At 73.4% G+C, this 53,981-nt stretch carries 54 protein-coding genes and 4 pseudogenes (2 of these 58 running past the window's edge); 33 read left to right on the top strand and 25 right to left on the bottom strand.

The window, feature by feature from the left end; translation table 11 throughout:
• Nucleotides 1–395, top strand: partial view of a TetR/AcrR family transcriptional regulator gene (locus tag AC5WAM_RS34890; protein ID WP_366796078.1) — the 3' portion only. It extends 262 nt beyond the left edge of the window; the window shows 395 of its 657 coding nt (coding positions 263–657); its start codon lies beyond the left edge, outside the window; its stop codon occupies nucleotides 393–395.
• 33 nt (nucleotides 396–428) lie between these two features.
• Here the strand turns inward: AC5WAM_RS34890 and AC5WAM_RS34895 are convergent, their stop codons facing one another.
• On the bottom strand, nucleotides 429–1,289 hold the full coding sequence (locus tag AC5WAM_RS34895) for a LysR family transcriptional regulator (protein WP_495519939.1): 861 nt from the start codon (nucleotides 1,287–1,289) through the stop codon (nucleotides 429–431).
• A 156-nt stretch (nucleotides 1,290–1,445) separates the two neighbouring features.
• Between AC5WAM_RS34895 and AC5WAM_RS34900 the strand changes: the two genes are divergently transcribed.
• Complete coding sequence (locus AC5WAM_RS34900; RefSeq protein ID WP_495519940.1) at nucleotides 1,446–1,997, top strand: cupin domain-containing protein; 552 nt, start codon at nucleotides 1,446–1,448, stop codon at nucleotides 1,995–1,997.
• 119 nt (nucleotides 1,998–2,116) lie between these two features.
• Nucleotides 2,117–3,892 (top strand): hypothetical protein, encoded by a 1,776-nt coding sequence (locus AC5WAM_RS34905; RefSeq protein ID WP_495519941.1) that lies wholly within the window; start codon nucleotides 2,117–2,119, stop codon nucleotides 3,890–3,892.
• Nucleotides 3,893–4,013: 121 nt separating this feature from the next.
• Here AC5WAM_RS34905 and AC5WAM_RS34910 read toward each other — a convergent pair whose 3' ends face one another.
• Both AC5WAM_RS34910 and AC5WAM_RS34915 read right to left on the bottom strand, forming a co-directional pair.
• Nucleotides 4,014–5,000 (bottom strand): NAD(P)/FAD-dependent oxidoreductase, encoded by a 987-nt coding sequence (locus AC5WAM_RS34910; protein ID WP_495519942.1) that lies wholly within the window; start codon nucleotides 4,998–5,000, stop codon nucleotides 4,014–4,016.
• Nucleotides 5,001–5,140: 140 nt separating this feature from the next.
• The gene (locus AC5WAM_RS34915; protein ID WP_495519943.1) at nucleotides 5,141–6,151 is read right to left on the bottom strand and encodes an SMP-30/gluconolactonase/LRE family protein; all 1,011 of its coding nucleotides are present in this window, start codon (nucleotides 6,149–6,151) and stop codon (nucleotides 5,141–5,143) included.
• A 267-nt stretch (nucleotides 6,152–6,418) separates the two neighbouring features.
• On the opposite strand from AC5WAM_RS34915, the gene AC5WAM_RS34920 reads away from it, so the two are divergent.
• Together AC5WAM_RS34920 and AC5WAM_RS34925 are read left to right on the top strand one after the other, a co-directional pair.
• Nucleotides 6,419–7,339, top strand: coding sequence for a maleylpyruvate isomerase family mycothiol-dependent enzyme (locus AC5WAM_RS34920; protein ID WP_495519944.1), 921 nt, complete (start codon nucleotides 6,419–6,421; stop codon nucleotides 7,337–7,339).
• 131 nt (nucleotides 7,340–7,470) lie between these two features.
• On the top strand, nucleotides 7,471–8,304 hold the full coding sequence (locus AC5WAM_RS34925; RefSeq protein WP_495519945.1) for a GAF and ANTAR domain-containing protein: 834 nt from the start codon (nucleotides 7,471–7,473) through the stop codon (nucleotides 8,302–8,304).
• 27 nt (nucleotides 8,305–8,331) lie between these two features.
• Here AC5WAM_RS34925 and AC5WAM_RS34930 read toward each other — a convergent pair whose 3' ends face one another.
• The 4 genes from AC5WAM_RS34930 to AC5WAM_RS34945 form a co-directional block, all read right to left on the bottom strand.
• A complete protein-coding gene (locus AC5WAM_RS34930) occupies nucleotides 8,332–9,108 on the bottom strand; it encodes an ANTAR domain-containing protein (RefSeq protein ID WP_495519946.1) in 777 nt (258 codons plus the stop codon).
• A 219-nt stretch (nucleotides 9,109–9,327) separates the two neighbouring features.
• Complete coding sequence (locus AC5WAM_RS34935) at nucleotides 9,328–9,882, bottom strand: hypothetical protein (RefSeq protein WP_495519947.1); 555 nt, start codon at nucleotides 9,880–9,882, stop codon at nucleotides 9,328–9,330.
• A 134-nt stretch (nucleotides 9,883–10,016) separates the two neighbouring features.
• A complete protein-coding gene (locus AC5WAM_RS34940) occupies nucleotides 10,017–10,196 on the bottom strand; it encodes a hypothetical protein (protein WP_495519948.1) in 180 nt (59 codons plus the stop codon).
• Nucleotides 10,197–10,534: 338 nt separating this feature from the next.
• A complete protein-coding gene (locus AC5WAM_RS34945) occupies nucleotides 10,535–11,035 on the bottom strand; it encodes an RICIN domain-containing protein (protein WP_366796089.1) in 501 nt (166 codons plus the stop codon).
• A gap of 1,299 nt (nucleotides 11,036–12,334) precedes the next feature.
• On the opposite strand from AC5WAM_RS34945, the pseudogene AC5WAM_RS34950 reads away from it, so the two are divergent.
• A pseudogene (locus AC5WAM_RS34950) lies at nucleotides 12,335–13,400 on the top strand (IS630 family transposase).
• A 28-nt stretch (nucleotides 13,401–13,428) separates the two neighbouring features.
• Here AC5WAM_RS34950 and AC5WAM_RS34955 read toward each other — a convergent pair.
• Complete coding sequence (locus tag AC5WAM_RS34955) at nucleotides 13,429–14,301, bottom strand: SDR family oxidoreductase (RefSeq protein ID WP_078869002.1); 873 nt, start codon at nucleotides 14,299–14,301, stop codon at nucleotides 13,429–13,431.
• A gap of 144 nt (nucleotides 14,302–14,445) precedes the next feature.
• On the opposite strand from AC5WAM_RS34955, the gene AC5WAM_RS34960 reads away from it, so the two are divergent.
• The gene (locus AC5WAM_RS34960; protein WP_067253666.1) at nucleotides 14,446–14,850 is read left to right on the top strand and encodes a winged helix-turn-helix transcriptional regulator; all 405 of its coding nucleotides are present in this window, start codon (nucleotides 14,446–14,448) and stop codon (nucleotides 14,848–14,850) included.
• 156 nt (nucleotides 14,851–15,006) lie between these two features.
• On the opposite strand, the gene AC5WAM_RS34965 is transcribed toward AC5WAM_RS34960, so the two are convergent.
• Nucleotides 15,007–15,510, bottom strand: coding sequence for an NUDIX hydrolase (locus AC5WAM_RS34965; protein WP_495519949.1), 504 nt, complete (start codon nucleotides 15,508–15,510; stop codon nucleotides 15,007–15,009).
• A 163-nt stretch (nucleotides 15,511–15,673) separates the two neighbouring features.
• On the opposite strand from AC5WAM_RS34965, the pseudogene AC5WAM_RS34970 reads away from it, so the two are divergent.
• From AC5WAM_RS34970 to AC5WAM_RS35000, 7 genes and pseudogenes are all read left to right on the top strand, one after another.
• A pseudogene (locus tag AC5WAM_RS34970) lies at nucleotides 15,674–16,306 on the top strand (IS701 family transposase); the annotation flags it as partial.
• Nucleotides 16,307–16,637: 331 nt separating this feature from the next.
• Nucleotides 16,638–17,429, top strand: a complete 792-nt coding sequence (locus AC5WAM_RS34975; protein WP_495519950.1) for a hypothetical protein — start codon at nucleotides 16,638–16,640, stop codon at nucleotides 17,427–17,429.
• 729 nt (nucleotides 17,430–18,158) lie between these two features.
• Nucleotides 18,159–18,899 (top strand): DUF6879 family protein, encoded by a 741-nt coding sequence (locus AC5WAM_RS34980; protein WP_495519951.1) that lies wholly within the window; start codon nucleotides 18,159–18,161, stop codon nucleotides 18,897–18,899.
• Nucleotides 18,896–19,743, top strand: a pseudogene (locus AC5WAM_RS34985) (helix-turn-helix domain-containing protein). Before AC5WAM_RS34980 ends, AC5WAM_RS34985 begins: the two are co-directional and overlap by 4 nt.
• An 87-nt stretch (nucleotides 19,744–19,830) precedes the next feature.
• On the top strand, nucleotides 19,831–20,616 hold the full coding sequence (locus tag AC5WAM_RS34990; protein WP_495519952.1) for a hypothetical protein: 786 nt from the start codon (nucleotides 19,831–19,833) through the stop codon (nucleotides 20,614–20,616).
• Entirely contained in the window at nucleotides 20,613–20,816 is a 204-nt protein-coding gene (locus tag AC5WAM_RS34995) for a hypothetical protein (RefSeq protein ID WP_495519953.1), read from the top strand. Before AC5WAM_RS34990 ends, AC5WAM_RS34995 begins: the two co-directional genes overlap by 4 nt.
• The gene (locus AC5WAM_RS35000) at nucleotides 20,813–20,962 is read left to right on the top strand and encodes a hypothetical protein (protein ID WP_495519954.1); all 150 of its coding nucleotides are present in this window, start codon (nucleotides 20,813–20,815) and stop codon (nucleotides 20,960–20,962) included. The genes AC5WAM_RS34995 and AC5WAM_RS35000 overlap by 4 nt, the downstream gene beginning before the upstream one ends.
• Before the next feature lie 152 nt (nucleotides 20,963–21,114).
• On the opposite strand, the gene AC5WAM_RS35005 is transcribed toward AC5WAM_RS35000, so the two are convergent.
• Together AC5WAM_RS35005 and AC5WAM_RS35010 are read right to left on the bottom strand one after the other, a co-directional pair.
• Nucleotides 21,115–21,249: a hypothetical protein gene (locus tag AC5WAM_RS35005; RefSeq protein ID WP_495519955.1), complete on the bottom strand. Its 135-nt coding sequence runs from the start codon at nucleotides 21,247–21,249 to the stop codon at nucleotides 21,115–21,117.
• Nucleotides 21,250–21,471: 222 nt separating this feature from the next.
• Nucleotides 21,472–22,344 carry an undecaprenyl-diphosphate phosphatase gene (locus tag AC5WAM_RS35010; RefSeq protein ID WP_172383678.1) on the bottom strand — a complete coding sequence of 291 codons (873 nt, stop codon included), beginning with the start codon at nucleotides 22,342–22,344 and terminating at the stop codon, nucleotides 21,472–21,474.
• A gap of 221 nt (nucleotides 22,345–22,565) precedes the next feature.
• On the opposite strand from AC5WAM_RS35010, the gene AC5WAM_RS35015 reads away from it, so the two are divergent.
• Nucleotides 22,566–22,724, top strand: coding sequence for a hypothetical protein (locus tag AC5WAM_RS35015; protein WP_495519956.1), 159 nt, complete (start codon nucleotides 22,566–22,568; stop codon nucleotides 22,722–22,724).
• Here AC5WAM_RS35015 and AC5WAM_RS35020 read toward each other — a convergent pair.
• Nucleotides 22,702–23,163 (bottom strand): winged helix-turn-helix transcriptional regulator, encoded by a 462-nt coding sequence (locus AC5WAM_RS35020; protein WP_495523710.1) that lies wholly within the window; start codon nucleotides 23,161–23,163, stop codon nucleotides 22,702–22,704. The two genes, AC5WAM_RS35015 and AC5WAM_RS35020, sit on opposite strands and share 23 nt — an antisense overlap.
• Nucleotides 23,164–23,503: 340 nt before the next feature.
• Between AC5WAM_RS35020 and AC5WAM_RS35025 the strand changes: the two genes are divergently transcribed.
• On the top strand, nucleotides 23,504–24,673 hold the full coding sequence (locus tag AC5WAM_RS35025) for a thiolase family protein (protein WP_495519957.1): 1,170 nt from the start codon (nucleotides 23,504–23,506) through the stop codon (nucleotides 24,671–24,673).
• A gap of 76 nt (nucleotides 24,674–24,749) precedes the next feature.
• Here the strand turns inward: AC5WAM_RS35025 and AC5WAM_RS35030 are convergent, their stop codons facing one another.
• On the bottom strand, nucleotides 24,750–25,454 hold the full coding sequence (locus AC5WAM_RS35030; RefSeq protein WP_366795304.1) for a TVP38/TMEM64 family protein: 705 nt from the start codon (nucleotides 25,452–25,454) through the stop codon (nucleotides 24,750–24,752).
• Nucleotides 25,455–25,503: 49 nt separating this feature from the next.
• Here AC5WAM_RS35030 and AC5WAM_RS35035 point away from each other — a divergent pair, with 49 nt between their 5' ends.
• The 3 genes from AC5WAM_RS35035 to AC5WAM_RS35045 all read left to right on the top strand — a co-directional run bounded on the left by AC5WAM_RS35035 (nucleotide 25,504) and on the right by AC5WAM_RS35045 (nucleotide 28,727).
• The gene (locus tag AC5WAM_RS35035) at nucleotides 25,504–26,208 is read left to right on the top strand and encodes a DNA alkylation repair protein (RefSeq protein ID WP_366795305.1); all 705 of its coding nucleotides are present in this window, start codon (nucleotides 25,504–25,506) and stop codon (nucleotides 26,206–26,208) included.
• A 307-nt stretch (nucleotides 26,209–26,515) separates the two neighbouring features.
• Nucleotides 26,516–27,694 carry an elongation factor Tu gene (tuf, locus tag AC5WAM_RS35040; RefSeq protein ID WP_495519958.1) on the top strand — a complete coding sequence of 393 codons (1,179 nt, stop codon included), beginning with the start codon at nucleotides 26,516–26,518 and terminating at the stop codon, nucleotides 27,692–27,694.
• A 199-nt stretch (nucleotides 27,695–27,893) separates the two neighbouring features.
• Entirely contained in the window at nucleotides 27,894–28,727 is an 834-nt protein-coding gene (locus AC5WAM_RS35045; protein ID WP_495523711.1) for a spermidine synthase, read from the top strand.
• Nucleotides 28,728–28,825: 98 nt separating this feature from the next.
• Here the strand turns inward: AC5WAM_RS35045 and AC5WAM_RS35050 are convergent, their stop codons facing one another.
• The 3 genes from AC5WAM_RS35050 to AC5WAM_RS35060 form a co-directional block, all read right to left on the bottom strand.
• Nucleotides 28,826–29,893 carry a DUF8017 domain-containing protein gene (locus tag AC5WAM_RS35050; protein WP_366795307.1) on the bottom strand — a complete coding sequence of 356 codons (1,068 nt, stop codon included), beginning with the start codon at nucleotides 29,891–29,893 and terminating at the stop codon, nucleotides 28,826–28,828.
• 204 nt (nucleotides 29,894–30,097) lie between these two features.
• On the bottom strand, nucleotides 30,098–31,153 hold the full coding sequence (locus AC5WAM_RS35055; protein WP_495519959.1) for a DUF8017 domain-containing protein: 1,056 nt from the start codon (nucleotides 31,151–31,153) through the stop codon (nucleotides 30,098–30,100).
• A gap of 93 nt (nucleotides 31,154–31,246) precedes the next feature.
• Nucleotides 31,247–32,236 carry a DUF8017 domain-containing protein gene (locus tag AC5WAM_RS35060; protein WP_495519960.1) on the bottom strand — a complete coding sequence of 330 codons (990 nt, stop codon included), beginning with the start codon at nucleotides 32,234–32,236 and terminating at the stop codon, nucleotides 31,247–31,249.
• Nucleotides 32,237–32,318: 82 nt separating this feature from the next.
• Between AC5WAM_RS35060 and AC5WAM_RS35065 the strand changes: the two genes are divergently transcribed.
• The 3 genes from AC5WAM_RS35065 to AC5WAM_RS35075 all read left to right on the top strand — a co-directional run bounded on the left by AC5WAM_RS35065 (nucleotide 32,319) and on the right by AC5WAM_RS35075 (nucleotide 34,043).
• Nucleotides 32,319–32,816 (top strand): DUF4442 domain-containing protein, encoded by a 498-nt coding sequence (locus AC5WAM_RS35065; protein WP_495519961.1) that lies wholly within the window; start codon nucleotides 32,319–32,321, stop codon nucleotides 32,814–32,816.
• Nucleotides 32,817–32,860: 44 nt separating this feature from the next.
• Entirely contained in the window at nucleotides 32,861–33,304 is a 444-nt protein-coding gene (locus tag AC5WAM_RS35070; RefSeq protein WP_495519962.1) for a DUF6234 family protein, read from the top strand.
• Between the two features lie 100 nt (nucleotides 33,305–33,404).
• Nucleotides 33,405–34,043, top strand: coding sequence for a DedA family protein (locus tag AC5WAM_RS35075; RefSeq protein WP_172383668.1), 639 nt, complete (start codon nucleotides 33,405–33,407; stop codon nucleotides 34,041–34,043).
• A 66-nt stretch (nucleotides 34,044–34,109) separates the two neighbouring features.
• Here AC5WAM_RS35075 and AC5WAM_RS35080 read toward each other — a convergent pair whose 3' ends face one another.
• Nucleotides 34,110–34,646, bottom strand: a complete 537-nt coding sequence (locus AC5WAM_RS35080; protein WP_366795312.1) for a gamma carbonic anhydrase family protein — start codon at nucleotides 34,644–34,646, stop codon at nucleotides 34,110–34,112.
• A gap of 136 nt (nucleotides 34,647–34,782) precedes the next feature.
• Between AC5WAM_RS35080 and AC5WAM_RS35085 the strand changes: the two genes are divergently transcribed.
• Nucleotides 34,783–35,568, top strand: a complete 786-nt coding sequence (locus AC5WAM_RS35085; RefSeq protein WP_495519963.1) for an acyltransferase — start codon at nucleotides 34,783–34,785, stop codon at nucleotides 35,566–35,568.
• A 65-nt stretch (nucleotides 35,569–35,633) separates the two neighbouring features.
• On the opposite strand, the gene AC5WAM_RS35090 is transcribed toward AC5WAM_RS35085, so the two are convergent.
• Nucleotides 35,634–36,500: an EamA family transporter gene (locus AC5WAM_RS35090; protein ID WP_495523712.1), complete on the bottom strand. Its 867-nt coding sequence runs from the start codon at nucleotides 36,498–36,500 to the stop codon at nucleotides 35,634–35,636.
• 112 nt (nucleotides 36,501–36,612) lie between these two features.
• Here AC5WAM_RS35090 and AC5WAM_RS35095 point away from each other — a divergent pair, with 112 nt between their 5' ends.
• Both AC5WAM_RS35095 and AC5WAM_RS35100 read left to right on the top strand, forming a co-directional pair.
• Nucleotides 36,613–37,197: a helix-turn-helix domain-containing protein gene (locus AC5WAM_RS35095; RefSeq protein WP_030678512.1), complete on the top strand. Its 585-nt coding sequence runs from the start codon at nucleotides 36,613–36,615 to the stop codon at nucleotides 37,195–37,197.
• Between the two features lie 62 nt (nucleotides 37,198–37,259).
• A complete protein-coding gene (locus AC5WAM_RS35100) occupies nucleotides 37,260–37,817 on the top strand; it encodes a YbaK/EbsC family protein (RefSeq protein WP_366795314.1) in 558 nt (185 codons plus the stop codon).
• 3 nt (nucleotides 37,818–37,820) lie between these two features.
• Here the strand turns inward: AC5WAM_RS35100 and AC5WAM_RS35105 are convergent, their stop codons facing one another.
• Both AC5WAM_RS35105 and AC5WAM_RS35110 read right to left on the bottom strand, forming a co-directional pair.
• Complete coding sequence (locus AC5WAM_RS35105) at nucleotides 37,821–38,984, bottom strand: acyl-CoA dehydrogenase family protein (RefSeq protein ID WP_495519964.1); 1,164 nt, start codon at nucleotides 38,982–38,984, stop codon at nucleotides 37,821–37,823.
• Nucleotides 38,981–40,204 (bottom strand): CaiB/BaiF CoA transferase family protein, encoded by a 1,224-nt coding sequence (locus AC5WAM_RS35110; protein WP_495519965.1) that lies wholly within the window; start codon nucleotides 40,202–40,204, stop codon nucleotides 38,981–38,983. The genes AC5WAM_RS35105 and AC5WAM_RS35110 overlap by 4 nt, the downstream gene beginning before the upstream one ends.
• A gap of 487 nt (nucleotides 40,205–40,691) precedes the next feature.
• On the opposite strand from AC5WAM_RS35110, the gene AC5WAM_RS35115 reads away from it, so the two are divergent.
• From AC5WAM_RS35115 to AC5WAM_RS35125, 3 genes are all read left to right on the top strand, one after another.
• Nucleotides 40,692–41,534 carry a GNAT family N-acetyltransferase gene (locus tag AC5WAM_RS35115; protein ID WP_495519966.1) on the top strand — a complete coding sequence of 281 codons (843 nt, stop codon included), beginning with the start codon at nucleotides 40,692–40,694 and terminating at the stop codon, nucleotides 41,532–41,534.
• A complete protein-coding gene (locus AC5WAM_RS35120) occupies nucleotides 41,531–42,340 on the top strand; it encodes a lysophospholipid acyltransferase family protein (RefSeq protein ID WP_495519967.1) in 810 nt (269 codons plus the stop codon). Before AC5WAM_RS35115 ends, AC5WAM_RS35120 begins: the two co-directional genes overlap by 4 nt.
• Nucleotides 42,341–42,619: 279 nt before the next feature.
• Entirely contained in the window at nucleotides 42,620–43,045 is a 426-nt protein-coding gene (locus tag AC5WAM_RS35125) for a hypothetical protein (RefSeq protein ID WP_366795319.1), read from the top strand.
• A gap of 82 nt (nucleotides 43,046–43,127) precedes the next feature.
• Here AC5WAM_RS35125 and AC5WAM_RS35130 read toward each other — a convergent pair whose 3' ends face one another.
• Entirely contained in the window at nucleotides 43,128–44,453 is a 1,326-nt protein-coding gene (locus AC5WAM_RS35130) for a hypothetical protein (RefSeq protein ID WP_495519968.1), read from the bottom strand.
• Nucleotides 44,454–44,670: 217 nt separating this feature from the next.
• Between AC5WAM_RS35130 and AC5WAM_RS35135 the strand changes: the two genes are divergently transcribed.
• Nucleotides 44,671–45,981: a molybdopterin-dependent oxidoreductase gene (locus AC5WAM_RS35135; RefSeq protein ID WP_495519969.1), complete on the top strand. Its 1,311-nt coding sequence runs from the start codon at nucleotides 44,671–44,673 to the stop codon at nucleotides 45,979–45,981.
• Nucleotides 45,982–46,378: 397 nt separating this feature from the next.
• On the opposite strand, the gene AC5WAM_RS35140 is transcribed toward AC5WAM_RS35135, so the two are convergent.
• The 3 genes from AC5WAM_RS35140 to AC5WAM_RS35150 are packed head-to-tail and all read right to left on the bottom strand — an operon-like array spanning nucleotide 46,379 to nucleotide 48,605.
• Nucleotides 46,379–47,143 (bottom strand): class I SAM-dependent methyltransferase, encoded by a 765-nt coding sequence (locus AC5WAM_RS35140; RefSeq protein WP_366795322.1) that lies wholly within the window; start codon nucleotides 47,141–47,143, stop codon nucleotides 46,379–46,381.
• A complete protein-coding gene (locus AC5WAM_RS35145; RefSeq protein ID WP_495519970.1) occupies nucleotides 47,140–47,862 on the bottom strand; it encodes a TIGR04282 family arsenosugar biosynthesis glycosyltransferase in 723 nt (240 codons plus the stop codon). The genes AC5WAM_RS35140 and AC5WAM_RS35145 overlap by 4 nt, the downstream gene beginning before the upstream one ends.
• Nucleotides 47,859–48,605, bottom strand: coding sequence for a glycosyltransferase family 2 protein (locus AC5WAM_RS35150; protein ID WP_495519971.1), 747 nt, complete (start codon nucleotides 48,603–48,605; stop codon nucleotides 47,859–47,861). Before AC5WAM_RS35150 ends, AC5WAM_RS35145 begins: the two co-directional genes overlap by 4 nt.
• Before the next feature lie 123 nt (nucleotides 48,606–48,728).
• Here AC5WAM_RS35150 and AC5WAM_RS35155 point away from each other — a divergent pair.
• Together AC5WAM_RS35155 and AC5WAM_RS35160 are read left to right on the top strand one after the other, a co-directional pair.
• A pseudogene (locus AC5WAM_RS35155) lies at nucleotides 48,729–49,430 on the top strand (response regulator transcription factor); the annotation flags it as partial.
• Between the two features lie 305 nt (nucleotides 49,431–49,735).
• Nucleotides 49,736–50,851, top strand: coding sequence for a sensor histidine kinase (locus AC5WAM_RS35160; protein WP_366795326.1), 1,116 nt, complete (start codon nucleotides 49,736–49,738; stop codon nucleotides 50,849–50,851).
• 30 nt (nucleotides 50,852–50,881) lie between these two features.
• Here the strand turns inward: AC5WAM_RS35160 and AC5WAM_RS35165 are convergent, their stop codons facing one another.
• Nucleotides 50,882–51,925 carry an NAD-dependent epimerase/dehydratase family protein gene (locus AC5WAM_RS35165; protein ID WP_495519972.1) on the bottom strand — a complete coding sequence of 348 codons (1,044 nt, stop codon included), beginning with the start codon at nucleotides 51,923–51,925 and terminating at the stop codon, nucleotides 50,882–50,884.
• A gap of 320 nt (nucleotides 51,926–52,245) precedes the next feature.
• Between AC5WAM_RS35165 and AC5WAM_RS35170 the strand changes: the two genes are divergently transcribed.
• Nucleotides 52,246–52,944, top strand: coding sequence for a hypothetical protein (locus tag AC5WAM_RS35170; RefSeq protein WP_495519973.1), 699 nt, complete (start codon nucleotides 52,246–52,248; stop codon nucleotides 52,942–52,944).
• A 135-nt stretch (nucleotides 52,945–53,079) separates the two neighbouring features.
• On the top strand, nucleotides 53,080–53,981 hold the 5' portion of the coding sequence (locus AC5WAM_RS35175; protein WP_495519974.1) for a PucR family transcriptional regulator. The gene runs 187 nt beyond the window's last position; only the first 902 of its 1,089 coding nucleotides appear in the window; its start codon is at nucleotides 53,080–53,082; its stop codon lies off the right edge, out of view.

The following is a 53,981-nucleotide window of genomic DNA, read 5'->3' on the forward strand; positions in this document are numbered from 1 at the left end:
CGCACTGCGACCTCATCCTGGGCATCGAGACCCTCAGCCAGGCCTTCGGGGGCACCCTCGGCCGCCGCACGCTGCCCGCGCTCGTGGCCGAACTGGCCGACGACCCCGACCTGGACCGCGTCTTCACCGAGACGGTCTTCCGGCCCCGCAGGGCCACCACCGAGGCGGCGCTGCGCCGGGGCATCGAGCGCGGCGACATCCGCCCCGACGCCGACATCGACCTGCTCCTGGACATGCTCGGCGCCACCACGTACCACCGCGTGCTCTTCGGGCACCTGCCGGTCACCGACGCGCTCGCGCACGACGTGGTGATGACGGTCATGGGCGGCGCGGCCACGCCGCGCTGGCGCGGGCACTACCAGCGCCACCACGAGCGCGCGGACAGCCCGGCCTAGGGCAGCACGTCGGGCAACTGCCCGCAGCCAGGCTCAGGGCAGCACGTCGAGCAGCTGTCGGAGCGCGGGCCCCGGTGCCCCCGCGGGCACCGCCACATACGTCGTGACGGCCGGGGCGGCGAGCGGCCGCACCGCCACGCGCGGGACCGACGGCAGGCCCGCCACCTCGTAGAAGACCGTCCACGACGGGGTGCCCGCGCCGATCTCGGCCAGCGTCTCCAGGAGCGTGGTGAACGGCGGCCCGAGCGGCGGCCCGGCCCCGGCCGCCCGCAGCGCGCCGGTCACCAGGTCGTGGAACGGCGGGTTCTGCTCGCGCGGCGCGAGGCGCAGCGGCAGCTCCCCGAGCTGTTCGAGGCGCAGCGGGGACGAGCCCGCGAGCCGGTGCCCCGCCGGAAGGGCCACGTACAGCGGATCGCTCCACACCGGCAGGAGTTCGAGCCCCGGCGCGGTGTCCACCGCCCGGACCAGGGCCGCGTCCAGCTCGCCGGAGCGGACCGCGGCGAGCCGCTCCGCGAGCCCCAGGCGCCGCAGCCGGACGGGGAGCAGGGGCGCCGCGACCGCGAGGTCCGCCAGGAGGCGGTGGATCCGGTCGCCGGGGCCCTGCACGGTGCCGAGGCGCAGCGGCGCCCCGCCCGCCGCGAGGTCGGCCGCGACCTGGCGGGTGCGGCGCGCCGCGACGAGCACCGCGCGCGCCTCGGGCAGCAGGCGCTCGCCCGCGCCGGTGAGTTCGACGTGGCGCGTGGTGCGCCGGAACAGCCGGACGCCGAGCTCGCGCTCCAGGCGGCGCACCTGCTGGCTCACCGCCGACTGGACGATGCCGAGCCGGTCCGCGGCGCGGCTGAAGCCGCCCTCGTCGGCGACCGCCGCGAAGTACTTGAGCTGGCGCAGTTCCACGGCCCCGCCCCTCCCGCCCGTCCCGGCCGATTCATCACGATCGATGATTTCTGCAGGTGACAACTGCTTCTGGTACGCGGCTTGTTCCCCGGGTCGAATGGGTGCCGCGCAGAGCGCGCGGACCGCACGGCGGTCGACCGAACCCGAGGAGCCCGGATGACCGACCCCCAGCCCACCACCGCAGCCCTGGTCGTGCGGCCCGGCACCGCCGAGCGCGTGCCGCTGCCGCACGGCGGCGCCTTCGAACTGCTCGCCGACGCCGCGGCCACCGGCGGCTCCCTGGGCGTCAACCGGCTGACGCTCGCCGACGGCGCGGACGGCGCGCGGCCGCATCTGCACGCCCTGTCGACGGAGCTGTTCTACGTCCTCGACGGGACCCTCGACTTCTTTCTGGACGGCGCGCTGGAGACCATGGAGCGCGGCGGGCTCGTCGTCGTGCCGCCCGGGCTGCCCCACGCCTTCGGCGCCGCCGCCGGGGCGAGCGCCGATCTGCTCGCGGTGCTCACACCGGGTGTCGACCGCTTCGACTACTTCCGGTCCCTCGGCCGCATCCAGCACGGCCTGGACTCCTTCGACAGCCTGCTGCCCGAACAGGACCGCTACGACGTGCACTTCCTGGACGCCACGGACTGGCGGGCGGCGCGCGCCGCGGCCGGGGCCCCGGCCGCCCAGGGAGCACAACGCGCCAAAGGCCGCCGCATGCCCTGATGACTGTGGTGACCCCCAGCAGGGTTCTGGGCAACACTGCACACAGCACGCAGCACACAACGGGACGCCGCCCGCTACAGCCTGTGCCTGGCGGCAGGGCTCACGTCAGGAGGCTGCTGGTGTCGACGGTGGAGAGCCGGGAGGTCCGCCCGGCCCGTGAACGCTGGGAGGTCGCCCTGCCGGACGGCCGTGTCGTGCCGTGGACGGGGTTCCACGTCGGCCCGGCGGGCATCGCGCCGGGGGAGCTCGCGGGCATCTGCCGCAGGCTGCTCGGGTTCGGTCCGGCTGAGGCCGAGGCCGCCGCCCGCGAGGAGCTGAACCCGGCCGGGGCCGCACGCGACCGGCCCGGCATCGTGGCGTACTCGCCGCCCATGGCCAAGCGCATGTTCGAGGGTGCCCTGGAGAGCCTCGCGGCCGGCGAACCGGCCGAGGACTGGCCCACGATCCTGGAGGCCCGCTCGGTCTGCCTGGCACACGCGGACGACCTGCTCATCGGCCGGACGCCGCCCTGGCGGGAGGCCGCGGCGGGCCGCCCGGTGGTCGTGGTCCCCGACCACGACCACTTCCACCTCAGCCACGCCCTGCTGCGCCTGGCCGACGGCCCCGCCGACCGCTGGTCGCGGGTCCTCGGCCCGGCGATCGACCGACTGCGCGCGGACCCGGCCTGTGTCGTCCGCGTCTACGCCCTCGACGAGCCGATGCGGATGCTGCTCCTGTGGCTCAAACGGGTCGCGGGCGTCGACCGCCTCCTGGTCGAGGCCAACAGCCCCGACATCACCGAGCGGTGGGGGCACAAGGCGGTCCTGCACCCCGAGGCCCGCGCGGCCCGCGGCCTGCCGTCCGTCTCCGGGCGCGACCCCTTCGACGTACTCGACGAGGAGACGGCGCTCACCCCGCTGTACCGCGCGTTCGGCCTGGCCGTGCCGCGGCTTCCCGGGTACACCGTCGTCTGGGACGGCGGGCCCGGGGACGACGCCACCGCGGACGGAGGGATCCGGACAACTCCGGTCGACCCGCGGGGGCCGGACGAGTCCGGGGACGACGTGCTCGGCAACGGCCAAGGGCATCGCTCCGAGGACGCCTTCACGGATCAACTGCACCTGGCGGCAACGCTTCTGAGGGAGCGTCATGGGTTGCGCCTGGGCTGTCTGAAGCCCGTCAGGGGCGGCACCGGGCAGCGCATCCACGTCGGGGTGCCGCTCGACGAGCCGGACACCCTGGCCGCGCTGGCCCGCCAGGCGGCCCACTCCGGCGAGGACTACCTCCTGGAGGCGCACGCCGACTACCTCCGCCACGCCGTGACCGGCCACGAGTTCCTGCTCGCGCCGTCCGTGCACGTGCGGGCGGGCGCCCTCGCGGACGGCATGGCCCTGCAGTTCCTGAACGGCACCATGTGGGAGGGGAACGTCTTCCTCGACGAGGCCACCCACGCGGCGTTCGGCATCACCCGGAGCCACTACGCGCGGGTCCGCCGCGCCATGGCCGACTTCGTGCGCCTCTTCCAGGGCCGGGGCCTGATCAACGGGGGAGTCGACTTCGCGATCGCCCGCGTCGGCGGCCGCTTCGGCGGCACGCCCCTGGTGGCCATGCAGGACCTGAACCTCTCCGCGTGCGGTGCCGACTACCTGCACGCCTTCCTGGAGGAGAGCCGCACCGCGCTCGGCGACCTGGCCGCGACCGGGACGGGCATCTCCGCCGCGACCAAGGTGATCCGCCCGGCGTCCGACATGGACCTGCCCCGACTGCGCCGCCTCGTCGACCAGCGCACCCCCACGTCCTACGCCCGGGCCCTCACGTCCGTGCCGGGCAACTGGGGGCTGATCGCCGTCGCCTGCCCGGACGCCGTACGGGCGGCGGAGGAGGTCCTGGCGCTGGAGGCGCGGCTCACGGCCTGACGGGTCAGGTCCCCGCCGTCACTGGCGTACGCGTACGACGCCGGCACCCGCTGACGCCGTACGCGGCGAGGGCGGTCGGGCGGGCCGTCACCGGCGTCGTCCCGCTGCGGACCCCCGTCCCTCATGACGCTCCGGCCGCCGCGCCGACCGCGGCCGCGGCGCGCCGGGCCTCGACGGCCAGGCGGGTGTCCTCGGCGACCAGATCGGCGTTGATCTGGGCACCGGCCGCAGCGCCCGCCGCCGCGGCCGAGCCGACCTGGGCGGACAGGTCGGTCACGTTGCCCGCGACCCACACCCCGGGCACATCCGTGCGGCCGGTCGCGTCGCAGGGGACGTACTCGCCGATGCCCAGCGGGTGTTCGGCCGCCCGCAGCCCGAGCGCGGCGAGGAAACCGGCGCGCACCACGATCCGCGACGACACCGCCAGCGCCTCGCGGGCGACCACCCTGCCGTCGCGGAGCCGCACCCCGGCGAGGCGGTCGTCCACGACCTCGAGGCCCGTCACCTCGCCGTCCACCACGCGGATGCCACGGGCGGCGAACCGCTCCGCGTCCTCGGCGGACGGGGGTGCCGCGCGGTGGGTGAAGAACGTGGCGTCGTCGCTCAACTGCCGGAACAGCAGCGCCTGGTGCACGGCCATCGGCCCTCCGGCGAGGATCCCGATGGCCCGGTCGCGGACCTCCCAGCCGTGGCAGTACGGGCAGTGCAGCACGTCCCGGCCCCAGCGGTCGCGCAGCCCCGGCACGTCCGGCAGCTCGTCGACGAGGCCGGTGGCCACGAGGAGGCGCCGCGCCCGGACCGTACGGCCGTCGGTCAGCGCCACCGCGAAGCCCGCCGCGTCACGGGTCGCGGTGGTCACCGTGCCGGACGCCACGTGCCCGCCGTATCCGCGTACGTCCGCCCGGCCGCGCGCGAGGAGCTCGGCGGGCGGCATCCCCTCCCTGGCCAGGAGCCCGTGCACGCCGTCGGCCGGGGCGTTGCGCGGCGCGCCCGCGTCGATCACCGCCACGGAGCGCCGGGCCCGGGCCAGCATCAGGGCCCCGTTCAGTCCGGCGGCACCGCCGCCGATCACCACCACGTCGTAGCTGTCGCTCAGCTGATCGGTCATCGTGACCACCTCCACGACGACCATGTGCAGGGCCTCGCGAAAGGGGCAAGTTCACTTGCCGATGCAGCAAGTATGAAGGGGGCGGCTTCCGCACCGGGCGGGCCGGCGCCGGTGGCCCGCGCCCGTCGGGCCCGCGCAGGTCAGGCCCGCTCCGGGGGCAGCGCGCACACGGCGATGCCCGGTTCCACGAGGCTGCCCAGGACGAGGGTCCCGGCGTGGGCGCTGACGCTGGTGACCATGCGGTAGCCGGCGCCCCGGCGGGCCAGGTCGTGCACGGTCCCGCCCCGGGGCGAGAAGGCCATCACCCGCAGCACCCGGCGCGGCGGCACGCGCACGCGGCGGGCGGCAGCGGCGGCCGCGCGGCGCACGGCCGCGGGCGCCCGGTGCAGCTGGTCCAGGAGCGGTTCGCGCGGCGCGGCGAGGGCGACCCAGAGCGTGCCGTCCGCGGCGCGCGACAGGTTGTCGGGGAAGCCGGGCAGGTCCTCGACGAGCGGGTCGGCCCGCCCCGCCCGGGGGCCGGTGAGCCAGTACCGGGTGAGGCGGCGGGCACCGGTCTCGGCCACGGTGACGTACGACGCGTCGGGTGCCAGGGCCGCCCCGTTCGCGAAGTGCAGCCCGTCGAGCAGCACTTCGGGCGTGCCGCCCGGGGCGAGCCGGAGCAGACGGCCGGTGCCGACGTGCTCGACGATGTCGGCCCGCCAGTCGTCGAGGCCGTAGCGGCGGCTGGACACCGTGAAGTACACGGTGCCGTCGAGGGCGGCGGTCGCGTTGCTGCAGAACTTCAGCGGCTCCCCGGCGACCGCGTCGGCGAGGACCTCGACCGGGCCGCCGTCCTCCAAGGCGACGCGCAGCAGACCCCGGTGTGCGTCGCAGACGAGCAGCCGCCCGTCCGGAAGCGGTTCGAGGCCCAGCGGCCTGCCGCCGGTGCGGGCCAGCTCCTCCACCCGGCCCCCGCGTCCCGGCCCCGGCAGCGTGACGCGCAGGATCCGGCCGTCGGCGGTGCCGGTGAGCACCCGGCCCGTGCCGTCGACGACGACGTCCTCCGGACCGGCGGCGGGCAGCCGCAGGACGTGCAGCGGCGGCAGGGGAGACGGCGGGACCGAGCCCGCGGCGCGCCGGGCACGCGCGCGCGAGGCACCGAGGGTGGGCATGGGGCGGACCTCCTGGTGATGCGTGGTGGGAGGGACCTGCCGGTGCGCGCCGGACGGCGGCCCTCCCGCCGGACCCGGCGGGAGGGCCGCCGGGTCCGGGCAGTGGGGACCGAGCCGGCCCGTAGCCTTACGGGTCCCAGCCCGTATAGGTGCCCAGCGGGGACCGGCCGATGCGCGCGGCGCCCGGCGACCCGGTCCGGCCCGGTCCGCATGACCGGAACGCGATATTCAGTGGCCGATCGGCGACCTCTGCCACAAGCTTTGGGCATGGCTCATTCCCCCGCCCCCGACCTCCCGTGGCTCGGCCCTCCGATCGACGCCCGCCCCCTCTTCGCCGCCGAGCACGCGGAGCTCCTGGCGACGCTGCGCGCTCTGGAGCCCGCCGACTGGCGGCGGGAGGCCGTACCCGGCTGGACGGTGCGCGATCTCGCCGCGCACCTCGTCGGCGACTGCTACGGACGCCTCGCCCGTGACCGCGACCGTCACGAGGGAGGGCCGCGCCCCGCGCCCGGCGAGACCCTTGAGGCGTTCATCCACCGTCTCAACCAGGAGTGGGTCGACGCCTGGGCGCGCGTGAGCCCCGCCGCCCTCATCGACACCCTGGACCTGGTCGGCGCGCAGGTCGCCCGCCTCTTCGCGACCGCGGACCTCGACGCCGCCTCGCTGGGCGTCTCCTGGGCGGGGGCCGACCCGGCGCCGATGTGGCTCGACTGCGCGCGTGAGTTCACCGAGTTCTGGACCCACCGCCAGCAGCTCCGCCACGCCGTCGGCCAGGAGAGCGACCCCGAGCCGCAGGCCCTCGCCCTGGTCCTCGACACCTTCATGCGGGCGCTGCCGCACACCCTGCGGCACACGGAGGCGCCCGTCGGCACCCGGGTCCAGGTGCGCGTCGGCGGACCGTCCGGCGGTACGTGGACGGCCACCGCCACCGGGCTGGGTGAGGGGGGTGGCTGGTCCCTGGCCCTGCCGGACGCGGTGACCGGGGAACGGGACGCGAGGAAGGCCACCGCCGGGAGCGAAGAGCCGGACACCCGCGAGGCCGACGCCGTGGTCGAACTCGACGCGGAGACCGCGTGGCGGCTGTGCACCCGCGGCGTCTCCCCGGCCGCAGCGCTGGCCCACGCCCGCACGGAGGGTGACCGTCAACTCGTCGAAGCGGCAGGCCAGATCGTGTCCGTCGTCCACTAACTCCGCCGCCCCTGGGCACCCGTTCACCCGGCCCACGCCGCGTCGGTCCGGCCGCCCGGGCCCGGCCGACAACGGCAGGTCCCCCTGGACCCTGGTGGGCCGTCGGCACGAGCGGGCGGAGGTGCGACGAAATGCGAGCTGATCGCCCTGGCGGCGACGCGTCCAACGGTTCTTCGGGGGCGGGGCGACGGCGCGTCGGCGACGCCCTGGCCGCGGCCGTCGCCGCCGCGAACGAGCCCCGGGAGGTGCCCGCGGCCCTGTGCCGGGGCTGTCTCGAACTGATCGCGGTGAGCGGCGCCTCGCTGTCCTTCATCGCGGGACAGGAGGTACGAGCGCTGTGGTGGGCCAGCGACTCCGTCGCGGCCGAGCTCGCCGAGGCGCAGTACACCCTGGGCGAGGGCCCGTGCCAGAGCGCGTTCACACTGGCCGCGCCGGTGCTCGTCGGCGATCTGACCAGCGGCGCGCACATCTGGCGCTGGCCGGTCTTCGCCCAGCAGGCCCGGGGCCTCGGCGCCCGCGCGGTCTTCTCGCTGCCGCTCGGCGCCGGGGCGCGGCCGCTCGGCACGCTCGACCTGTACCGGGACACCGCCGGTGACCTCTCCCCACGCGAGCTGCGTACGGCACTGATCGTGTGCGACGCGGTGACGTTCGCCGTCCTGGACCTCGGATTCGGCGCGACGGGCACCGGCGCGGCGCCGGACGAGAAGGCGGCGTCGTGGATCGAGGCCGCAGAAGCCGGCCACATGGAAGTCCACCAGGCCGTCGGCATGGTGATGGTCCAGCTGGGTGTCGGCCCGCAGTACGCCCTGGACCTGCTGCGGGCGCGGGCCTTCGCCGAAGGGAGGGGGGTGAGCGAGGTGGCACGCGAGGTCGTCGGCCGCAGGCTCCGGTTCCGACAGGACGACGACAACGGCGGCGGTCCCGGTCCCGCGGCGGGCGGCTCCACGGACGAGGGCCCGCACTAGACCGGACGAGGCACGTCCCGCCCGCGGTCAGTCGGCCGTCCTCGCGCGGGGCAAGGGCGGCGAGGGCGGAAACGGCGGGTCCGCGGTGCCGTCCACCACTTCCTCGGCGACCGCGGTGAGCCGCCGCCGCTGGGAGCGGGCGTACTGGCGCAGCAGCGTGAACGCCTCGTCCACGCTGATCCGGTGGCGGTGCGACAGGGCCCCCTTGGCCTGCTCGATGACGACCCGGGACCGCAGGGCCGTCTCCAGCTGGCCGACGACGACGCTCTGCCGGTGTACGGCGCGCCGCTGGAGGATCCCGATGGTCGCCAGCCGCGCCAGGGCCTGCGCGAGCCCGAGCTGCGCGCCCGGCAGCGGCTCGGGGCGCTCGCGGAAGAGGCTGAGCGCGCCGATGGTCAGGCCGCGCAGCCGCAGGGGCGTGGCCGTGACGGAGGCGAAGCCCGTCCGGAGCGCGTGCGGGGCGAAGCGGGGCCAGCGCGCGTACGGGCTCCCGCGCGGGCTTCCGTTCGCCAGGAGCGTGCCGTCGACGACCCGGCCGGAGCGGAAGCAGTCGAGGCCCGGCCCCTCGCCCCACTCGACGCCGAGCCGTTCCAGGCGGCCGCTGTGTTCGTCGGACCCGGACGCCTCCAGGGAGCCGCCCTCCGGCGTGGACAGGATGACGCCCGCGGCCGCGACGTCCAGGAGGTCGACGCATCGCGTGGCGAGGAGATGGAGGAAGCTGATGACGTCGAAGTCCTCGACGAGCGTGTCGGCGAGTTCGACGAAAGCGGCGGTGAGCCGCTCCTCACGCGCCTGCTCAGGCATTCCGGCTCGACGCTCCTTTCTCAGTGGTCACCGGGCCTGCACTTGGGAAGAGGTGGCTGCGGAACGGAGGAAGAAGGGGGAGGCGAAGGGGAGAGGGGGTGGGTGGAGGCGGCGCAGGCCAGCGGGGCGGCCGCTTCCTGACCTCGCCTTGTACGCAATGTAACCCTGGGGTGTAGGGAGGGAAAAGCCCCCGGTCCGGTGCTGGTGGGACCCGGACCGTCAGTCGCTCGACCGCCGCGGCGGCGCGGGTGCCGCCGGTGACCCGCCTGCGGAGGGGGCGGTGACCATCGCGTACGGAGGGACGCGCGGACGGCGTAGGGCCTCCGCGTCGGCGAGGCCCTGGCTGCGCCGGACTTCGACGCGGAAGTCGTGCAGCGCGTCCCTGAACCTGGCGTCGACGTCCTGGTAGTCACTTGTGTCCACGGTCAGCCCCCTGCCCACGGCGTCCCTGAGGTCCCGCAGCACGGCGAAGGCGTGCTCACAGGCGACCGTGACGTGCGACGGCGCGGTGACCAGCAGGAGCTGCCGCGAATCGGCCGTGCCCGCGTCGGCCATGAGGTCCCTGACGGTGCCGTAGTTCCGGTCGGCGGCCCGGTCCTCGCGGCACGCGACGTCATAGAGCCCTTCATAGGCCCGCATCAGCGCCCTCAGGAACTCGACGCAGACCTCCACCTGCCTGTCCCGCTGCTGATGGGCCCGGTCGCGCTTCCACCGCACCCGATCGGCGACCACCGTCGAAGCGACACCGGCAGCCGTACCGCACAAGGTCGCCACGAGCGTGATCCACACACTGCCCCCCCAGAACGAGCCATCGAGGCCCACCGCCGAACTCCGGTGCCCGACGGCCGTGTTCGTACCACGCCGCACGCGGCGCGGTCGACCTCGGCTCCCTCGGGCCGGGTCACGGGTCAGGCCGCGGTGACGATGTCCGCCCGCACGGCGGCTTCCCACTCGATCAAAAGGCGCTCGTACAGCTCCCGTTGGGCGGCCGTGAGCCTCACGCGGGGGTCTCCGCCCCGGCCTGCCCAGAGGGCGCGGATGTCCTCGTTCACGACCGCGGGGGTCCGGGGGTTGGGGGTAGGGGACATGCGGCAAGCGTAGGGGCTGGCACTGACAATGGCGCGGGCGCGACCCGGGTCGCGGGCCGTCGGGCCGCGCGGGGCCCCGGCGTCGATCCCGTGACAGCCGGAACCGAAGGCCCCCTCCAGCGCGGCCCGGAGGGGGTGCCGTGAGGGGAGGGGGCGGGTGAATGGGGCGCCGCCGCCGCTCGCAAGGCGCGGCGTCGTGTGCTCACGGCGGGGTGAGCCGTGTGCCTACGGCGGGGTGAGACGTGGCGACGCGCCCACCCGTCAGCTCACCGCTCGAAGCCCTGGAGCCCGGAAACCCGGGAGCCCGGCGGGAGCCCGGAAACCCGGGAGCTCGTTGCTCAGCCGAGGTGCCACTGCTGATTGCCGGCACCCGAGCAGTCCTTGAGTACGACCGAGGCGCCCTGCCAGTAGTTCGCGTCGGCGATGGTCAGACACCGGTGGTTGAGGGCGGTGTGCAGTTCGGTGCCGTTCCAGTGCCACTGCTGCCGGGGCAGACCGGCGCAGCCGAACACCTGGATCGCCGCCCCGTTGTCGCCGTTGTCGATGGCCGGTTCGAGGCATCTGCCGCTCAGGTCGCTCCGCAGCTCGGAGCCGTTGGGCGTCCAGCGTCGGCTGGGCGAACCATCGCAGTCGTACATCTGCACGGAGGCGCCGTCGCCGGTGTTCAGATGGGCGACGTTCAGGCATCTGTTGTTGAAGTTGGAGACGATCTGCGAACCGACCGCCTTGGTGCTCTCCTTGCGGGCCGTGTCGGCGGACGCCGACGAGGAGACGGAGGCGAAGGTGATCGCCAGTCCGACCGCCGCCAGCAATCCCACCGACTGATACGTCTTGCGCATGTTCTCCCCCTCAGGGACATGTGCGCGGATACACCTGGCCCGACGATGCTCCCGCCAGCACGGCCCCACAAGGCACCGTTCCACTCAGCGTCCCCACGCCCGCCGAATGTCCGACTACCACCGGGCTTCGGCCGGAACCGGATGCGCCCTCGGCGGCTCATCAGGGGCGTCCGATGCCCGTGTCATCGGCGTGGGCGCGAGGCCTGGGTGGCTGCCAGCCGGACGCGGGGGCTTGTCCGGAGGGCGTGGTGTTCTCGTTGGCACCAGAACGCTCTCAGGTGTCTTCAGAAGCCTGACTGCTGATCCGTGGAACAAGTCGATATGGCCCCAGCTGTGGCCGCTGATTTTTCCAAAGATGCCGATGCCAACATTTGATACCCCAGATAGCGCATGAGATCGGCAGAAAAGACAAAAGTGTGGGCACCGCAGGCGGTAGCCACGACCAGGCGGGCATTGGCCACAGCACAGCGACGAAGATGGGAAGTGCGACACTTTGGCCGAGCAGAAGGGCTCCCCACCCGTATTCAACCCGAGACCACCATGATCGCCCCTCAAGGTACGGCTCGAACCGTAGCATGACGGCAATTACCGGCACCACGGCCGGTGCCATTATCCAAGGCGAAGTGGGCACACCCCGATTGCCGAAGAGTTCACCGGCAAGGGTGGCGGGTACGTAGGCCACCAGAAGAAACATGGCCGTATAAAGAGCACCTCCCGCTACGGCCCCGAGTTCGTCATCCGGGTCCGCGACCTGCTTTTCCGCGTCGCCTTTCACGGCGCCCACGTCCCCTCGTCAACCTGCTGGCGCGCCTCTGTCAGTGCGGGAAGCCCAGTTGAGTTGTCCACGGTTGACTCGCGCGCCTTGATGCGGATCACAGCATCCTGCGCACTCTGCAAAGCAGCCACGGATACAGGCGCCTGCGTTGTCTCCCCTTGGGGTCGGTCGGCGGCAAGTGCCGACTCGGACATCGCAGTGCCCATCATTGCTGCGGCGAGGAGAGTGGCAACTCCCGCCCCGAAGCAGTGATGGCGGGTCCTGTTCTGCAGCATGACGCTCCTGTGATTCTCGATTCAGGTGCCGCTCGGCAATATGTTTTTTGGTGCGCACCAGCCGAACGCCTCTGCCGCAATTTGACTTTACTGAAATATCCGACTCGGGTCGATTGGGGATTTCCGATAGAGCGGTAGGGTTTCCCTTTCGTTAATCAGGCTTGCGACGGATGGTCCAGCTACTACTGAGGTTGAACTCGTGGTGTCGTAGGGGCTGATGGCTCGTCGCCCATGCGGTATCACCGGGGCATGCGGTATCCACAAGGAGGCGGGCTGACTGCCGACGGCAGCAGTTCCGCGAGGAGTTACGACTCAAGGCGGCCGAGTGGTTCGCCCAGGGCGAGGCGAGCTCGGTCATCGCCAAGGCCCTGCGCGTCAACGTCCGCTCGGTACAACGGTGGCGGCAGAAGTGGGAGGAGGGCGGTCCGCAGGCCCTGCGGTCGCAGGGCCCGGCATCGCTGCCGAGGCTGAGTCAGGAGCAGTTCGCGCAGTTGGAGGCGGAGCTGGCCAAGGGGCCGGCCGCGCACGGCTGGGAGGACCAGCGTTGGACACTGGCGCGGAGCAAGACGGTGATCGGTCGGCGCTTTCACATGGCCTACACGATCCAGGGCGTGCGGAAACTGCTGGCGCGTAACGGCTGGTCCTGGCAGGTCCCGGCCCGACGGGCCATGGAGCGGGACGACGGGGTGGTGGCCGGGTGGGTCAAGGAGGTGTGGCCCTGCGCGGAAGACTCGCGGCGGCCTGTGGAGCCTGGCTCGTCTTCGAGGACGAAGCCGGATTCTCCATGACGCCGCCGCACGCGAAGACCTGGTCGCAGCGCGGCCGGACCCCGGTGGTGCGGGTCCGCGGCCGCTCCCGCAGACGGATCTCCATCGCCGCGCTGACCTGCTACAAACCCGGTCGCCGCTCCAGGCTCATCTACCGGCCCCGCCATGACGACGGCCGTCGCGATGGGCGCAAGAGCTTCTCCTGGCGCGACTACCGGGACCTGTTGATCACAGCACACCAGCAGCTCGGCGGCCCGATCGTGCTCGTCTGGGACAACCTCAACGTCCACAAGGCCGCCGACCTGCAAAAGTTCGCCGAGGCCCGGGACTGGCTGACCATCTACTACCTGCCGCCCTACGCACCCGACCTCAACCCCGTCGAGGGGATCTGGTCCCTCCTGCGACGCGGCTGGCTCTCCAACGTCGCCTTCAGCACCCCCGAACACCTCGTCCAGTGCATCCGGCGCGGCCTACGGCACATCCAGTACCGCAGCGAACTTATAGACGGCTGCCTCGCCGAGACCGGCCTGACGATCAGACCCACCTGAGCAACCCGGCCACATCACAAGTTCAACCTCAGTCATGCAGGGCGACCGCGAGTGCCTCGGCCAGGGTCACGGGCGGGCGGCCGATCAGGCGGCGCAAGTCGCCAGAGTCGGTGTACATCTCGCCGCGGTTCATACCGCGGTCAGCGTCAGCGAGGACCTCCGCCAGCTCGGCGGGTAGGCCCGCGGAGGCCAGTACCTGAGCGAAGTCGGCCACTGGGAGGTCAGCGTAGGTGACCTGCTTTCCGGCCGCTGCGGAGATCGCGGCGGCGAGCTCGGTCAGGGTGAAGGATTCGTCGCCGCCGAGCTCGTACACGGCGCCGGTGTGGCCTTCAGCGGTGAGGACGACCGCTGCGGCCTCGGCGTAGTCGGCGCGGGACGCAGCGCTGATCCGCCCCTCGCCTGCGGCGCCGACGACCGCGCCGTTCTGCAGGATCTGCGGCAGTTGGCTGGTGTAATTCTCCAGGTACCAGCCGTTGCGCAGCAGCACGCTGGGGATTCCGCGGTCCCGCAGATACTCCTCGGTCTCGCCGTGCGTGGCACCGATGACGGTGGTGGCCGTGTCCGCGTGCGTCGTGCTCGTGTACGCCACTAGCGACACGCCTGCGGACGCCGCGGCGTCGATCACGCGGCGGTGGTTGGCGACCCGCTCGCTCACGGGGACCGAGGCCGAGATCAGCAGCAGCCTTTCCGCCCCCGCGAATGCCTCGGCCAGGCCGTCGGTGTCCGCGAAGTCGGCGCGGCGTACCGTGATGCCCCGGTCGGCCAAATCCTTGATCCCGGCGATGTCCCGGCCGGTCGCGATGATGTCCGCGGCCGGGATCCCGCGCCGCAGCAGTGCCTCGACGGTGAGCCTGCCCAGCTGGCCGGTGGCTCCGGTGACGACGATCGGCATGATGGTCATTCCTTCCTTCCGCGCGTGCCTTGCACGCCTGCCGCGGTCGGTCCGCGGCGGGATGGAACACAGAATGACCTGGACACTCTCTGTTGGGGAGTAGTCACTTCTTGGTAGGGTACTTACCGCAGCGAAAGCATTGAGGTGAGCCGTATGGCTGCTGTCGAGAACGTGACCGGGCCCATGCCTTCATTCGATCCGTACGAGCGCGGCTGCCCGTCGCGGGACCTGCTCGACCAGATCGGCAGCAAGTGGGCGGTCCTCGTGCTGGGCGAACTCGGCCGGAACGGGACCTCCCGGTTCGGTCATCTCCGGCAGGCGCTGGCGGGCGTGAGCGAGAAGATGCTCACCCAGACGCTGCGCACCCTCGAACGCGACGGGCTGGTCAGCCGGACCGTCTACCCAGAGGTGCCGCCGCACGTGGAGTATGAGCTGACCGCGCTCGGCCAGACGCTACGGGAACCGCTGAAGGCGCTCACGGAGTGGTCCGTGCTGCACATCGAAGAAGTCATCACCGCCCGCGAAGAGTACGACGACCGCACTGAGCGCACCAGGTAGTCAGCGGCGGCCAGCGGTCTGGGTCATAGACGGCCGCCTCGCCGAGACCGGCCCGACAATCAGACCCACCTAAGCCACCCGGCGACATCACGAGTTCAACCTCAGTAGTACTCCAGCTGTAGATCGTGATCTTCATGCGATGATGACTGTCTGGCGTCACCAGCGGGCGACGAGCGTCTCCTCCCTGCCCCGGTTGCGGTACAGCCAGGTGGTCCCCGGTGCGACAGTCCCGGTCAGGTAGCCGACGATGGGCTCCCGCTGGGCTGCGCTGTCCAGCTCGCCGAGCAGCTTCAGAGCCTCGGGCAGGGGGAAGAAGGCGGCCTGTTTGATGTCGTCGTCCTGTGGCGCGATGTCCCCCGACCACTCGTCGATCTCGAAGGCGGCAGCCAGCGCCGAAGGGTGCTGCTCGGAATCGATGTGCATGAGGAACGCGGTCCGCACCGGGGCGCCCGCCAGCAGCCCGGTCTCCTCCTGCAGCTCGCGCCGGAGAGCTTCGTGCATGAGCTCGCCGTCCTCGACCCCGCCGCCGGGCAGCGACCAGAGCATCTCACCATCGGCGCCGAGGCGCTCTCGCACAAGCAGAATCTCGTCCCCTTGGCGGATGATGCCAATAACCAACTGCACCCGGGGCTTGGGGGCCTTCGAATCCTCTGCCGTCATGCCGTTGACCGTACGGTATGGCCAGTTCGCCGGTGGCCACGGCCGCCGCGGAGACGGGTGCGACCACCGTCGATCATCGTGAGTTGTGTGGACTGACGAAGAGACGGTGGCCGCAGGTCACGGCATAGATCCCGGTCGTTGCCGGGAGGCGTTCGAGGTGGCCATGGGCCGGATCGCGGGCCGGTTCGCCCGGGTCGAACCCCGGCTGCGGGCCAGGTGGTTGGTGCTGGGCCTGTTGTCGGGCCTGCCGCGCAAGAACTGCTGGACGATCGCGGAATGGGCCGGGGAGTCCACCCCGCACGGCATGCAGCATCTGTGGTGCCGAGCCGTCTGGGATGCCGATGACGTCCGTGATGACGTGCGCGAATACGTCGTCTAGCACCTCTATGACGATGCCGCGGTCCTGGTTGTCGACGAGACCGGAGACGTGAAGTAGGGCACCCACACGGTTGCGGTCCAGCGCCAGTACACCGGAACGGCTGGCCGGATCGGGAACTCCCAGGTCGCGGTCTACCTCGTCCACGCCGGCGAGCGCGGGCACGCCGCGGTGGACCGGGAGCTGTACGTCCCGCGCTCCTGGACGTGCGATCCGGACCGTTGCCGGGCAGCCGGACTCGGCCAGGACACCGTCTTCGCGGCCAAGCCAGACCTGGCCCTCACGATGATCGAACGGTTCCTGGACGCCGGACACCACGTCGGCTGGGCCACCGGGGACGAGGCCTACGGCAACAGCCCAAGACTCCGTACGGCCTTGGAGGAACGCGGCATCGGCTATGTCCTCGCGGTGGCCTGCTCAGCCGATGGCGACGTCCTCGATGAGGGCCATCGCCGTCCACACAGGTTGGTGGACTCGCATGATGGCTGTCGCCCGTCGCCGTGCCGCCCCGACTTCATCCGAGGCTCTCACTGCAAATGCAGAGCGCAATGGCCTTATAGGTCAGCAAATGCAAGGTCTAACGGCCCTACTAGCACGTGAATGCAGGGACCAAGGGGCAGGCTCTCGCCGAGGAGGCCCGCATGCCTTTCACGCGACCGTTGGCATATGCCAGGGTCGACTCACCCCCGGCGCAGGCCCCCCTCCTACGACTGCGCCGGGGCCTATGCGATTCATCCTGTGAAGGGCTTTCATGAATCACCGCCAGCGCATTGCCGGCATCGTCTCCGTAGTCAGCGCGGCCGCACTCACTCTCGGTGCCGCCTCCGCCGCCTTGGCCAGCGACGCCCCCACCAGCACTGAACGGACTGCCGCTGCCATCGAGAAGGCCACCGGCACCACCAGCATCGCCCCGGCCCCGGCCTCAGGCACCACGATCCCTCGTCGGTCCACCGAGGACGCGAAGACTCTCGCCGCGACGGGCGACACCGTGTCCATCACGCTTCCCGGCGCCAAGAACGTCACGGGCACCAAGGCCGGCAAGAACACCACCGTCTACCCCGGAGCGGCCAAGGTCACCGACCTGGCCATCCAGCCCACCACCGACGGCGGCATCCGCGCCCTGGCCGTCCTCAAGAACACCGCCGCCCCGCGCGAACAGCGCTACGACATCGGCCTGCCCGACGCCGCCCGCCTGGTCAAGCTCAACACCGGCGCCGTCGCCGCCATCGCCAAGAACGGCACATTCCTCGGCGGTTTCGCCACCCCCTGGGCCAAGAACGCTCACGGCAACCCCATCCCCACCAGCTACCGCATCGACGGCAACACCCTCATCCAGTCGGTACGGACCACGGACTCCACGGCCTTTCCCGTCGTCGCCGACCCCAAGTGGGTGCACGACGCCGCCAAGGGCACCGCCATGGGACTCGCCACCGGGTGCGTGAGTGGAGCCGTCGCCGGAGAAGGAGCCGGATGCATCCCCGGGGCTGTCGCAGGAGGACTGGGCGGAGCCGTCGCCGGAGCCATCGGCGGCCTGTTCGACTGACAGGCGACGCTGTCGCCCTCCAAGCGCCGACGGCATGACTCGTGAGGAGTACTGCGATGACAGATGACTTGAAGAATCGTCACGCCGGTGCCGAGCGGATCGCCTCGCTTGCGGTGTCGGTCGCCATGGGAGTGTTCCTCGGCATCAACGCGAGCGATCAGTCCTGGGCAGCTTGCATCCTGTGGGGGCTGGCCGGATGCATCGCCGTAATACCGGTAGCCCTAGGCGCCAGGCGAGCCGCCCGGTACGTGAGCAGACGGCGAACGCCCTGACACCTCCGAGCCGGTCCACTCCTCGCACCCACTGGGGACGATGTCAGGAGTGGACCGGTTTTGGCTGTCGTCTCAGCGCAAACCTCAGCAGCCTCACCCCCCACGGGCGGGGCGCCAGCCGCTGCCTCGCGCGGAACCTGGCCCTCGCCGGGCCGCTTGCGATCGGATCCTCCTCGGCGAGCACGCCTTCGTACAGGGCCTGCTGAGCTGCCGTCAGCCGGGCGCGGGGATGTCCGGTGCGTCCTGCCCCAGGGAGCGGATGTCCTCGTTCACGGCCGCAGCAGGGCGCAGGGGGGGCGTGGGAGGCTGGGGTTGGGGGCGTAATGGCATCAGTGCCTTCCCGGATTGCACGCAATCACGCCGCTCGGGCCCTGATCTGCAATCGAGCGCAATCGGCGAGCACGCCCGCATCATCATGCGCATGCTGGTGTCCCAACCAGTCTCGACGGAGGGCCATATGACGCTCAGATTCATCGGCACCACCAGCGATGAGGGCGACTGTCCCACCCTCTACGAGATCGAGGGGACGGACGAGGTCCTCGTCCAGGGCGAGCGCGAGACCGACCCTCAGCACCTCGCCGTACTCCGCGACGTCAAGGAGACCCAGACCGTCGTACGCGTTCCCCGCTCGCTCCTCAACCGGTACGCCCCGCGCGCGGAGGCGCCTGAGCTGGTCCTGTTCGCCGAGGTGTCCCGCCTGTTTCGCGACTTCCGCCACACTGCCTGGCGTCTGGAGACGCGCCGCGGCTACGCCTCTGACCGCAGGAGTCTGAAGTGGCAGCAGTTCCTCGCGGGCGAGGACATCGCGTCTGCCCCCGAAAGCGCCTGGCTGGCGAATGTTCGTGAGCAGACGTCGCAGGGGAAACGGTTCGAGCGCGTCCGGCTGGTCGATGAACCGCTCACCCAGGGGCAGCAGTTCCTCCTCGCGAGCGGACGCAGCAACGTCGCAGCGGGCGAGGACATCAGGAACCTCACCCGGGCCGAAGCGGCGCGGCTCCGGCTGCCGGACTTCGACTTCTGGCTCTTCGACTCGAAGGTCCTCGTGCGGTTCGCCTTCGACGACGAGGACACCACCCTGGGCGTGTACGTGACCGAGGACCCCGCCGAGGTCGTCGCTGCGTGTCAGGCCCGGGACGCGGCCTGGCATCACGCGATCCGTACCGCCGAGTTCATCGAGAAGGTACGTTCGCCGATGTGAGCACGGGCTTCCAGACAGCCAGAGAGGCCCTCGGCGCGCGCCTTCGGGAGCTGCGCGTCGAGGCTGGTCTGGAAGGCAAAGACCTCGCCGCACGGCTCGGGTGGCAGACATCGCGCGTCTCTCGGCTCCAGAACGGCAAGCAGACGCCGACGCGCGAGGATCTGTCCGCCTGGGCTGAGAGAGTCGACCGGCCGGACGTCGTCGATGAGCTGCACGGGCTGCTGGCTGCTCTGAGTGCGAAGGAGCGGCACCGATCCTGGCGGCGGCAGCTCGCGGGCGGGCACCGCGGACGGCAGGAAGTCGGCGTCAAGCTGACGGACGCGACGAGGCAGATCCGCGGCCTCGAAGTGTCACGGATCCCGGGCCTGTTCCAGACCCGGAGTACGCGCGCGTGGTCTTCGACGGCTTCGCGGAGTTCCGTGGGATTCCGCCGACGACCGAGGACGCCGTAGAGGCGCGGATGCGCCGGCAGGAGTCCCTCTGGGACCCGGCGAAGAGCTTCCACTTCGTGCTTCGCGAGGCCGCCCTCTACCACCGCCCCTGCCCGGCTGACGTGATGGCCGCGCAGCTCGACCGCCTGTACAACCTCGTCGGCCAGCGGCGGATCGAGCTGGGCGTCATTCCCTTCGGCGCCCAGCTGCGCCGTACGGCCCCGCACGCCTTCTGGATCTACGACCGCCGCCTTGTCATCGTCGAGACCATCAGCGAGGAGCTGTGGCTCACGGGTGACGGCGACATCGCGGTGTACGAGCGGGCGTGGGACTGGCTGACGGAGTCTGCCCTGGGCGGTCCTGCGGCCCGGCGGCTGATCGGTCGTGCACGCGCCGCGCTTGACCTCCCCTGAGCAAGCCGCCGCAAGCGGCCCGACGGTATTCGCAATCACGCGCAATCGATCAATGGCAGTCGTCGCTGCCGTCCTAACGTGCTGGTCATGGACGCGCCGACGCGCGTCGCGCACTGCGACGCGGCCGACGCCCCGCTGGCCTCCAGCTTCCCGCGCCCCGAGATCGTGCGCGAGGTCCGGGACATGGGCGGCCTCGACCCCCTCGCCAGCGGCATGCACTGGCTCGCCGCCGAGGCAGCCCTCACCGTGGCGCTCAGCGCGCTCCAGCGGATCCCCACCCGCCACCGCGGACCGCTCCTCGTGGACGTCGGCGCCCAGTGCGCCTGGTGGCCCGTGCCCTTCGACACGGTCGAGCGCCTCGCCGACGTACGGACCCTGGTCGCCCATCCGCCGGGCTGGCACAGGCCGCCTCACACCAGCCGATCGGCTCGGCGCCGCGCTCGGCCCGGGCGGCCCCAGACTTCCCGCGGAGGCGTTCGGATGACCCTGCACAACGACCACACACCGCCCGCCCCCACACCCGTCGAGGAACGCCTGCGTGCCTGGGACGCCAAGGAGCTCGACCGCCTCGCGGTGTCGATGCTCATCGAGGAACGCGAACTCCTGGCCCGGCCCGCCGTGCAGCGCATCCTGGTCGTGCAGACCGAGGGCCGCGTGTTCGCGGACTGGACCCGCCTGTCCCTGCGCCTCGCCGAGCCGGGCCTCGACGAGCCCGCGTACGCCTTCACGGAGGTGGTCCTCGCCATCGCGCTCGGCCGGCAGGTCCTCCTCGACCGCGTCCTGCCGCTCGGCGAGCGCCGCTTGGCGAGCGCGCTGCCCGCACTGGCCGTGCGGGCCGGGGCCGACTCCCTCGCGGTGGGGGTCCGGTCATGACTCCCACCGTGGACCAACTCGATCTCGCCGGACTCGTGGAGGCGAGTATGGCCGCCTTGGGCGAGCTCCCCGCTGCGCAGGCGACCGCCCCGTTGCACCGGCGCCCGGTCACCGAGATCCGCCTCCGTCTGCCACGGGCGGAGCGGGCCGCGGCCGAGGCCCCGGAGCGCAGCCGCGAGTGGTACGCGCACCTGCGGTGATCGACGCGACCCACGACGCCCTGCTGATGAACGGCGACGAGCCGGGCCCGAGCGACAGCCCGCTCATCGCGGCGATGAACCTCGCCGAGCTCGGTCGGCGGCTGCGGGACCTGATGGCGTACCCGGCCGGAGGCGAGGGCGCGTGAGCGAGGGTGTGCGACTGTGCTGGCGGTGTGATCAGCCGATCCGGCCGGGGGCGGGCGGGCTGAGTCGGTCTCGAAGGACTCGGCTTCGGGTGCCGGGGCAGTGGTGGTCCGGCATGGGGATCCGTGCCCTGTCGAGGAGCGTTATCCGGGGTTCAGCGGCAGAGGAGTTCCGCGAGCGGCACGTTGAGCGCGTCGGCGATAAGCAGCCACACCTCGACAGGACCGGCGCGCGCCGAGACCCCGCCCGCGCCGTCGGCGGCCGCCCGTTCGCCGTGAGCATCCCTCACTCGACGGGCGGGCGGCTTCTGCCGATCTCGGGCCGCTCGGGCACTGCGAAGGCCCCTGCGGGCGAATCTGCAGGGGCCTTCGCGGCGTACGGGATGCGGCTCTGGGAGGTGACTTGGGAGACGGACCGGGAGGTGATCAAGGAAAAGTGGCCCTCAGGCCCTCTGACCAGCTCCAGTTGTCTCTAGATCCACACATCGAGAAATGGGCATCAGGGGCCCCGGCTAGTCGGCGGATTCTCCCGCGTGGGGGCTCAGTTCGCCCATGCCCACCAGGATGAACAGGACGATGCCCAGGAGGATGCGGTAGTAGACGAAGGGCATGAAGCTCTTGGTCGTGATGAACTTCATGAACCACGCGATGACGGCGTAGCCGACGACGAAGGCGATGATCGTCGCGAAGATGGTCGGGCCCCAGGAGACGTGGCCCTCGCCCGCGTCCTTGAGTTCGTAGGCGCCCGAGGCGAGGACCGCCGGGATGGCCAGGAGGAAGGAGTAGCGGGCTGCGGACTCGCGGGTGTAGCCCATGAGGAGGCCGCCGCTGATGGTCGCGCCGGAGCGGGAGACGCCGGGGATCAGGGCCATGGCCTGGCACACGCCGTAGATGAGGCCGTCCCTGACGTTGAGCTGCTTGAGGTCCTTGCGCTCGCGCACCGCGCGGTGCTTGCCGCCGACCTCGTCGCGCGCGGCCAGGCGGTCGGCGAAGCCGAGGACGATGCCCATGACGATCAGGGTCGTGGCGATGAGCCTCAGATCCCGGAACGGGCCCTCGATCTGATCCTTGAGCGTCACGCCGAGCACGCCGATCGGGATCGAGCCCACGATCACGAGCCAGCCCATCTGCGCGTCGTGGTCGGACCGCGGCACCCTGCCCACCAGCGAGCCGAACCACGCGTAGAGGATGCGGCCGATGTCCTTGCGGAAGTAGATCAGGACGGCGGTCTCGGTGCCGATCTGCGTGATGGCGGTGAACGCGGCACCCGGGTCGTGCCAGCCCGCGAACGCCGCGGTCAGCCGCAGGTGCGCGCTGGAGGAGATCGGGAGGAACTCGGTCAGTCCCTGGACGAGTCCGAGGATGAACGATTCGAGCCAAGACATGAGAACTGCGCCGTCCAGTTACTGATCGTGCGCTGACCCGTGTGGTGGCGGTCAGAAGCGGTGAAGGGGGACCGGGGCGGCGAGTGGTGGTCGGGCAGGAAGGGGTGGTGGTGGAGGGGATCACGTGCCTCGCCGGGGGCAGCGTAGCGTCACAAAGTTACGGGTCCGCGTGAGGGCCGTGTGTTGGCGGCCGAATGCTTTCTTCTGGTTGCCTTTCGCCGGTGCTGCCGGTGCTGCCGGTGCTGCCGGTGCTGCCGGTGCTGCCGGTGCTGCCGGTGCTGCCGGTGCTGCCGGTGCGTCCCCGTTCGCTGTCCCGACGCGTCCCCGTCTCCCGCTCCCGCCGCGTCCGCCGCCCGGTCACACCCCCGCAGGCCCCGTGACCGTCCACCCCGGCACCTGCGGATGTGCCGTCAGGTCCTCGTGGCGGACCTCGGTGCCGCAGTGGGCGCAGGTGACCACGGGTGCGAGCGTGTGCCCGCAGGCGTGCTCGACGATCATGGGGCGGTCCTCGTCGGGGCGCAGATGGCGGTCGCCCCATGCCATCAGGGTCATCAGGACGGACTCCAGTTCCAGGCCCGCGGGCGTCGGCCGGTACTCGAAGCGCTGGGGGCGCTCGCTGTAGCGGACCTTCTCCAGGACGCCCGCGTCGACCAGGCGGCGCAGCCGGGCCGTCAGGACGTCGCGCGGGGCGCCCGTGTTGCGGGCCAGCTGGTCGAAGCGCCGGGCGCCGAGGAAGACCTCGCGCAGGACGAGCAGGGAGTACTTCTCGCCGACCAGGGCGAGGGTGTCGGCGATCGCGCAGGGACGGGGGCCCTTCACGGCCGTGGCCGCCGGGCGCCGCCGGTCCGGCGCGGCCTCGGTGCCGGAGGACGCCCCCTCCGAAGGGTTCGCTCCTTGAGGAGGGTTCGTCCTCCGCGCAGAGCCCGCCCCCCGCGGAGGGGACTCGCGGGCGGTCTCCCCTCCAGGTGCCGCCTCCCGGGCGATCGACTGCGGCTGCGGCTGCGGCTGGGGGTCCTTCGTCGAGGGCATGGAAGTCAGTCTACGGGTGGGTTGGAAAAACAAACTCACTTGGTTACCGTGGAGTACGCAAGTGCGTCCAGTTTTCAAACTCGTTCCCAGGCCGCCGGGCACACGGCCCGGCCTGTCGAGAGGCACCCTCATGCGCGACGCCGTCATCGTCGAAGCGGTACGCACCCCGGTCGGCAAGGGAAAGCCGGGCGGCTCCCTCCACCACGTCCACCCCGTCCAGCTCCTCGCGCACACCCTGCGCAGCCTCGTCGAGCGCAGCGGCATCGACGCGGCGCGGATAGACGACGTGATCGGCGGCTGCGTCGACCAGGTCGCCGAGCAGGCCATGAACACCACGCGGTACGCCGCCCTGGCCGCGGGCTTCCCGGAGTCCGTGCCCGCCACCACCGTCGACCGCCAGTGCGGCTCGTCCCAGCAGGCCGTGCACTTCGCCGCACAGGGCGTGATCGCGGGCGCGTACGACATGGCGATCGCATGCGGCGTGGAGTCGATGAGCCGCGTGCCGATGTGGTCGAACGTGCCCGCGGGCGCCGACCCCTTCGGCCCCGGCATCGCCGAGCGCTACCCCGAGGGGCTCGTCCCGCAGGGCGTCAGCGCCGAGCTCATCGCCGCCAAGTGGTCCATCAGCCGTGAGGAGATGGACGTCTTCGCCACCGGCTCGCACCAGAAGGCGGCCCGCGCCTGGGCGGGCGGCCTCTTCGACGCGGAGGTCGCGCCGCTCGACCACGTCACCCGCGACGAGTCCGTGCGCCCCACCACCACGCCCGAGGTCCTCGCCGGGCTCAAGCCCGCCTACGAGGACCCGGCGTTCGGCGCGCGCTTCCCGCAGATCGACTGGTCGGTGACGGCCGGGAACACCAGTCCCCTGAACGACGGGGCGTCCGCCGTGCTCATCACCACCAGCGAGAACGCCGCCCGGCTCGGCCTGCGCCCGCTCGCCCGGCTGCACAGCTTCGCCGTCGCGGGCTCCGACCCGCTCCTGATGCTCACCGGCATCCTGCCCGCCACCGAGCAGGTGCTGCGCCGGGCCGGTCTGACGCTCGACGACATCGACCTGTTCGAGGTCAACGAGGCGTTCGCCAGCGTCGTCCTGGCCTGGCTGCGGGAGACCGGCGTCGACGAGCGGAAGGTGAACGCGCACGGCGGCGCCATCGCCCTCGGCCACCCGCTGGGCGCGAGCGGGACGCGGATCATGACCACCCTCGTCCACGCCATGCGGGCCCGCGGGGCGCGCTACGCCCTGCAGACGATGTGCGAGGCCGGGGGACTCGCCAACGCGACCATCCTCGAAGCCGTGTGACGCCCGGGGCCGGGCCTCCGCCGCGCCGGCCCCCGCCGAGCCGGGCCCGTGCCCCCGCCGGAGCGGAACCGCCCGGTCAGTTCCCGCGCAGCCGGTGGCGCTTGCGCCAGGCCACCGCCGCCGCCCCGAGGCCCGACACCGCGATGAAGCCCATCGCGAGGAGGAACGCGGGCGAGGTCGGGGTGTCGGCGCGGGCGCCCGCTATCACGTAGGCGGCCGTGTTCGGGACCGAGCCGACGGCCGTGGCGAGGAGGAAGGGGAGCCAGCCCATCCGGGAGACGGCCGCGCAGTAGTTGGCCGCCGCGAACGGCACGCCGGGGAAGAGGCGCACCGCGAGCATCGAGCGGAAGGCGTGGCGGCTGAGCTGGCCGTCGGCCGCCTTCAGCCAGCGGCCGCGCAGCAGCGGCCGCAGTGCGTCCTGGCCGAGGATCCGGCCGAGCCCGAAGGAGGCACCGGCTCCGAGGACCGTGCCCGCGACCGCCGCGGCGAGCCCCGCCTGCGAGCCGAACAGCGCGCCCGCCGCGAGGTTGAGCAGCGGCCGCGGCACGAACGCGACCGTGCACGTGCCGTACGCCACCGCGAACACGCACACCGCGGCGGCCCCCGTGAGCTGCGGCGGCCAGCCGTCGGCGAGCAGCCGCTGCGGCTCGAAGAGCAGCACGCACGTGCCGGCCGCGGCGAGCAGCAGCACGAGCAGGGACAGCCGCGACCACGGCGAGAGGAGCACCCGGGTGCAGCGCACGGCGAGGCCCCGCGGGGGAGCGGCAGCGGTGTCGAGCATCCGGGGAGACTAACCGACAGATGCGTCTGATCGCCGTATGGTGCGTCTCATGAGCGTCACAGTGCCGCGCAGTTCCCTCGCCGACACGGTCGTCGACCGGCTCACCGCGAGCTACACGGAGGCGGCCGATCCGGTACGGGCCGCGGAGATGCGCGCGTACATGAAGGACGTCGCGCCGTTCCTCGGCATCGCCTCCACGGTGCGCCGGGACCTCGCGCGGGCGGTCCTCGCGGGCACCCCGCGCCCCGACGAGGCCGACTGCGCGGCGCTCGCGCTGCGGTGCTGGCGGCTGCCCGAGCGCGAGTACCACTACTTCGCGGTCGACTACCTGCGGCGGCACGTGAAGCGCTGCTCGTCCGGCTTCCTGCCGGTGGCCCGGCACCTGGTGACGACCGTCCCCTGGTGGGACACCGTCGACCTGCTGGCCGCGCACGTCGTCGGCGGCCTCGTGGCCGCTGACCCGGAACTCGCGGCCGACATGGACGCGTGGAGCGAGGACGACGACCTCTGGGTGGTCCGCACCGCCCTGCTCCACCAGCTGCGCTACAAGGAGCGCACGGACTCCGACCGCCTCTTCGCGTACTGCGCGCGGCAGGCCGGGCACCCCGACTTCTTCGTCCGCAAGGCCATCGGCTGGAGCCTGCGCGAGTACGCCAAGACCGATCCGGACGCGGTGCGGGCCTTCGTCGAGCGCCACCGGGCCGCGCTGTCGCCGCTCTCCGTGCGCGAGGCCCTGAAGAACATCGGCGGCTGACGGGCTCTCAGGGACACGAGGGGCGCAACTGCCGTACGTGACCGGTGCGTCGCAGAAAATCATTCGACGCCCGGCGCCGGGTCAGCCATGATCGTCGACATGTTCCGGCACGCCTCTCCCACAGCTCCGACCGCGGTCGCGGTCGCTGCGAAGGCTGCCGCTGTTCCTTTCGACGGCGCCCGAAGCTGACTCTCCCCGGACATTCCGGCGGACCCCTCAGGGGGAGGGTCGGCCAGGCCCCAGGGGTCCCCGTCCGACGGCCGCGCGCCGCGGGCCCCACCTTTCGAGTTCCGGAGAAGGAACCACCATGTCCAAGACCGCTTACGTCCGTACGAAGCCGCATCTGAACATCGGCACGATGGGCCACGTCGACCACGGCAAGACCACCCTGACCGCCGCCATCACCAAGGTGCTCAGCGAGCACGGCACCGGCACGTTCGTGCCCTTCGACCGCATCGACCGCGCGCCCGAGGAGGCGCAGCGCGGCATCACCATCAACATCGCGCACGTCGAGTACGAGACCGACACGCGGCACTACGCGCACGTGGACATGCCCGGTCACGCCGACTACGTCAAGAACATGGTCACGGGCGCGGCCCAGCTCGACGGCGCCATCCTCGTGGTGTCGGCGCTCGACGGGATCATGCCGCAGACCGCCGAGCACGTCCTCCTCGCCCGCCAGGTCGGCGTCGACCACATCGTCGTGGCGCTGAACAAGGCCGACGCCGCCGACGAGGAGCTCGCCGACCTCGTGGAGCTGGAGGTGCGCGACCTGCTGTCCGCGCACGGGTACGGGGGCGACTCCGCGCCCGTGGTCCGGGTCTCGGGCCTCAGGGCGCTGGCGGGCGACCCCCGCTGGACCGCGGCGATCGAGGCGCTGCTCGACGCCGTGGACACGTACGTGCCGATGCCGGAGCGCCACGTCGACGCGCCGTTCCTGCTGCCGGTGGAGAACGTCCTGACGATCACCGGCCGCGGCACGGTCGTCACGGGTGCCGTCGAGCGCGGCACGGTCCGCGTCGGCGACCGCGTCGACGTCCTCGGCGGCCTCGGCGCCGACACGGAGACGGTTGTCACCGGCCTGGAGACGTTCGGCAAGCCGATGGAGTCCGCGCAGGCCGGTGACAGCGTGGCGCTGCTGCTGCGCGGCGTGCCGCGCGACGCCGTCCGCCGCGGGCACGTGGTCGCCGCGCCCGGCAGCGTCCGCCCGAGCCGCCGCTTCACCGCGCAGGTGTACGTCCTCTCGGCCCGCGAGGGCGGTCGTACGACACCGGTGGCCACCGGCTACCGGCCGCAGTTCTACATCCGCACCGCGGACGTGGTCGGCGACGTCGACCTCGGCGAGGCCGCCGTGGCCCGCCCCGGCGACACGGTCACCCTGACCGTGGAGCTCGGGCGTGACGTTCCGTTGGAGCCGGGCCTCGGCTTCGCGATCCGCGAGGGCGGACGGACGGTGGGCGCCGGCACGGTGACGGCTGTCGCCTGAGGTTCCGGTGAGGGGGTCCGGCCCGGGGAGGCCGGGCCCCCCTTTCGTTCGGCGGGGGCCGTGGTGGGGCGAAGGCGGGCACAATGGGGCGGTGGACCAGCCTGCCGATGCCCCCGACCCCACGCCGATAGCCGATGCCGAGCGGCCTTCCGAGCGCGAGCCGGAGCCCGAGCCCGGGTCCGGCTCTTCGGACGAGCCCGTGCCCGTCACCCGCGTCGTCGACCACGGCACCGCCAAGCTGCTGCCCGACGTGGACCGCGACCGCGCCTGGCTCCTGACCGTCGACGGTGCCCCGCAGTCGTACGTCGACCTGGACGCGCCCACGCATCTGGAGTTCGAGTACGCGCGCAGGCTCGCCCACGTCCTGGACACCCTCGCCGCGCCGGGCCTTCCGCTGGACGCCCTGCACCTCGGTGGGGGCGCCCTCACCCTGCCCCGCTACCTCGCGGCGACCCGGCCCGGCTCCCGGCAGGACGTCGTCGAAGCCGACCTGGCGCTGCTGCGGCTCGTCGTCGAGAAGCTGCCCCTGCCCCGGGAGCCGGGGATCCATCTGCACGGCACGGACGCCCGGGCCTGGCTGGAGGCCGCGCCCGCCGACAGCGCGGACGTGGTCGTGGGCGACGTCTTCGGCGGCTCGCGCGTGCCCGCGCACCTCACGTCGGATGCGTACGCCCGTGCCGTCGACCGGGTCCTGCGCGCCGACGGCGTCTACGCGGCCAACCTCGCCGACGGCGCGCCGTTCGACTTCCTGCGCTCCCAGCTGGCCACGTTCGCCGAGTGCTTCGCGGAGCTGGCCCTGATCGCCGAGCCCGCGCTGCTGCGGGGGCGTCGCTTCGGCAACGCCGTGCTGGTCGCCTCGCACGGGCCGCTCGACGTCGAGGCGTTGGTACGGCGGGCCAGGGCCGACGTGTTTCCCGCGCGGGTCGTGCACGGGGACGAGCTGCGGCGGTTCGTGGGGCCCGCGCGAGCGGTGCGGGACGGGGACGCCGTGGCCTCACCGGAGCCCCCGGGCGGCGCCTTCAGCGTGGGCTGACCCCCGCCGCCACCGCGGCGCGGACCCTCCCGCCCGAGTGGCCAGGGCTCGCCCCACACCGTGCGGGGGCGGGGGTGCGGGGCGGGCGGTGGAGAAGGTCAGGACTCGTCGGTCTCGCCGTTCAGGCGCACCGTGGCGAGGATCTTCTTGACCAGCGTGTCGGGAACCTCCCCCTTCACGCCCTTCGCCCCGTGCAGCGTCCACGCGACGTAGTCACCCGCGCCGTTCTTGAAGGCGAACGTCGTGGCCTTGCCGTTGGAGTCGCACTTGCCCGAGCCGGGGTCGCCGACCGAGGTCGTGGTGACGACGCTGCCCTCGATGCCCGACTTGGTGGTGTACGACTCCACCTTGCCGATCTTGACGTTCTTCTTGTCGGCCTTCTTCTGGCCGGTGTAGCCGCCGAAGACCCACCACGCGGAGTCGTTGCGGGCGACCTGCTTGGTGCTCTTGGCGCCGTTCTGGCCCTTGGTGCCGACGCTGGCGAGCGAGGAGTCGTTCATCCGCCCGTCCTTGTCCTCGTCGGAGGAGCACCACTTCTCTTTGTAGATGGCCGGGGCGGACATGATGATCAGGGGCTTGGAGCCGTCGCCCTTGTTGTGGTCCTCGAAGCCGACGAACGTGTCGGGGGTCTTGACCGTCCAGTCCGGCGGCACGTCGAAGGCGGTGCCCCACTTGGGGTTCACCACGACCTGCCAGCCGGGGACCGTCGGCTTGGGGTCGTTGCCGGTGCCGCGCGGGTTGTCGTCGTCCGACGGCTCGGGGCTCGGCTTCTTGGTGGCCGACTTGGACGGCTTGGCGGCCGCTCCGTCGGACTTGTCGTCGTCGCCACCGCTGAAGACCAGGAAGCCGGTCACGCCCGCGGCCACGACGACGGCCGCCACGGCGACCAGGGCCGTGACCTTCGTCCGGTTGCCGCCGCCGTTGCCCCCGCCGCCTCCCGCGTCCGGGCCGCCGGGCTGCGCCGTCCCCATCGGGAACGTCGGCGCGCCCCACTGGGGCTGCCCGCCGGTGGGCTGGCCCCCGGTCGGCTGCTGGTACGGGTTCGGCTGCTGGTAGCCGGGCTGCTGGTACGGGTTGGGCTGCTGGTACCCGGGCTGCTGATACGGGTTGGGACCCGGACTCTGCGGGTTCTGCTCGCCCCCGGGCGGCTGCTGTTCTGGCCACATGGCCAGTAACCATAGATGGGCTCAGGCCCCAGGTGCCACGCCCGGTCAGCGGCCGGACGGGCACCGGCCATGACCTCGTACGAAGCCGTGACGAACCGGTGAAGAAGCGGTGGACGAGGTGGTGGGAATGGTGTGGTGCGTGAGCGGAAAGGCGGTGCATCCCCTAGTGCCCGGTGTGCCCGGTGTGCCGGAGGGCGGCGCGGCTCACGACTCCGTCGCGTCGCCGTACAGGCGTACCGTGCTGAGGATCTTCATGATCGTCTCGTCCGGGATCTCCTCCTTGACGTCCTTCGCGCCGTAGAGGCTCCACGCCACGAAGTCGCCCTCGGCGTTCTTGAAGCCGAACGTGATCGCCTTGCCGTCCGAGGCGCACTTGCCCTGCTGGGGCGTGTGCCGCGAGCGGGACCACGCGATGCTGCCCTTGATGCCCGCCTTGGTGGTGTACGGCTTGGCCTTCTCGTCGAAGTGCAGGCTCTTCTTGTCCGGCTGCGTGTAGCCGCCGAACACCCACCAGGCGACCTGGTTCACCGCGACCTCGTCGGTGTTCTTCGCGCCGTTGGCCCCCTTGGTGCCGACCGCGCCGAGCTCCTTGTCCTCGGTGCGCCCGTCCCTGTCCTCGTCGGAGGTGCACCACTTCGACTTGAAGTACGCGGGCCCCGACATGGTCATCAGCGGCTTGCCGGTCTTGACGTCCTCGAACGCGACGATCGCGTCCGGCTTCCTGACGTCCCAGTCGGGCGGCACGTCGAAGGCGGTGCCCCACCGGGGGTTCACCACGACCTGCCAGCCGGGGACGGTCGGCTTGGGGCCGCCCGCGGTGCCGCGCTCGTCGTCGTCGCCGTCGGCCGCGCCGGAACCCGGCTTCGCGGGGGCGGACGCGGACGGCTTGCCCTCGGCCCGCGGGGACTTGCCGCCCTCGTCGTCCTTGTCGTCGAGGAGCAGGAAACCGGTCACGCCCGCGGCCACGACGACGGCCGCCGCCGCGACGACGGCGATGACCTTGGTCCTGTTCCCGCCACCGCCACCGCTGCCGCCGTCACCCGTCGGTGCCTGGGGCACGCCCGCGGGGACCGTCGGCGCGCTCCACCGGCCGGGCTGCCCGGCCGGGGCCGCCTGCTGGTACGGCGACGGCTGCTGGGCGCCCGGCTGCTGGTAGCCCGGCTGTTGGTAGGGGTTGGGCTGCTGATATCCCGGCTGCTGGTACGGGTTCTGCTGCTGCGGGTTCTGCTCGCCCCCGGGCGGCTGCTGTCCTGGCCACATGGCCGGTAACGATACGTGTGGCTGGTTGATGTGCTCACAACCACCCCGGGGTGGGCCGACCTCGGGCCTCGCTGACCTCGGCCCGTGCCGACCTCAGCGCTTCTCGGGCGACCGGTACTCGCGCACCGTGCGCAGGATCGCGCGTACCGTCCGCTCCGGGATCTCCTCCTTGACGCCCTTCACGCCGTGGAAGGACCAGGAGAGGAACTCGCCGTCGGCGTTCTTGAAGCCGAACGTGGTGGCCTTGCCGTCCGTGTCGCACGCGCCCTTCTTCGGCACGCCGGAGGAAGCGGCCGTCACCAGGCTGCCCTTGAGGCCCGACGCGGTCGTGTAGGACTCCGCCGGGCCGGCGGTCACCTTCTTCTTGTCCGGCTGGGCGTACCCGCCGTAGACCCAGGCCGTCGCGTTGCTCCGGGCGATCTCCGCCGTGCTGCTCGCGGTCTTGTTGCGCTTGGTGCCCGCGAGGCCGAGGGGCGTGTAGTCCTTCCTGCCGTCCTTGTCGTCGTCCGACGCGCACCAGCGCTCTTTCAGGACGGCGGGGGCCAGCATGGCGACGAGGGGGGTGTCCGAGGGGTCGTCGTTCTCCGCGACCCAGGTGGCGTAGTCGGCCGACTTCAGGTCCCACTGCGGCGGGACGTCGAAGGCGATCCCGTCCCTGGGGTTCACGACCGTCTTCCAGCCCGGCACCGTCGGCCCGGGGCCGTCGTCCGTCCCCCGGCGGTCGGAGTCCTCCGGCTGCGCGGGGCGGGGTGCCTTGGTCGTGGAGCGGGCCGGCCCGGGCGCCGCCGCGTCGTCCTCGTCGCCGCCGAGGACCACGAAGGCGGTGGCGGCAGCGGCCACGACGACCACCGCGGCGGCGGCGACGGCGACGACCCTGGTCCTGCGGCCGCGCCCGCCCGGCGGGGCGGCGGGCGCCGCGGACACCGTCGGCGCGTTCCACGGCTCCTGTGGCGAGGGTGCCGGGGCGTGCTGCCGGTAGGGGTCGGGCTGCTGGTAGCCCGGCTGCCGGTACGGGTTCGCGTCCTGCCCCGGGCCGGGGTCCGGCTGCCGGGGTCCATCGGGTTGATCTTGTCCTGGCCACATGGGCGTCCACGATAGGCCCGAGGGGAACGGTCGTTCGCACAAGCCTGGCCAAGCGCTGCTACTCGTGGGTAACATCCCGGTCATGAGCGCAGACCAGATGTCGATCGGCGAGATGCTCGCCGCCACCGTGCCGATGGCCCGGACCCTCAACCTGGAGTTCCTGGAGACGACCCCCGAGCGGGCCGTGGTCGAGCTGCCGGACCAGGCGGAGTACCACAACCACGTGGGCGGGCCGCACGCCGGCGCGATGTTCACCCTGGGCGAGTCCGCGAGCGGGGCCATCGTGCTCGCCGCGTTCGGGGACCAGCTCTCGCGGGCCGTGCCGCTCGCGGTGTCCGCGGACATCGCGTACAAGAAGCTCGCGATGGGCCGGGTCAGGGCCACCGCGACGCTGGGGCGCCCGGTCGCGGACGTCGTCGCCGAGCTCGACGCGGGGCAGCGCCCCGAGTTCCCCGTGGCCATCGCCCTCACCCGCGAGGACGGCGCCGTGACCGGCGAGATGTCCGTGACGTGGACCCTGCGGCCCAACGAGCCCAAGCAGGGCGCCACTTCCCCGGCCGGGACGGGCGCGTCTGAGTAGGCGTACTCAGGCGGGCCCGGCCGCGGGCCGTGAGGATCGGGGGCATGGACCTGCCGATCGCGCCGCCCGCCCACGACGCCTCCGCCCGCACCCGGGCCGACACCGGTCCCGACGTCGGCGCGGCCGTCGGGCTCTTCGTGGCCCAAGTCCTCGTCCTCGCCGGGATCCTGGCGGCGTGGATCGCGAGCGGCCTCACCTTCGACCCCGCCGCCCGCGCCGAGTTCGACCGCCTCGACGGCTATCTCGTCGCCTCCGCCTGCGTGGGCGGTCTCGCGCTGCTCGCCACCGGTGTGGCGGTGCGGGCGCGGGCCCCGGTGACCGCCTGGAGCCAGGGGTTCACGGCCGTGATGATCGCCGTGGCGGTCCTCGCCGGGTTCTCGTACCAGCGGCACGAGGACGAGGCGCGGCAGCCCGCGCCCGCGTGGACGGGTCAGGTCGGCTGTCGCAGCGGCGGGGGCAGCCACGAGTGCGCGTCCACGGGCGGCTGAGGCGGCGCGTGGGTGGTGAGGCGTGAGCGGGTAGGCTGCCCCGGCGTGCGCGGTCGTCGCGCGCGCCGGGGGAGTTGTCCGCGTACGGAAGGAACCGGGGTTGCACGTCCAGGAGTGGCTGGAGAACGTACCCGCCGTCAGCGTCTACGCGCTCGTCGGCCTCGTCATCGGCCTGGAGTCACTGGGCATTCCGCTGCCGGGTGAGATCGTCCTCGTCTCCGCGGCGCTCCTGTCGTCGCAGCACGGCGACGTGAACCCGGTGGTGCTCGGCGCCTGCGCCACCGCCGGGGCCGTGATCGGCGACTCCATCGGATACGCCATCGGCCGCAAGGGCGGCAGACCGCTGCTCGGCTGGCTGGAACGGAAGTTCCCCAAGCACTTCAGCGCGGCGAACGTCGGCAGTGCCGAGCGCTCCTTCCAGAAGTGGGGCATGTGGGCGGTCTTCTTCGGCCGCTTCGTCGCGCTCCTGCGCATCTTCGCGGGCCCCCTCGCGGGCGTCCTGCGCATGCCGTACTGGAAGTTCTTCACCGCCAACGTGCTCGGCGGCATCATCTGGGCGGGCGGCACCACCGCCGTCATCTACTACATCGGCGTGGTCGCCGAGGACTGGCTGAAGCGGTTCTCGTACGTCGGTCTCGGCATCGCGGTGCTCATCGGCATCGGCTCGATGCTGCTGGTCAAGCGGCGGGCGAAGAAGGCCGCCGAGGAGCACGCGGCGAGCGAGGCCGCGGCCGCGTAGGAGCCGTGCGCGAGCGGCCGGGGGCGGGCTTCCGTCCCCGGCCGCTCGCGCATGTGGCGGAAGCGCTCAGTCCTCCTGGGCGTGCGCGGCGCGGTGGGCCTTCGCCAGCTCCACGTACATCGCGCCGTTGAGCGAGATGCCCGCGCGCTCCTCCTCGGTGAGCGGCCGCTTCACCTTGGCGGGCACGCCCGCCACGAGCGAACCCGGCGGCACCCGCATGCCCTGCGGCACCAGGGCCTGGGCGGCGACGAGCGAACCGGCGCCGATCACGGCGCCGTTGAGGACGGTCGCGCCCATGCCGATGAGGCAGTCGTCCTCGACGGTGCAGCCGTGCACGACGGCGTTGTGACCGACCGAGACCCGCTCGCCGATGGTGACCGGGAAGCCGGGGTCCACGTGCAGGCTGCAGTTGTCCTGGATGTTGCTGTCGGCGCCGATCTCGATGGGCCCGCAGTCGGCGCGCAGGACCGCGCCGTACCAGGTGCTCGCGCCCGCGTGCAGCGTCACCTCGCCGATCACCACGGACGTGGGCGCGGTGAACGCCTCCGGGTCGATCCGGGGGTCCTTGCCGCCGATGCCCATGACGAGTGCCTGGTGACTCATCGTTCTCTCCTTGGATCGTTGCGTCCGTCGCGCCTGAGCGAACCGTACGGGACCCCCGTCCCGGCCCGGCGGTGTGGGGTGAAGATCACAGGAGGGGGGAGTGCTCGCCCCGCGCGGGGCTGAGTAACGTGAGCGGGTGCCCAGGAACAAGAACGTGTTCTCATCCTTCGCCGCGTGGCGGCGCGGCGTCGCGCAGCGCGCCGTCCACGCGGGCTGGGCCTGGGTGCAGCGCACCGGCGCGGTCACCGCGCGGCAGCCGGGACGCCTGGAGTTCGGCGCGATCGGCGAGGGCACGAAGCTCGCCTTCCCACAGGGCACGGTCTTCGGCGCCCCCTGGATACGGCTCGGCGCGCACTGCATCGTGGGCGAACAGGTCACGCTGACCGCCGGGTTGATGCCCGACCTCGACCTCGGCCCCGACCCGATCCTGCGCGTCGGCGACGGCGTGGTCCTCGGGCGCGGCAGCCACGTGATCGCCGATACGTCGGTGACGATCGGCGACGACTGCTACTTCGGGCCGTATGTGTACGTCACCTCGACCAACCACAGCTACGACGATCCGCACACGCCGATCGGCAAGCAGTGGCCGCGCATGGAGCCGGTGACGATCGGCTCCGGCTGCTGGATCGGCACGGGCGCGGTGATCCTGCCGGGCGCCAGGCTCGGCCGCAACGTGGTGGTCGCGGCGGGCGCCGTGGTGCGCGGCGAGGTGCCCGACCACGCCGTGGTGGCGGGGGCGCCCGCGCGGGTCGTCCGGACGTGGTGCGCGGAGCGGGGGTGGCAGCCGCCGCTGCGGACGCCCGCCCCGGTGCCGATCCCGGAAGGGGTCACGCCGGAGCAGCTGCTCGCGCTCGGGGACCTGGAGGACCTCGGCCGCCTCGGCGAGCTGACCGACGCGGCGGACGCCGAGGGCACCGCCTAGCCGGGACCGCCGGTGCGGGGCAACCAGTGCGGGGCCCCGGTGCGTGGCCGCCGCCCCGCGCCGCCTCACCCCGTCGCCAGCAGCACCGTCCCCACCAGGGCGAGGCCCGCGCCCGCCGCCTGCACCCCGCGCAGCCGTTCCTTGAGGACGCCGCGCGCGGCGAGCGCGGTGACCACGGGGTAGAGGGAGGCGAGCACGGCCGCCACGGTGACGGGGCCGCCGCGGGCCGCCATCGCGTAGGTGCCGTTGGCGGCGACGTCCGCGAGGCCCACGAAGGCGAGTGCGGGCAGCGCGGCCCGGACGGCCTGGAGGCCGGTGCCCTCCGGCAGGGCCGCGCCGCCGCGCCGCACGCTGACGTACAGGGCTGTCCCGCCCGCCAGGACGTTGGTGACGCGCTGGACGAACAGCGCGAGGAACAGGCCCGTGACGCTGGTCGAGGCCTCCGCGATCAGGGCCATGACAGCGCCGAAGCCGAAGGCCGCGAGCAGCGTGAGCAGGACCGCCCGGCGCTGCACGGGGGCGCCGCGCAGCTCGGGCCCGCCCGCCAGGACGATGCCGACGACGGCCACGGCGATGCCCGCGAACTGCGCGAGGCCCGGCCGCTCGCCGAGGAACAGGCCGACGCCCACCGGCACCACGACGCCGAGGGAGCCGAGCGGCGAGACCACGCCCATCGGGCCGAGCGCGAGCGCCTTGTAGAAGGAGAGCATCGCGACCGGTCCCACCAGGCCCGCGCCGACGGCGAACCACAGCTGCGGCCCCCACTCGGTCCACGCGCCGGTCGCGACCACCACGACCCCGAGGACGGCCACCGCGATGCACTGGGACGCCACGACCACCGTCAGTGCGGGGATGCGCCGGGTCAGCAGGCCGCCACCGAAGTCGGCGAGGCCCCACAACAGGCTCGTGGCCAGGGCGAACAGCGCTGTCAGTCCTGACATCGGGAACCTCGCAGTACAGTGTGGTGAACCATCGGGAGCCTTCGGGTGCACCACACCGTAGTTCAGTACAGTGAACCCTGTCATCCAAAATATTGGACGGAATGTGTCGGATCTCGACCAGCTCACGCAGTCGCTCGCGCGGAACCTGAAGCGCTGGCGCGGCGAGAGGGGCTTCACGCTCGACGCCCTCGCGGCCCGCTCCGGGGTCAGCCGCGGCATGATCATCCAGATCGAGCAGGCCCGCACCAACCCCAGCGTCGGCATCACCGTGAAGCTCGCCGACGCCCTCGGCATCAGCATCACCACGCTCCTCGACTACGAGCAGGGGCCGCACGTGCGCGTCGTGCCGCCCGAGCAGATGGTGCGGATGTGGTCCACCGACGAGGGCTCCAGCACCACGCTGCTCGTCGGCGCCGAGGCGCGCGGCCCCTTCGAGCTGTGGTCGTGGCACCTGATGCCCGGCGACGGCAGCGACTCCGACGCGCATCCGCCCGGCACCATCGAGCTGCTGCACGTACGGGCGGGGGAGCTCACCCTCGTCGTGGACGGCGCGGAGCACCTCGTGCCCGCCGGGTCCTCGGCGACCTTCGAGGCCAACGTCCCGCACGGCTACCACAACAAGGGCGCCGAGCCGGTGGAGATGACCATGTCGGTGGCGGTCCCGCCCGCGCACGCCGGGTCGTACTGAGGGCCCGCCGCCGCGCGGCGCCCGGCCCCGGCCGGGCCGAACCGCCCTGTTACGGTGCGGACATGCGCGCCCCTCTCGGAAACTTCGACGTCGTCCGCCCCGCCCCGCAGGCCCTCGACCTGCTCGTCGCCCCCGTGGCCGACGCCGTCCGCGCCTGGAGCGGGCCCGTGCCCGCCGACGAGCTGATCCACGTCGACACCGAGCCGCAGTGGGCGGACACCGCCGCGTTCGTGGAGCACTACGGCCCCGAGCTGCTCCAGGAGTCCGCGAACTGCGTCGTCGTCGCCGGGAAGCGCGGCGGCGAGACCACGCTCGCCGCGTGCGTGGTCCTCTCCGGCACCCGCGTCGACGTGAACGGCGCCGTGCGCCGCCAACTGGGCGCCCGCAAGGCGTCGTTCGCGCCGATGGACACCGCCGTGGGCGAGACCGGCATGGAGTACGGCGGCATCACGCCGATCGGCCTGCCCGCGGGCTGGGCGCTGCTCGTGGACACCGCCGTGGCCGCGCTTCCGCACGTCCTGATCGGCAGCGGCAGCCGCCGCGGCAAGCTCATCGTGCCCGGCAAGGCGCTCGCCGACCTGCCGAACGCCGTGCTCATCGACGGCCTCGGCACGGCCTGAGCGTCACTCCAGGCCGCCGCGGCCGATGAGCTGACGCACGATCACGTTCCGCTGGATCTCGTTGGTGCCCTCGCCGACGATCATCAGCGGGGCGTCGCGGAAGTAGCGTTCGACGTCGAACTCCGTCGAGTAGCCGTGCCCGCCGTGCACGCGCACGGCGTCGAGCGCGATCCTCATGGCCGTCTCCGAGGCGCACAGCTTGGCCATCCCCGCCTCCAGGTCGGCGCGGCGCCCCGCGTCGGCCGCGCGCGCCGCGTACAGGGTGAGCTGACGCGCCGCCGTCAGCGACGTCGCCATGTCCGCCAGGTAGTTGCCGACGGACTGGTGGCGCCAGATGGGCTTGCCGAACGCCTCGCGCTCCTGGGCATAGCGCAGCGCGTCCTCGAACGCGGCGCGGCCCACGCCGAGCGCCCGCGCCGCCACCTGGAGGCGCCCGGTCTCCAGGCCGTGCATCATCTGGCCGAAGCCGTGCCCCTCGACCCCGCCGAGCAGCGCGTCCGGGCCCGCGCGGAAGTCCTCGAAAAGCAGCTCGCAGCTCTCCACGCCCTTGTAGCCGAGCTTCGGCAGGTCCCGCGCGACCGTCAGACCGGGCCCGGGCTCGGCGAGCAGCACGGAGATGCCCCGGTGGCGCGGCTCGGCCTCGGGGTCGGTCTTGCAGAGCAGGGCGAACAGGCCGGAGCGGCGGGCGTTGGTGATCCAGGTCTTCGCGCCGTTCACCACGTACCCGGCGCCGTCGCGGCGGGCCACGGTGCGCAGCGCCTGGAGGTCGGAGCCGCCGTCCGGCTCGGTCAGGGCCATCGCCGCGCGGACCTCGCCGGTGGCCAGCCGCGGCAGCCACCGCGCCCGCTGCGCGTCGGTGCCGAACCGCAGCAGCAGCTTCACCACGACGGTGTGGCCGCCCATGGCGCCCGCGAGGCTCATCCAGCCGCGCGCCAGCTCCTCGGTGACCAGGACGAAGCACGGCGTCGACACGGGTGTCCCGCCGTACTCCTCCGGGACCGCGAGCCCGAACACGCCGAGCCGCTTCATCTCCTCGACGAGCGCCTCGGGATACGTGTCGGAGTGCTCCAGGTCGCGGACGACGGGCCGGACCCGCCGGTCCACGAAGTCCCGCACCGTGGCGACGGCCAGACGCTCGGCGGGCGGCAGGCCGTCCAGCGCGCTCACGCGCCCGCCCCCTCGGGGCGCGGCGTGCCGGTCGCGCCCCGCGCGCGCGGCCGGGCGCGGCCGTCGGGGCCGCGCCCGAGTTCGGCCAGGATCTTCTCCGTGTGCTCGCCCGCCGCGGGCACCGGGCCCATGCGGGGGCGCACCCCCGAGAGCCCGGCGGGCGGCAGGAGGGCGCGCATCGGGGGCGCGCCGCCCGGAAGGCCCACCTCCCGCCAGCGCCCGCGCTCGGTCAGGACGGGGTGCTCCAGGAACTCGGCGACCGAGTTGACGCCCGCGTGGGCGATGTTCGCGGCGTCGAGCAGGGCCGCCGCCTCCTCGCCGTCCAGCTCGGCGCACCGCGCCGCGACGATCCCGTCGAGCTCCTCGCGGTGCGCGACCCGGGCCGGACCCGTGGCGAAGCGCGGCTCGTCGGCCAGCTCCGGGCGGCCGAGGAACACCCGGCACAGCGCCACCCACTCCGGTTCGTTCTGCACCGAGAACAGGACCTCCTTGCCGTCGCGCGCGGTGAACACGCCGTACGGCGCGACCGTCGCGTGCCGGGCGCCGACGCGCGGCGGCTGGGTGCCGCCGTAGCGGGTGTAGTACGCGGGCTGGCTCATCCACTCGGCGAGCGCGTCGAACAGGGACACCTCGACCGCCGGGGCCCGGCCGGTCGTCGCCCGCGTGTACAGCGCCGACAGGATGCCGCTGTACGCGTACATCCCGGCCGCGATGTCGGCCACCGAGATGCCGACGCGCACGGCCTCCTCCGGGGTTCCGGTGAGCGAGAGCAGACCCGTCTGGCACTGCACGAGCAGGTCGTAGGCCTTGCGGTGGGCCCAGGGCCCGGACGTGCCGTAGCCGCTGACCGCGCAGGTGACGAGGGACGGGTGGCGGGCCTGGAGCTCCGCGGCCGAGAGGCCGAGCCGGGCGGCCGCGCCCGGCGCGAGGTTCTGCACGAACACGTCGGCCCGCGCGAGGAGTTCGCGCAGCACCTCCTGCCCGTGCGCGGACTTCACGTCCAGGGTGATCGACTCCTTGGAGCGGTTCAGCCAGACGAAATAGCTGGCCTGGCCGTGCACGGTGGTGTCGTAGCGGCGGGCGAAGTCGCCGCCGCCCGGCCGCTCCACCTTGATCACGCGCGCGCCGAGGTCGGCGAGCTGGCGGGTGGCGAACGGCGCGGCCACGGCTTGTTCGAGGCTCAGCACGGTGATGCCGGTCAGGGGCAGGGGGTGCGGCATGCGGGGCTCCATCCTCCCTCGGGCGTCCGGAACTCTTTGTACGGGACAGCGACTCGTCGCGGTACGGGGCGTTGGGGCCGGGGGCCGGGGGCCGGGGGCCGGGGGCCGGGGGCCGAGAGCCGAGGGGGCCGGGAGTCAGGGCGCGTGGCGGCGGGCGGCGGGCGCCGAGGGGCGGGAGCCGGGACGCGTGGCGGCGGACGCCGTTCACCTGATGCTCACGAGGGTCGGCCCGATCCGCCGCGCGGACCTCGTGCGCAGTTCAGCCGGGGCGGTCACCGTGCTGAGTGGGTGCCCCGCCTGTTCCCTTCCGTCGCAGTTCAACGAAGCGTTTCCCCGGACCAGCTCGAAGCCTTCCCACTGGACCGCCGCCCTTGTGGCCCTCCCCTCGAAGCCCCCGCCTTGAGGCCCGTCGTCCTCAGGCCCGTCGTCCCCGTCCGCCCTCGTCCGTCCCCGTCGAGATCGTCCGTCGAACGGAGAACGTACTGTCATGCCCGCGACACCCACGACATCCGCGACACCCACGACACCCGCAACGCCCACGACCCCGTCGGCGCCCCCGCCCGCCCCGGCCCCCGCCCGGACCTCCGGGACCCGCCCCGCCTACGTCCCCTCCATCGCCCACTCCGAGGAGCAGATCCGCGCCGCCCAGCGCCTGCGCTTCCAGGTGTTCGGCGAGGAACTGGGCGCCGCCCTCGACACGCCCCTGCCCGGACACGACATCGACGCCTTCGACGCGCTCGCGGACCATCTGATCGTCACCGAGACCACGAGCGGCGCCGTCGTCGGCACCTACCGGCTCATCCCGCCCGGCCGCGGCGAGCTCTCCTACTCGGCGGGCGAGTTCGACCTGAGCGCCCTGGCCCCGCTGCGGCCCGCGACCATCGAGGCCGGGCGGTCCTGCGTCCACCCCGACCACCGCTCCGGCGCCGTCATCAACCTGATGTGGTCCGCGCTCGCCCGCTACGTCCTGCTCTCCGGCCACCGCTATCTGGCGGGCTGCGCCTCCGTGCCGCTGGCCGACGGCGGCACCGCGGCCGCGAGCGCCTGGCTGCTCGGCACCGCCAAGCACGCCTCGCCGCCCGAGCTGCGCGTCCACCCGCACCGGCCGTGGACACCGCCCGAGCAGCGCGCCGGACACCGGCCGACGTACGCCGACCTGCCGCCGCTGCTGCGCGGATATCTGCGCCTGGGGGCCTGGATGTGCGGGGCGCCCGCGCACGACCCCGACTTCGACTCCGCCGACTTCTTCGTGGTGCTCGACACCCAGCGGCTCAACGAGCGCCACCGCCGCTTCTTCCTCGGCGACGAGGGATCCCGGGGGTCCGTGTGAACCCCTGGTCCGTGGACGCGGGCTGTCCGCGGACCTGCGCCCTGCGGGCCGACTCCCGCGTGGGCGCCGTCGGGGCCGCGCGGCGGTACGCGGCGCTCGGGCACGAGCTCGGGCGGAGCCTGGCCCTCGGGGAGCGGCTCGTCGACGGCGACGCCGTACGGGTCCGGGCGCGGCGGGTCCTCCGGGCGCTCGGCGTGCGGCTCGACGCGGGGCCGGTGCCCCTGACCGTCCCCGGCGGGGGCGCGGGCACGCTCGTCGTCGCCAACCACATCTCCTGGCTGGACGTGGTGGCGCTGCTCGCCGTCGAGCCCGTCGCCTTCGTCGCCAAGCGGGAGGTGGGCCGGTGGCCTCTCGTGGGGACGCTCGCGCGGCGGCTCGGCACGCAGTTCATCGACCGCGAGGGCGGCCGCCGCGAACTCCCCCTGATGGTGGAGGAGCTGGCCAAGACGCTCGCCCAGGGGCGGTCCGTGCTCGTCTTCCCCCAGGCCACGACCTGGTGCTCGGTCTCCGGCGGCCGGTTCCGGCGGGCGGCGTTCCAGGCGGCCGTGGACGCGGGGGCCGCGGTGCGCCCGGTGACCGTGGCGTACGAGGCGGGCGGGGCGGGAAGCACGGCGGCGGCGTTCCTCGGCGACGAGGGGTTCGGGACGTCGCTGCGCAGGGTGGTGGGGGCGCGGGGCCTGAGCGTGCGGATCCTGGCACACGCTCCGCTGTACGGGAGCGACCGCAAGGGCCTGGCCGAGGCGGCCTGGACCGCGGTCACGGGCTGTCGTCCGGTGCCGGGACTTCCGCTCGGCCCGGCGCACTAGGGCCCGCCCGAGGGGCACCTCCCTTTCCCGTGGGCGTCCCGCGCCCCACGGATGTCAGGCACAACGGCTCAGGAACGGCGTAACCGCACCCTCAATCGTTCGCGCCCCGATCATTCGGGAAGCCCCGCCGAGATCCGTCCGCAATGGCGGAATATTCCTCTGGCGGCACCCGCTGGTTGACGGCAGAATCACCATTCCAGTGACGTTCGATTCACTGTCCAGCTCACGTCGAAAATCAGCACAAGCAGCGTGCCGGAAAACACGACGAGAGGACGGTCGATGGACGCGATATCCCCCGCGGAAGGCACCTTCGCCCAGGCCCTGGCGACGCGGCCGCAGAGTGCCCTCATGACGGGCCAGTTCCGGATCAAGCTCTCCTACCCGAGCGGTACGTTCAAGGGCTATCTGAACAGGAACGGCGACAACTGGGCCATCATCAGCCAGGACCCGCTGACCCTCGAATTCTACGAGTGGAACGGCGTGACCTACTACAAGGTTCCAGGCGAGGGCCGGTATCTGTCGGTCAGCAACAACGGATACGGCGGCTTCTACAGCTGGTCCGGGGCATCGAGCTTCCGGCTCACCGACGACAAGGAACTCGTCTCGAACTACAACGAGAAGCGGGCCTCGTTCCGCAACGGCGAGCCGTGGGTCTTCTTCTGGGACGAGTACAACATCTTCAAGGTGGAGTTCGAGAAAGTCTGACCCCGAAGGCCGACCGGGGTCCGGTCCCGAAAGCCGACCGGAACCCCGGAGGCCGACCGGGACGCGGAAGTCCGATCGGGTTTCACCAGCCTGTGAACAGCACGTGATTGAGGGCCAGGGCGAGGACCGCCTGTCCCGCGAGCAGGAAGAGGGCGAACGGCAGCCAGATGCGTTCGGTCTCCGCCTTGCTCATGCCCGAGACGTCCGCGACCGCCACCGCGAGGAGGGCCGCGAGGGCAAGGCCCGCGACGCGGTCCGCCGCCGTGGACGTCCCGGCCCGCAGACGGCGCACCGCGCCCGGTGAGGAACCCACCGCCCGGCGCAGCCCGGCCACCGTCGCGAGCCCCACGGTCAGCACGGTGCAGGCCGGATTGGCCCAGATCCAGTACCAGTAGGGGCGCACCCCGGCCGCGCCCTGGTAGTAGCGCTCCACCAACAGGCGGTACGCCTCCCACCAGTTGAAGCCGAACGCGGTGAACACCGCGGGGACGAAGAGCGCGCCCGCCACGAAGTACGGCAGCGGGCGGAGCGTCCTGGCCAGGACGAGGACGCCGGCCACGATCACAGCGAAGAGCGTGAGGCCGTACGACAGATAGCAGAGCAGGCCGTAGAGGAGGCCCGCGGCGCAGGCGGCGAGGGCGGGGCGGCGGACCGCGCGCGTCGCGGCGAGCGCGAGCAGCGCGGTCAGCCAGGCCGCGACGGCCGCGAAGTAGCCGTCCGCCGACGCGCCCATCCACACGGCGGCCGGAGCGAGCACGAGGAACGGCGCCGCCCGGCGCGCGCTCGCCTCGTCCCCGAGGACCTTCAACGTGATCAGTACGGCGACGACGGCCGTACTGCCCGCCGTGATGACGAACGCGCCCGCCCATCCGCCGCCGCCCAGACCGATCCGGTCGAGGAGGACGAAGGTGAGCGGGGCGGCGGGCGGATGGCCCGCCGTGTGCGCGGGCCAGTGGTACGCGCCCGGCTCCCCGAGCAGGATGTACTGGGTGTAGTCCCGCAGCGTCGCCGGGATGTCCGCGAAGCGGTCGATGACCTGGAGGTACTCGTACTTCGTGGTGAGCCGCCGCGCCACGCCCCGGTGCCAGCCGTCCACGAGCGCGAGGGACCAGATCCACGCCGTCGACGCCGCCCACGACGCGGCGAGCAGCGCCCGCCACGGCAGGCGGGCCGCGAGCACCGGGCCGTGGCTGACGACGGCGACGGCGACGGCGAGCGCCGCCGGGGTGCCGGGCCCGACGTGCGGATCCCAGTCGGCGTACAGCGGCGGCCAGTTGACGTGCAGGCTGCCGTCGGAGCTCTCGACGGCCCGTCCGACCACGACGGCGGCGGTGACGAGGAGGGCGGCGAGCCCGGCGGCGAGCAGATCGCGGCGGGGGCCGGGGGTACGTCGTTCGGGGTGGTTCACGCTGGCACGCTAGGCCGCAGGGGGCGCGCGCGGGCCGCCGCGCCGCCCTCCGTCACGGAACCGTCAGATCTTCCGCCGTCCTCGTGTGCTCCGTTCGGACGCACCGGACACCGTCAGCGTTTCGTCATGCGTCGCAGCCCCCGCCGGGCCGCCCACCGGTCCTACGGTCGACGCGAAGCGACGTATCCGCACCGTGCCGACCAGCGAGGACACACCCATGGGCGAACCATCGAAGCCGCCGGCCACCAGGACCGCACGACAGGCGGTGGAGCGCGCGTCGGCCGGCGTGTGGCGCAGCCCGCTGCGCGGCCCCTGGCTCACCTCCGTGCTCGGCGTGGTGCTCCTCGTCGGGATGACCCTGCTGTTCGTCACCGGGCTGCTGTCCTACGCCGCGTACAACCCCGGCCTGTCGCCGGTCAACGACAAGACACCCGACAAGGGACTCCTCGGCTTCTACCTCTTCCCCTGGCCGACCCGTCCGCACTGGCTCTACCGCCTCACCCAGGGCCTGCACGTCACCGTCGGCATCGCGCTCGTGCCGGTGCTGCTCGCCAAGCTGTGGTCGGTGCTCCCGAAGCTGTTCGAGCTGCCGCCCGTGCGGTCCGTGGGGCACGCCCTGGAACGCCTCTCGCTGCTGCTGCTCGTGGGCGGCGCCCTGTTCGAGTTCGCCACGGGCATCCTGAACGTGCAGCTGGAGTACGTCTTCCCGGGCTCGTTCTACCCCCTGCACTTCTACGGGGCGTGGGTGTTCTTCGCCGGGTTCGTCGCGCACGTGGCCCTGAAACTGCCGCGGACCGTACGGGTGTTGCGGGAGCGCGGGTTCCGGGCGCAGCTGCGGACGAGCGGCCCGGAACCCGACGGCGGCGCCGGGCTCGTGGCCGAGCGGCCCGCCGAGCCGACCGTGTCCCGGCGGGGCGCGCTCGGCCTGGTCGGCGGCGGCTCGCTGCTGCTGTTCGCGACGACGGCGGGGCAGAGCTTCGACGGCTGGCCGCGCGCCACGGCCCTGTTCGCGCCGCACGGCGGCCGGGACCCGGGCACCGGACCCGGCGCGTTCCAGGTCAACAAGACGGCCGCGGCGGTGGGCCTGGGGCGCCGTGACCTCGTCGACGGCTGGCGGCTCGACGTTGTGGGCCGGGGCCGCACCGTGCGCCTGACCCGCGCCGATCTGCTCGCCCTGCCGCAGCACGGCGCGGACCTGCCCATCGCGTGCGTGGAGGGCTGGTCGACGTCCGACCAGGCCTGGCAGGGCGTCCGGCTGCGCGACCTGGCCGCGCTCGTCGGGTACGAGGAGGGCGGGGACGGTCCGCCCGGCGTCCTCGTGGAGTCCTTGCAGACCCGCGGCGCCTTCCGCCGCGCCGCGCTGCGCGACAACCAGGTCCGCGACCCGCGCTCGCTGCTCGCCCTGCGCGTCAACGGCGCCGACCTGACCCCCGACCACGGCTACCCGGCACGCGTCATCGTGCCCGCCGCACCGGGCGTACTGAACACCAAGTGGGTGGCGCGGATGACCTTCGGGGAGCTGGTATGAGCGGGTTCGGGAGGCGTACGGGCAGGCCGACGGCCGGGCGGCCGGGCGCGGGCGGCCGATGGCCGGGCGTGGGCGGTCGGTGGGCGGGGGCGGCGCGCCGCCGGTACGGGGCGGGCCCCTGCCACCTCCTGCTGCTGCTCGCCTCGTTCGCGCTCGCCGGGTACGCGGGGGTGCGGCTGCTGCGCGACGACTGGACGGCGGTCGCGGTGTGGTTCGTCGGCGCCGCGCTGCTGCACGACCTCCTGCTCGCGCCGCTGTACGCGGCCGCCGACCGGGCGGTCACGGCCGCGCTGGGCGGGCGGCGCCGGAACCTGACCGCGTTCGTACGGGTCCCGGCGGCCCTGTCGCTGCTGCTCCTGCTGGTGTGGTTCCCGCTGATCACCCGTCAGGTACCGCGCTACGAACGGGTGACGGGGCTGCCCGCCGAGGTGTTCCTGGCCCGCTGGCTGCTGGTCACGGCGGGCCTCTTCGCGGGCTCCGCGCTGTGGCTCGCGCTGCGGGCCGCGCGGCGCCGCAGGGCCACGAAGCAGCGGCCGTCGGCCGTCCACTGATCGGCCGGGCGCAGTCCCGCCGGGCGGGCGTGGCCGACCAGCGCGGCCGTGCCGAGCCGGGCCCACGGGAACGTACCCCCGGGCCCGGCGCGCCCCGTGCCGTCGTCGACGCGGACACGGACGCGCTCGTCCACGTCCACCGGTGCCGCCTCGGCGATCAACAGGCCGCCGGGAGCGAGGAGTTCGGCCACGCGGGCGAGGAGTGCGGCCGGGTCGCCGCCGATGCCGACGTTGCCGTCCATGAGCAGCGCGGTGCCCCACCGGCCCTCGCCCGGCAGCGGGTCGAAGACCGACCGGCGCAGGGCGGAGCCGCCGAGGCGCAGCGTGTGCCGGACCGCCGCCTCGCTGACGTCGATGCCGAGCGCGCGGTGGCCTCCGGCGGCGAGCGCGGCGACCAGGCGGCCCGGGCCGCAGCCGATGTCGAGGACGGGCCCCGCGCAGCGGCGCAGCGCCGAGCGGTCGGCCGGATCGGGCGCCGCGCACCAGCGCTCCACGTCGAGCGGGAGCAGCCAGCCGTCGGCCCGGCGCAGGAACAGCGGGCCGCGCCCGGCGCGCAGCGCCTCCTCGTACAGGTCGGCACCCCACGGCGGCGGCGGTACGACGGTGCTCATCGGCGGGCCGCCCCGTCGATCGGGGCCGTCCCGCCGGTCCGGGCGGTTCCGTCGAGCCGGGTCGTCCCGCCGGTCCGGGCCGACCGGTCGAGCCGGGCCAGTGCGGCGGCGAACCGGGTGCCGGGGGCCAGGGCCGCGACGTGGGCGGCGTCGGCCGCCGTGTCGACGTCCCGCAGCACCGCGAGGTCGCGCACCCGCAGGCCCGCCCCGGTGAGCCGGGAGCGCTGCGCGGCGCCGGTCGTCGGCGTGGACATGGGCACCCCGCGCAGCAGGTCCGGGTCGGGCTCGGCGAGCCCGAGGGCCCAGAACCCGCCGTCGGCAGCGGGCCCGAACCAGGCGTCGGCGTCCCGCCGGGCGTCGGCCGCGAGCGCGGGCGCGAGGAGCGCGGGCGTCACCTGCGGGGTGTCCATGCCGATGAGCACGGCCGGCCCCGCGCAGCCCGCGAAGGCGGCGGCGAGGCGCGCGTCGAGCCCGCCCGCGGCCTGCGGCACCACCTCGATGCCGGGCGGCAGCCAGGGGCCCGGTTCCCCGGCGAGCACGAGCACTCTGCGCCGCGCGGGAGCCGCGAGCACGGCGTCCAGGGTGTCGGCGAGCGCGGCCTCGGCGAGCCGGGCGGCCTCCTGCGGCGTGTAGGGCGGGGTGAGCCGGGTCTTCACCGTGCCGGGAACGGGAGCCTTGGCGATGACCAGGAGCGTGGCGGGCCCCGTGCGCGCCGTCATCGCGTGCCCGCCGCGCGGGGGCCGCGCGGCCGTGGCGCGAGGGGAGGTTCGGCGAGGACGCGGCGCATGTCCCGCACCGCCTGCCAGGTGCCCCGCCAGGTGCCGGTGACCTTGGACGCGCCGACGCGCGGCAGATACGGCACGTCGCGCTCCTCGATCCGCAGGCCCGCGTCGGCGGCCCGCACCACCATCTGCAACGGGTAGCCGCTGCGCCGGTCGGTGAGGTCGAGGGACAGCAGGTCCGTGCGGTGCGCCGCCCGCAGCGGGCCCAGGTCGCGCAGGGCGAGACCGGTGCGGCGGCGCAGCATCAGGGAGAGCGCGAGGTTGCCCGCGCGGGCGTGCGGCGGCCAGGCTCCGCGCGCCTGGGGCCGCCTGCGGCCCAGGACGAGGTCGGCGCGGCCCGCCGCGACGTCGCGGACGAACGGCACCAGCAGGCCGGGGTCGAGGGAGGCGTCGCAGTCGCAGAAGCACACGACGTCCGCGTCGGCGGCGGCGAGCCCGGCGTGGCAGGCGGCGCCGAAGCCGCGCCGGGGCTCGTGCACGACGGTCGCGCCGAGCGCGCGGGCGACGTCCGCCGAGCCGTCCGTGGAGCCGTTGTCCACGACGATCGCGCGCCAGCCCGCAGGAACGCGGGCGAGCACCCACGGAAGCGCCGCGGCCTCGTCCAGACAGGGCAGCACGATGTCGGCGGGCGGAACGGGGCGCTCCACCGGGGCCGGGGAGTCGGAGGAAGGGTGAGTCACGGCCCTCACCCTACGAAGCAGAAACGGACAAAAAGGGCTTCAGGTCCTTACGAAACGCGGACGTCGAGGCTGCCGGGCCTCACGCCGTCCGCACCCGTGGACGCGTGGTGCGACGCTGGTGGCATGCGGAACCCACCACCAGCCACCGGCGCGCGCGTCCTCGTCGTGGACGACGACCTGACCGTCGCCGAAGTCGTCACCGGCTACCTGGAGCGCGCCGGGTACGCCGTCGACCGTGCGGTCGACGGCCCCGGCGCGCTCCAGGGCGCGGCGGCGCGCGAGCCCGACCTCGTCGTCCTCGACCTGATGCTGCCCGGCATGGACGGCCTGGAGGTCTGCCGCCGCCTGCGGGCCCGCGGCCCCGTACCGGTGATCATGCTGACCGCGCGGGGCGACGAGGACGACCGCATCCTGGGCCTGGAGATAGGGGCGGACGACTACGTGACCAAGCCGTTCAGCCCGCGCGAACTGGTGCTGCGGGTCGAGTCGGTGCTGCGCCGCAGCCGCGCCGCCGACCCCGCGCCGCGGCCGGGCGCGCGGTTGCGCGCCGGGGCCCTCGCCCTCGACCCCGCGGCGCGCCGCGCCACCAAGAACGGTGCCGAACTCGCCCTGACCGTACGCGAGTTCGACCTCCTCGCGTACTTCCTGAGGCACCCGGGCCGCGCCTTCGGCCGGGAGGAGCTGATGCGTGAGGTGTGGGGCTGGGACTTCGGTGACCTGTCCACGGTCACGGTCCACGTCCGCAGGCTGCGCGGCAAGGTGGAGGACGACCCCGGGGCGCCGCGGCTGATCCGGACGGTGTGGGGGGTCGGATACCGACTGGAAACCGGCGAGCCCGGCGAGCCCGGCGAGCCGGGTGGGACCGGTGAGCCGGGTGACCTGAGGGGGCAGGGTGGGCCAGGTGGCCTGAGTGGGTCGGACGACACGGGTGATCCGGACGAGCAGGCTACGCCGGGGGAGCCGTACGAGTCGGGGGAGCCGTACGAGCCGGGCGACTCGAACAAGCAGGCCGCGCCGGGAGAGCCGCACGAGCCGGTTGAGCCGGACGCGCCGGGGAGGCCGGGCGAACCGGGGGCCGGGCCCTCGGGGGCGGCCGCGGGCCCGGCGCGCGGCGAAGGCGGTCCGCGCGCGTGACCGACATGCTGCTCATCGCCCTGTACGCCTTCCTCGGCGCGGTGGCCGCCGGACTGCTCGGCGCCGGTGTGCTGCGGCTGCTGCGCCACCGTTCGCTCGTCGTGTCCCTGACCGTCGTCGTCGCGGTGGCCGTCACGGCCATGCTCGCCGGGACGCTCGCCGTCGCGTGGCAGATGTTCCTGTCCCCGCACGACCTGACCGTCGTCACCGTCGTCGTCGCCATGGCCTCCGTCGTGTCGTTCGCGACGGCCCTCCTGCTCGGCCGGTGGGTGGTCGCTCGCAGCAGGGACCTGGCGCGGGCGGCCCGCTCGTTCGGCACCGGCGGCAGCTTCGCCGCGCCCGCCGCGCCCACCACGGCCGAGCTGCTCGCGCTCACGCGGGAGCTGGAGCACACCAGCGCGCGCCTCGCCGAGTCCCGGGAGCGGGAACGGGCCCTGGAGAGCTCGCGCCGCGACCTCGTCGCCTGGATCTCGCACGACCTGCGCACCCCGCTCGCGGGCCTGCGCGCCATGGCCGAGGCCCTGGAGGACGGCGTGGCCGCCGAGCCCGACCGCTATCTGCGCCAGATCCGCACCGAGGTCGAGCGCCTGGACGGCATGGTGGGCGACCTGTTCGAACTCTCCCGCATCCACGCCGGGGCCCTCGCGCTCACGCGCGCGCGGATCTCCGTCTACGACCTGGTGGGCGACGCCCTGGCCGGGGCCGACCCGCTCGCGCGCGAGCACGGCGTACGCCTCGTGGGGCAGCGCATCGACGCCGTGCCGGTGGAGGTCGACAGCAAGGAGATGAGCAGGGTCCTCGGCAACCTGCTGATCAACGCGATCCGCAGGACGCCCGCGGACGGCACGGTCGCCGTCACGGCGGAGCGGTCCGACGACGGCGTCGTCCTGTCGGTGACGGACGAATGCGGCGGCATCCCGGAGGAGGACCTGGCGCGGGTCTTCGACATGGGCTGGCGGGGGACGCACGCGCGGACCCCGCCGGCGGGCGCCGGGCTCGGCCTCGCCATCGTGCGCGGCATCGTCGAGGCCCACCGGGGCCGGGCGGCCGTGCGCAACGTCTCCGGCGGCTGCCGCTTCGAGGTGGTCCTGCCACCGGCCGGGGCGGTGTAGCGGGCCCCGGCCGGCGGCCCGGCGAAGCGCCTACCGCAGCGGCGCCCCCGCGAACTCCCGCATCCCCGCCGCGAAGCCCGTCATCGGCTTCCACCCCAGCTCCCTGCGCAGCCGGGCCGAGTCCGCCGTGATGTGCCGCACGTCGCCGAGCCGGTAGGCGCCCGTGGTCACCGGGGCGGGCCCGCCGTGGGCCAGGGCCAGGGCCTCGGCCATCTCGCCGACGGTGTGCGGCTCCCCGCTGCCGGTGTTGTACGCGGTGAGCACCCCGGGCGCGATGTCCGCCTCGACGGCGGTCGCCGCCGCCGACGCCACGTCCCGTACGTGGACGAAGTCCCGCAGCTGCCCGCCGTCCTCGAAGACCTGCGGCGCCTCGCCCCGGGCGAGGGCGGACCGGAACAGGGACGCCACCCCGGCGTACGGGGTGTCGCGGGGCATGCCGGGCCCGTACACGTTGTGGTAGCGCAGCGACACCGCGCGGCCGCCGGTGGTCCGGGCCCAGACGGCGCACAGGTGCTCCTGCTGGAGCTTCGTCGCCGCGTACACGTTGCGCGGGTCGGCGGGGGCGTCCTCGGGGACCCGGCCCGGTGTCAAGTCGTCGCCGCACAGCGGGCAGAGGGGCTCGAAGCGGCCCGCCGCCAGGTCCGCCTCGGCGCGCGGCCCGGGCCGCACCACGCCGTGGCGGGCGCACGCGTACCGCCCCTCCCCGTAGATGACCATCGACCCGGCGAGCACCAGGCGCCGCACCCCGGCCCGGGCCGCCGCGGCGAGGAGCACGGCCGTGCCCAGGTCGTTGCAGCCGACGTACGCGGGCGCGTCCGCGAAGTCCTTGCCGAGCCCCACCATGGCGGCCTGGTGGCAGACGGCGTCGACCCCGCGCAGCGCCTGGGCGACGGCCGCCTCGTCCCGTACGTCGGCGACGACGAGCCGCTCGCCGGGCCGGGCCGCGCGCGGCGGGCCCGAGTGCGCCGACGCCAGGAGCGCGTCGTAGGAGACGACGTCGTGGCCGCGTTCGAGCAGCGCGTCGACGAGGTGTGTTCCGATGAACCCGGCTCCGCCGGTGACCAGTACCCGCATGCCGTCCACGCTAGGCAGCCGACAGGGCCGCGGGCCGGTGCCACCGGCCCGTGTCACCGTTCCGTAAGACCTCGCCCCGCGCCGCGACGTTGCCGTACCCCGGCTGTCAAGTTGCCGTACCCCGGCTGTCAAGAGGACCCCGCTCGGCATCAAGAAAGCATAAAGATTGCCGGAAAATGGCAGTGCGCCGAGGCGTCCGGACAGGTCAGGATGGAAAGGCAGGAACGGGGGGCGAGGCCCGGGTGCCGGATCACGGAAACGAGGTCCGGCACCCGAGTGGGGACGACCCCCGGATGACCACCGGTCAAGGGGGCGGGGGCATGGGGGAGTTGTTCGGCGCGGTGGTGGGCTTTCCAGGGGTGGTGTTCACCTCGGCCCTGGCCGTCGTCGTGTGTTTCTGGCTGCTCGTGGCGGTGGGTGTCACCCGCGCGGACAGCTTCGACGAGGACGCCGACCTGGACGTCGTGGGACTCGGGGGAGTGCCGGTCTCCGTGGCGGCCTCGCTGTTCACCCTGGGCGGTTGGGTGACCGGTGTCGCCGGTTCGGTGGCGATGACGCGGGCCGGCCTGACGGGCATGGCGCACGCGGCGGTCGACCTCGGCCTGCTGCTCGCGTCCGCGGGCGTTGGCTGGGGCGTGACCCGGGTGCTCGTCCGCGCCCGCGCGCGGTGCTCCGCCGGCACGCCGGGGCCCTCGCCCCGGGACCTCGTCGGCTCGGTGGGCAGGGTCCGCGCGGGCGGGGTGGGCGCGGATTCCGGCCAGGCCGACATCACCACGCGCGAGGGCGCCGTGCTGGTCGTGGAGGTGCGCCGGGACCCGTCCGGGACGGCCGCGGCCCTCGCCCCCGGCAGCAGCGCGGTGCTGTACGCGTACGACGAGTCCGGCGCCTTCTTCTGGGCGGCCCCCGCGGCGGTGCCGCTGACTCCGGGGGTGCGCCCGCCACGCCCGCCGCACCCGCACGAGCATGCGCGGAAACGGTCCTCCGCAGGCCCCGACTGGCCCTGCGCCGACTGCGCCTGAGCCCCTGTCATGCCGAGGTTGCCCCTGGTCAGCAGGGTGGGAGCGGAATCCACCACCGCCCCACCCCCGTGCCTGCCGCCGCGCGTCCATGCGTTAGAAAGGCGGGGAGGGCCGAGCGGAACATCGGGGGCGTACATGACGGGCCGGGACATACCGGATGAATTCCTGGACGGCTATACGCGGCTGCTCGCCGACGCCTCCGCGACCGGGCGCGGCCTGACCCGCGACGAGCTGGACTCGCGCCGCGCCCTCGGCGAGCGCGCGGCCGACGCCGGGTACGGGCTGCGCGCGCTGGTGGGCGCGCACCTGGCGCGGGCCCGGGCGTTCGGCGCCGCGCCCCGCGCGCACGGGGTGCCGGGGGCCGCGCCGCCCGTGTCCGCCGAGGCCGTCCTCGCCGCCGTCGAGCAGGCCGTCGACGCCTTCGCCGAGGGCTATGAGCGCGCCCAGCGCCTGGCGATCCGTCAGGAGGAGGCCACACGGCGGGAGTTCATCGACGACCTGCTGCACGGGCGGAGCGACTTCGGGCTGCTCGCCGAGCGCGCGGAGCGGTTCGGGCTGCGCCTGTCCCTCGCGCACGCGGTCGCCGTCGCCCAGGGCGATCGTGCCTACGAGGACGGCGACGACGCCCCGCGCGAGGTGGAGCGGGCGCTGACGGGCCGGTTCGGTGACCGCAGCCCGCTGCTCGCCACCAAGGACGGCCGTCTGGTCTGCGTGACCACGGCCGACCAGGAGGATGTCCTCGACTTCTTCGCCAAGCAGGCGCACGCCGCGACGGACGGCGGCCGCGTCGCCGTCGGCCGCCCGCAGCCGGGCGCGGGCGGCGTCGTCCAGTCGTACGAGGAGGCCCTGAGCGCCCTCGACCTCGCCGCGCGCCTGGGCCTGCCCGAGCCGGTCCTGCGCGCCGCCGACCTGCTCGTCTACCCCGTCCTGACCCGCGACCGGCAGGCGATGGCCGACCTGGTCCTGAACACCCTCGGCCCGCTGCGGGCGGCCAGGGGCGGCGCCGAACCGCTCATCGAGACCCTCGCCGTCTACTT

This window comes from Streptomyces sp. JLYT201 (assembly GCF_059448825.1).

Excerpts from the sequence above, each read along its gene's own strand:
- AC5WAM_RS34900 (WP_495519940.1), top strand. The coding sequence starts at position 1,446 with ATGACCGACCCCCAGCCCACCACCGCAGCCCTGGTCGTGCGGCCCGGC.
- AC5WAM_RS34910 (WP_495519942.1), bottom strand. The coding sequence starts at position 5,000 with ATGACCGATCAGCTGAGCGACAGCTACGACGTGGTGGTGATCGGCGGC.
- AC5WAM_RS34915 (WP_495519943.1), bottom strand. The coding sequence starts at position 6,151 with ATGCCCACCCTCGGTGCCTCGCGCGCGCGTGCCCGGCGCGCCGCGGGC.
- AC5WAM_RS34920 (WP_495519944.1), top strand. The coding sequence starts at position 6,419 with ATGGCTCATTCCCCCGCCCCCGACCTCCCGTGGCTCGGCCCTCCGATC.
- AC5WAM_RS34925 (WP_495519945.1), top strand. The coding sequence starts at position 7,471 with ATGCGAGCTGATCGCCCTGGCGGCGACGCGTCCAACGGTTCTTCGGGG.
- AC5WAM_RS34930 (WP_495519946.1), bottom strand. The coding sequence starts at position 9,108 with ATGCCTGAGCAGGCGCGTGAGGAGCGGCTCACCGCCGCTTTCGTCGAA.
- AC5WAM_RS34940 (WP_495519948.1), bottom strand. The coding sequence starts at position 10,196 with ATGTCCCCTACCCCCAACCCCCGGACCCCCGCGGTCGTGAACGAGGAC.
- AC5WAM_RS34945 (WP_366796089.1), bottom strand. The coding sequence starts at position 11,035 with ATGCGCAAGACGTATCAGTCGGTGGGATTGCTGGCGGCGGTCGGACTG.
- AC5WAM_RS34955 (WP_078869002.1), bottom strand. The coding sequence starts at position 14,301 with ATGACCATCATGCCGATCGTCGTCACCGGAGCCACCGGCCAGCTGGGC.
- AC5WAM_RS34960 (WP_067253666.1), top strand. The coding sequence starts at position 14,446 with ATGGCTGCTGTCGAGAACGTGACCGGGCCCATGCCTTCATTCGATCCG.
- AC5WAM_RS34965 (WP_495519949.1), bottom strand. The coding sequence starts at position 15,510 with ATGACGGCAGAGGATTCGAAGGCCCCCAAGCCCCGGGTGCAGTTGGTT.
- AC5WAM_RS34975 (WP_495519950.1), top strand. The coding sequence starts at position 16,638 with ATGAATCACCGCCAGCGCATTGCCGGCATCGTCTCCGTAGTCAGCGCG.
- AC5WAM_RS34980 (WP_495519951.1), top strand. The coding sequence starts at position 18,159 with ATGACGCTCAGATTCATCGGCACCACCAGCGATGAGGGCGACTGTCCC.
- AC5WAM_RS34990 (WP_495519952.1), top strand. The coding sequence starts at position 19,831 with ATGGACGCGCCGACGCGCGTCGCGCACTGCGACGCGGCCGACGCCCCG.
- AC5WAM_RS34995 (WP_495519953.1), top strand. The coding sequence starts at position 20,613 with ATGACTCCCACCGTGGACCAACTCGATCTCGCCGGACTCGTGGAGGCG.
- AC5WAM_RS35010 (WP_172383678.1), bottom strand. The coding sequence starts at position 22,344 with ATGTCTTGGCTCGAATCGTTCATCCTCGGACTCGTCCAGGGACTGACC.
- AC5WAM_RS35025 (WP_495519957.1), top strand. The coding sequence starts at position 23,504 with ATGCGCGACGCCGTCATCGTCGAAGCGGTACGCACCCCGGTCGGCAAG.
- AC5WAM_RS35030 (WP_366795304.1), bottom strand. The coding sequence starts at position 25,454 with ATGCTCGACACCGCTGCCGCTCCCCCGCGGGGCCTCGCCGTGCGCTGC.
- AC5WAM_RS35035 (WP_366795305.1), top strand. The coding sequence starts at position 25,504 with ATGAGCGTCACAGTGCCGCGCAGTTCCCTCGCCGACACGGTCGTCGAC.
- tuf (WP_495519958.1), top strand. The coding sequence starts at position 26,516 with ATGTCCAAGACCGCTTACGTCCGTACGAAGCCGCATCTGAACATCGGC.
- AC5WAM_RS35050 (WP_366795307.1), bottom strand. The coding sequence starts at position 29,893 with ATGTGGCCAGAACAGCAGCCGCCCGGGGGCGAGCAGAACCCGCAGAGT.
- AC5WAM_RS35055 (WP_495519959.1), bottom strand. The coding sequence starts at position 31,153 with ATGTGGCCAGGACAGCAGCCGCCCGGGGGCGAGCAGAACCCGCAGCAG.
- AC5WAM_RS35060 (WP_495519960.1), bottom strand. The coding sequence starts at position 32,236 with ATGTGGCCAGGACAAGATCAACCCGATGGACCCCGGCAGCCGGACCCC.
- AC5WAM_RS35065 (WP_495519961.1), top strand. The coding sequence starts at position 32,319 with ATGAGCGCAGACCAGATGTCGATCGGCGAGATGCTCGCCGCCACCGTG.
- AC5WAM_RS35070 (WP_495519962.1), top strand. The coding sequence starts at position 32,861 with ATGGACCTGCCGATCGCGCCGCCCGCCCACGACGCCTCCGCCCGCACC.
- AC5WAM_RS35080 (WP_366795312.1), bottom strand. The coding sequence starts at position 34,646 with ATGAGTCACCAGGCACTCGTCATGGGCATCGGCGGCAAGGACCCCCGG.
- AC5WAM_RS35100 (WP_366795314.1), top strand. The coding sequence starts at position 37,260 with ATGCGCGCCCCTCTCGGAAACTTCGACGTCGTCCGCCCCGCCCCGCAG.
- AC5WAM_RS35110 (WP_495519965.1), bottom strand. The coding sequence starts at position 40,204 with ATGCCGCACCCCCTGCCCCTGACCGGCATCACCGTGCTGAGCCTCGAA.
- AC5WAM_RS35115 (WP_495519966.1), top strand. The coding sequence starts at position 40,692 with ATGCCCGCGACACCCACGACATCCGCGACACCCACGACACCCGCAACG.
- AC5WAM_RS35125 (WP_366795319.1), top strand. The coding sequence starts at position 42,620 with ATGGACGCGATATCCCCCGCGGAAGGCACCTTCGCCCAGGCCCTGGCG.
- AC5WAM_RS35135 (WP_495519969.1), top strand. The coding sequence starts at position 44,671 with ATGGGCGAACCATCGAAGCCGCCGGCCACCAGGACCGCACGACAGGCG.
- AC5WAM_RS35140 (WP_366795322.1), bottom strand. The coding sequence starts at position 47,143 with ATGAGCACCGTCGTACCGCCGCCGCCGTGGGGTGCCGACCTGTACGAG.
- AC5WAM_RS35145 (WP_495519970.1), bottom strand. The coding sequence starts at position 47,862 with ATGACGGCGCGCACGGGGCCCGCCACGCTCCTGGTCATCGCCAAGGCT.
- AC5WAM_RS35165 (WP_495519972.1), bottom strand. The coding sequence starts at position 51,925 with ATGCGGGTACTGGTCACCGGCGGAGCCGGGTTCATCGGAACACACCTC.
- AC5WAM_RS35170 (WP_495519973.1), top strand. The coding sequence starts at position 52,246 with ATGGGGGAGTTGTTCGGCGCGGTGGTGGGCTTTCCAGGGGTGGTGTTC.